Genomic DNA, 57,671 nt, shown 5'->3' on the forward strand with positions numbered 1-57,671 from the left:
GTCTACGCCATCCCTGGCCCCATCGACCGCCCGCAATCACAGGGCTGCCACGACCTCATCCGCGATGGAGCCATCCTCGTCACCCGCCCTCAGGACATCCTCGACGACCAGCGATGGAACCACCTCCGCCCTCAGCCGGGAGAACTCCCCCTCTTCACCCACCCGGCAAGCGAAACAACGTCACTCCCCCTCACCGACCCCCTCGACCTCCTCATCATCGACAGCGTACGCATCGGAAACGACGGCATCGACACCCTCTGCCCCGCCACCGGACTCCCTGCCCACGAACTCACCCCACGCCTCGCCCGCCTGCAAATCACCCGCCACCTCCGCGCTCTCCCCGGCGGCCGCTTCACCCTGCCCTGAAAGCAACTGCCATTCAGCTCCACACGCCGAGCAAAAACCGCAGTTCCCGCTTGACCCGGCACAGGGAACACCTTACCATGATAGACATCATGAAACAACTCCCCCTTCTCCTCTCTGCAGCCATCTTCGTTGCTTCGGCAGCCGCCCAACAGAAAACAACCGTACCGAACACGCCTACGCCCTCCGACCATCTTGCCTTCGTACGCGACTACATGCGCGCCGAAACAGGCAACACGGAAGCCATGCTGCAACTCAGCTACGACTACGAAACCGGCACCCGGCTGCTTCCCCGCGACCTGAACCGCGCCCTTTACTATGCCCTCCGGGCAAAACGCCACGGCGCCTCGATTGAAAAACGAGAACTCGACACTCTTCTGACGAAAACAATCGACGCAGCCTCTCAACAGGCATATCCCCATTGGATCCGAACCAGCCCGGATGGAATGTGGCAAATCCTCATGCAGCGCGATGAAACGGCTGCACCCGGCATCCTGTTCGTAACAATCTCCCAAAAAGTCGAACAAAGGGAACTCGAAGATGCCTACTGGCCCATCCTGTACTTCCCCCTGAACATCGGCCAACAAACCTCCGTCCCCGGCATCGAATTCCACGACGACTCCCTGACATTAAGCACCCTCAAATTCAAACTGAACATCCCTTGCAAACAACCTGCATCTTCGGAACATGAAGACGCCTACGAACTGGACCTTGCCGCCCGTGCGAACAATGGCGACACCATCTCTATGAGAACACTCGCCCGTTTGGCCGGAGAGAACCGAGACGAACAACTCAAGTGGCTGCAGAAAGCCTCACGGCTCGGAGATGCTCAGGCCATGTACGACATAGGCTGTCTGTATGATACGCAAAATGCCGATGATGCGGACATACTCAAGGCCAAACAGGCATACGCACAAGCAGCCCAAGCCGGATCCACCGCCGCAGCCGAACGCCTCAACAAACGGACACCAACCGACAATCCCGACGAAACAGCTCTATTCCCTGTCCCCTTGAACTTCCACGCGGGTTCTCCTGAAGCAACCGACGCATGCTGGCGTGAACTCGCCGGAAACGGCATCCGTGGGTTTGCCGGACTCGGCATCGTCAAATTCCGGCATGGAAATAAAACATACTATGGTATCGGAGAACTTCCGAGCGGCCCCGAACCGACCATCGAGAACTTCCTCTCCCACCTCTACGACAACCGCGAACAACTGGTCGCCGACATCGCCAAATGGAACATGGCCTTCAACATCCGACTGTATGGTGAAAACATGAACGAATGGTCAGAACTACCGAAAAACGTACAGCTCAGCCCATGGACATGGCAGGAAAAACGGCTTTTCAGCATTCCCGGTCTGGCCACAGACGACATCCAGCAAATCATCCGGGAACAATGGAACAGCGTCGCCCTACTGCATCCGGACTTCCTCGCCATCCTGCGTGATACCGCAGCACGCGACAACAAAACATTGGCCGACATCTGCAACATATACTGGACCGAAGGAAACACATACGACCTCTCCAGCGCCCGCATGCTGGCCGAACTCGAAGACTCGAACGCCATGTACACCCTCGGCAAACTCTATCTCAGTGAAGAAGCCGACGATGGCTTCCCCCTCTTCATGCCCGGCATCGCATGGTTTGAAAAAGCGGCAAAACTGAACCACCCCGGCGCATGCGCCGCACTCGGCCTCCTCCATGCCGAAGGCCTCGGCGTCAAAAAAGACATTCCCGCAGCACGCCGCTACCTGCAGCGCGCCCACGGCATCCCCGCCGCCGAACGCCTGCTGCATACCCTCCCACCCGCACCGGACAAATAACGGCCTTTCCTCCGCCATACCAATCCTTCACCTCATCACCCGGCGCCTTCAACCCTCCTTGGCTCTCCCCATTCGAACAACAATCATCATACCCCCCATGAACCTACCGCTCCATCTCCTCTGTGCAGCCGCCTGCCTTATCCCGGCCTCAGCCCGCTCCGCACCTGCACAACCTACCCTTGGATCCTGCACCGAACTCATCTCCAACCATCTGAATGCCGCCTTGGGCCGCACCGATGCCATACTTCGGTTGAGCGACAATTACAGACGAGGAATCAACCTGTTCCCGCGCAACTCACGCATGGCTCTCTACTACCATCTCCAAGCCATCCGCCACGGGCATACTCTGGACGCGGCTCTTACATCCCGGCTGATCAACTTCGCCATCTCCGACTCCTATCTGGAATCATGCCCCTCGACCGTCCGGCAAAGCCCGGATGGCAACATCCGGGTCAGCATGCAGCACAGATATCCGGACACACCCGGCATCGTCCACATCACCATCGAAACAAAAACCGACGATCCTGCACCTCATGGATCCTACTTTCCACTCTACACACTCTCCTTCCCGGCGGACCCTTCCGTGGAATTCCATGACGACTTCCTGACTCTATCCTCACCCGGCCATCGGCTCGAGTTCCCCTACAACACACCCTTAGCATTGGGCGAAGAAGAGGACACCTATCGGAACGATCTTCTCGCCCGTTCCGACAACGGCGACACCATCGCCATGACCATCCTCGCCAATCTCAGTCCGGACAAGGAAGAACAAATCGACTGGATGCAAAAAGCCGCCGACCTCGGCGACACCGAAGCCATGTTCATGCTGGGACTGCTATACGGAGAAGTCTACCCCGAAGAGCGGGATCACGACAAAGCCAGACAAGCGCTCACCCGCGCCGCTGAAGCAGGCCACCCCTACGCCGCCGAGTACCTCCGGGGACTGGAACAGCAAAACAGCCCCGAGCAAGATAGCGCTGCCCCGCCTTCCCGTCCCGCTCCGAATCCAGCACCCAACCCGCCTTCCTTCAAACAGGACAACTGGCGCAAAATCGCCGGACACAACATCAACGGCATCTCGAATCTGGGCATCGCCAAATTCATAGACAACGGCAAAACCCTCTACGCCCTCGGCCTCATCTGGGACACCTCTCTCGACACCATCGACACCGAACAAACCTTCATCTATGCCGACATCGGCGAACTGTCCGCCGACCTTGCCAAATGGCGTCTGGCCTTCCAGATACAACCTGAGGAAACCGCCGTGGCAGAACTCCCGCCCGGTGTCCGGCTCATCCCCCTCACATGGCAGGAACACCGCGCTCTCACCCTCGCCGGAACTCCTGCCGCTTATTTAAAGCAAATCTTCCTGCAGGAATGGGCGCATATCGACCCCACGAACCCCGACTTCCTCGCCATCCTCAGAAAAACAGCCGAACGGGAAGGAACCACCCTATCCAGCATCTGCAACCTGGCCCGCCCCGAAGCAAGTGCCTGCCTCAACGCAACCAAAATCCTCGCCGATACCGGAAACCCGGAAGCCATGTATCAACTGGGCCAATACTACCTGAGCGGACACGCAACCTCTATCGACCCCCTCTTCATGCCCGGCATCGCATGGTTTGAACAAGCGGCAAAACTGAACCACCCCGGCGCATGCGCCGCCCTCGGCCTCCTCCATGCCGAAGGCCTCGGCGTCAAAAAAGACATTCCCGCAGCACGCCGCTACCTGCAGCGCGCCCGCGGCATCCCCGCCGCCGAACGCCTGCTGCAAACCCTCCCTCCCGAACCGGAAAAATAACGCCGCATCACTCCGGCAGCTTCGCCATCTTCCAGTCGATCCAGCGGTTCGCCCGATCCACCTTGGCAGGCACAACCATCACCCGCATACCCGCCTGCAGAACCTTCCCGTCCCGGTTGCTCCACCGGGGCATGAAACTCTCGAACCACCACTTGCCTCCGGTAAACAGCTCGGAAGGAATCAACCCGCGCACCTGCAGCATCGGCACCTCCACCATCACGCCGAGCGGGCGGGCATCCGTCACGATCGCCTCCCACTCCTGCGGATGCCCGGCTTCACACTGGCTCTCCAGCCACTCGTAAAGCTTCAGCATATTCGCCTCCTGCTCCGCATTGGCGGAATTCCGCTCCGTCTCGGAAATATGATCCGCCGCCTGCTGCAGCGAAACCGCATCCGGCAGCCTCGGAGCCTTCCCTTCCGGATCGATCACCCGCGCCAGCGAACGGTGAACCACCAAATCCGCATACCGGCGGATCGGACTCGTAAAATGGCAATAATCCGGCTTCGCCAGCCCGAAATGCCCGAGCGGCTTCGTATCGTACCGTGCGCGCATCATACTCCGCAGCAGCGCAAGCTTCAAAATAGACTCGTCGGGATGCCCCTTCAGCTCCTGCATCAAAACAATCAAATCATCCCGCCTCCGCAAATCCCCCACCTTCAGGCCGTACTGCCTCGCCAGCGAAGCGAACTCGAACATCTTCCCCTCGTCGGGATCCTCATGCACGCGGAAAATCGTCGGAATCGACTTCGTCTTCAACGTCGCCGCCACACACTCGTTGGCCGCCAGCATGAACTCCTCAATCAACTGGTGGCTCTCGTCGGAAACCTCGCACTCCACCCCCGTCGTATGCCCGTGGGCATCCAGAAGAACCCGCACATCGGGAAACTCCAAATCCAGCGCCCCTGCCTCCATCCTCCGCTTCCTCAACAGGCGGGACAGCGTTAACGCCTCGCCCAGCATCGCATCCACCTCCGCATCGCCGCACGACGCGCCGTGCAGCAGCACCTCCGCCGCCTCCTCATAGGAAAACCGCCTGTGCGAACTGATCACCGCATCGGCAAACCGCATCTTCACCACCTTCCCCTTCTCCGAAACCTGCATCAGGCACATCTTCGTCAAATGCATCTCGCCGGGGCGCAGACTGCAAATATGGTCGCACAGCTTCGGCGGCAGCATCGGCAGCACACGGTCGGGAAGATACGTCGAATTCCCCCTCCGCCGCGCCTCCGCATCCAGTGCAGAACCCGGCTGCACATAATGCGACACATCCGCAATATGCACCGCCAGCTCCCAGCCCTTCTCCAGCTTCCGCACATGAATAGCATCGTCGAAATCCCGTGCCGTCGCCGGATCGATCGTAATCACCGGGCGGCCGCACCAATCCTCCCGCCTTGCCAGCACCTCCTGAGGAATCTCCTCGGAAAGCCTCGACACCGCCGCAATCACCTCCTCGGGAAACTCCTCCTGAAGCTCATACTTCCGAATCACCGCCGTAATATCCACCCCCTCCGCCTCCGGCCAGCCCAGCACCTCCGTCACGCGCCCCGTCGCCTCCATCTTCCCCTTCGGGTAGGAAAGAGCCTCCACCGTCGCCAACTGCCCGGCCAGCAAATTGCCGGGCACCTCCTCCACCAGCTTCACCCGCTCGGGAGACGTCTGTCCATCTCCCAGCACAAAACCGAACCTGCCGCCGGGCTGATACACACCCACCCATGTGCCGCGCTTGCGCTCCAGCACCTTATCCACCCGCACCTCCACCTGTAAATCGTCCATCGTCGGCTTCCCCTTCCGGAACCTGCGCCAACCCTTCGGCACGGAAAGCCTCACCGAAGCCAGCACTTTATCACCATCCATCGCGCCGCCGCTGCGAAACTCCGGCACGACCAGCTCCACCAAACTATCCGCATGCAACAGCGAACGCAAGCCCGGCAAAGCCGCCGGAGAAGGAATAAACAGCACCTTCCCGCTGCGAAGCTTGCGAATACGGCCTTCCACGGCTCCGCTCCCCTCCGCCTTCCGCAAAGCATACTTCGCCTTGCTCAACCGCACCACCTTCCCCGCAGCCTCCCAATCCCGGAGCAACTGCCGGAGATGCGCACGCTCACGCGACACAAGGCCGAGACTGCGAGCCAATTCCGACTGATCCTGCGGCTGATACCCGGGCTTGCCCATACAGGCAAAAAGAAGATCTTCCAGAGACTGATTCATACCCGCATCCTACCACACCCCGCAAGAGACACAACCCCTTTCAAGGGCATCCGGCAAAAAACCGGATACCGACAAACAACACAAAATGTGGCAGCGTTGCTCAAACGAACGCCGCCATACCGATCATCACCTCCATCCACTCCTCCGGGCCACCACCGACTTCCGGTCACCATCCCAACCAACGGCAACGATCACCGTCGCCGTCTCCGGGAAATGCACATTCGTCGAAACATTCCCATCCGAACCGACGCCGGACAACGTAATGCCCACCAGCTTCCCGCCCTCGTACACCTCATAGGCCACCGCATTCTTCCACACGCCGTGATCCACAATGCACCTCTCCTTCTCCAGCGTCACTCCCTGCCACAACTCCTCCGGTCCCGCCAGCGGCAGGCGATCGCGGTAGCAGGCCATATTATTGGCATTCATATACTGAATCACCGGAGAAGCGGGCTTCGGATACTTCGACGCCTCCTTCTTCACCTCCGCACACTCCTCCGCCGTCATCTTCAGGCGCCCCGTACCGTAATCCTTGAACTCCACATCGATCGGCTTCAGCATACCCACCGCCTCGAAATAATCCGACAAATCCAGCTTATTGATCCGGCATGCCTCACGCATGAAATTCAACTGATGCTGCCCGGCGGACACATCGTCCTTACCCTCCGTCCTCAGCCATGCGTGAAACTCGGGATAAAAATCCCTGTTCCCCTGCCCGGCCTCCTGGCAATACAGATACAACTGCCACAACGGAATCAGACGCACGAACACATCCCCGCCCGTCACATGCGAATGCCCCGTATCGCCCCGAGCCTGCAACTGGTACAGCTCCTTATCGATCAGCGCGCTCTTCGTAAACAAATTGTAGCGTCCGCCCTTCAGGCGTGCATGACCGTCATTGCACGGCAGAACCTCCAGCCTCAGCAAACGGGGATCCACCTCATAGCTCGCCACCATCGCCAGCAGATTATTCGTCACCTCCGTCATCCCCAGCCACTTGAACCCCGGGCGAGTCTGCAGCACATGGCCGAACTCGTGAGCAATCCCCCAGAACCCTGCTTCCAGATACTTCGGATCCAGCAGCTTCTTCATATCCGTCACCAGCGCGATCGCCTTATCATTGAACCCTGCGCCCACGCCATCCGCAAACATATAGCCGGAATCCACCACACGGCCGAACACATGATTCGGCGAACGCTCATTCTTATACCCCATCCCGATCACCTTCAACTCGGCACCGATCAGACGATCGTACAACGCCAAAAGCTCTGCGCCGCTCTCGGGGCAATGCTCACGCAACGCCTGCACGGGAAACACCAGATGCACATACTTCCCGTACAAATCCAGATACGGCGACGAAGCTCCGGCCAGCAACTTCTTCCACTCCTCATTGGAACCCTTCTCCGTAAACACCCCGTTCATCTTCCCGCCCTCAATCGTCACCTTCACCGGCGGAGCGGCCTTGAAATCGTCCGCCGTATAATCGATATACGCCAACCCGTCATGCTCAGGACGGAAAGAAACCTCGCCCGCCTCCAGCTCATACACATCCCCCTCCGGCTTATGCTTGCCGAAAGAAATCACATGCAGCTTCACCGGAGTCGAAGGCTTCCCCTGCATTGACACCGTCACCAACTCGCCCTTGGAAAAATGCAGGCCCGTCGGATGCTCGAACGGATCGAACGAACCGATCTTCAGCCTCTTGCTCATCTGCTGCAAAGGCTCCGAAGCATGCACGGTAAACTCGTGGCGAGCCACCTTCTCACCATCAACGCTACGAACGGCAATACTCGCCTGCACCGTACAAACGGGAGCAGACAACAGGCCGAACAGCAACAGAAAACTCAAACTGGAAAACGGTTTCATCATCTCATATACGCACCTCCACCGTGCAAACTTGCACCGACTTCCCGCCATGACGCAACCATACATTACTTTCCGAAACCACATCGCCAACGACCCGTTTTTCTTCTTGCCTCCAACAACGAAAACCGCTACCTTAACCACAAGGCGAAAAACCATTCAACCATCGCCGCCTTCCCCCATAACCATGAAAACACCATACCTGCTCGGCCTCCTTCTGGCCACGCCGCTCGCCGCCGCCCCTGCCGCCACTCAACCATCGGCAGCCACTGCCGCCGCAGCCGACATCGGCGCCTACCTCCGGCTGGAACAGCAAATGCTCGACCTCATCCTCACTATCAAAGACGAATCCGGAGCCAAAGCCGCAGAACCGAAACTGCAGGAACTGCTGAAACAGATCAAAGCCTCCGAAGCAGCCCTCCCACAGGAAGAACCCGACCCATTGCCCGAAACCTGGCAAAACGTCTATCGGCAAGAGGCAGACATGTACCCGGTCATCATGCACATCGGAGAAAAACTGCACGCAGACAACTTTTACGACTCGAAAATCGTCGAAAACGCATGCAGTTATCTGGCCTCCAGCACCGCCAACTCCGCCCAATGGCTCTCGGCCCAGCAGCAACAGCAATTCGACACCTATGCCGACAAACCGGACACCTCGAAAATCGATGGCATGCTCCGGCTCGGAGCCGGTGGCGGCATGATGTACTACCGCATCGGATTCTTCTCGGAAATCTTCCGTAAACATCCGGAAAAACTTGCCGCATGGCGCGCCATCGGTGAAAGCATGCCCGGCATGGACAGAATCATGGTCATGACCGCCCTCCGCATAGCCGACACCCCGCAATCGAAAAAGGAACTCGCCGAATACGCCAAAAACGACCCCCTCTTTGCCGATCCGGACGAAGACGACCTGCCCCCGCTCAAAGCACTGGAAGAACTCGAACAGGATCCGGAAGAAGCCGCCTACCTAGACATGGCATGGGGCGCCTACGATGCTTCCCGCGACCCTGAATACTTGAAAGCCTTTGTCCGATGCGCCGTCCGCAACACACCCGGCGACGAAAGCGACCGCGTCCAGCAGGCCGCACGATGGAGCGTCAAACAACGCGCTGCACAAAACCCGGCCATCCGAAAAATCGTTGACGACTACGTCAAAACCCTCACGCCGGAACAGCAAAAAACATTCCAGGAACAGGGAGACTTGGACAAAACCAAAACCTACACTCCCGCCGTCGCCTGAAAGATAAAAACGGAGCCGTCCGGCAAACAGAAAGAACAACCCGGCCAGCCCCGAAACAAACGGCCATCAAAAAACCCCGCGCTCTCACGAACGCGGGGCTGCAAATTCAATCACCGGAGGCCGATCAATCGTCGTTGCCGAGCGACAGCGCATCGTCGGACATCAGATCCATATCGTCTTCTTCGTCGGTCTGGCGCGGGATTTCGACGGAACCTTCAGCAGGGAACACTTCAATATCGCGGTACGAATTGAAGCCCGTACCGGCGGGAATCAAGTGACCGAGAATCACGTTTTCCTTGAAACCTTCGAGAGCGTCCACCTTGCCCAGCGTGGCGGCTTCCGTCAGCACGCGCGTCGTATCCTGGAAGGATGCGGCGGAGATGAAGGAATCCGTCTTGAGCGAAGCCTTGGTGATACCGAGGAGGATCGGCATGGCCTGAGCCTTCTCGCCGTTCTTCTCGATCGTCGCCTTGTTGATGCGGTCGAACGTCGTACGGTCGATCTCGTCGCCCCAGAGCAGACCCGTATCGCCCGGATCGGTGATGCGCACCTTGCGGAGCATCTGGCTCACGATGATTTCGACGTGCTTGTCGTTGATTTCCACACCCTGCACTCGGTACACCTGCTGCACCTTGTTGACGAGATGCTCCTGCAGAGCGTCGCGGCCGCAGATGGCGAGGATTTCGTCCGGAGCTTCCGGACCGTCGGAGAGCGGTTCGCCCTTCTGCACGAAGTCGTCGTCATGCACGATGATATGGCGATCCATCGGCACGAGATGCTTCACGCCGGGATCGAGTTCGTCCACCTTCGCCTTGCGCACTCCCTTGCCGCGGGCAAGGTCGAGAGCTTCGCGGGTGCGGAAGATCGTCACGACCTTCTTGCCGCGAATCATCGCGGAATCGATCATCACGTAACCGTCGATCGTCGCCAGCGTACAGGCGTCCTTCGGGCGGCGGGCTTCGAACAACTCGGCCACACGGGGAAGACCACCGGTAATGTCCTTCGTCTTCGACACCTTGCGCGGAGTCTTGGCAAGCTGCGTACCGGCGCTGATCTTCTGACCGTCCTGCACGGCGAGGTATGCCCCCGTCGGGATGGAATAGGTGCCTGTGATCTGCTTCGTCTCCGGATTGCGGACAACGATGCGGGGAGCAAGATCCTGACGGTGGTCGATCACCACCGTAGCGCCACGGCCGGAATCGCGGCCGGCTTCGACAGCCACGGTAATACCTTCGATCATGTCGTGGAACTCGACCACGCCGCCCTGCGTCGCAATGACGGGTACGGAGTACGGATCCCACGTCGCCAGCGTCTGCTTTTCCTTCACCGTATCGCCGTCCTTCACATGAAGGATCGTACCGATGATGAGCTGGTAGGATTCGAGCTCTTCCTTGTCTTCGCCGTACAGCTTGATAAGGCCATTCTTGTTGAGGACGACGTTGTTGCCGTTCTCGTCCTCGACGCACATCACACCCTTGTAGATCACGCGGCCTGCATTCTTGGCCTGGATGATCGGCTTGCGCTCGGAGGTCGTAGCCGTACCACCGACGTGGAATGTACGCATCGTCAACTGCGTGCCGGGTTCACCGATGGACTGTGCAGCGATGATGCCCACGGCTTCGCCGATCTTCACTTCCTTGCCGGAAGCGAGGTTCAGGCCGTAGCACTTGGCGCAGCAACCCTTCTTCAGGCCGCAGGTCAGCACGGAACGGATACGCACCTTCTCAATGCCTACGCGCTCGATGTGCTGGGCGATGTCTTCGGTAATGATCTCGCTCTTGTCCACGATCACATCCTGAGTGAACGGATCGATGATGCGGTCGCACGACACGCGACCGTAAATGCGGGAAGCGAGCGTAGCGATTTCTTCGTCGCCGTCGTAGATGGCTGTCACCGTAATACCCTGATCCGTTTCGCAGTCTTCGCCGCGGACGATCACGTCCTGGGCCACGTCCACGAGCTTGCGGGTCATGTAACCGGAGTCGGCCGTCTTCAAAGCGGTATCGGCAAGACCCTTGCGGGCGCCGTGAGTCGAAATGAAGTACTCGAGCACCGACAGGCCTTCACGGAAGTTCGACGTAATCGGGCGTTCGATAATTTCACCGGAGGGCTTGGCCATAAGACCGCGCATACCGGAAAGCTGCTTGATCTGGGCCTTATTGCCACGAGCGCCGGAATCCACCATCATGTAGAGCGGGCTGGCGACAGCGGAACCTTCGTTGAACTCCAGCTTCGTGTACAGGGACTGCTGAATCACGTCCGTAGCACCGGACCAGATGGAAACCACCTTTTCGTAGCGTTCGCCGTCCGTAATCAGACCGTCGTGGTACTGCTGCGTCACGCGGGACACTTCGTCGTATGCCTTGGCGATCACCTCATCCTTCTGGGCGGGAATCACCATATCCACGATACCGATCGAACAGCCGGAACGGGTAGCTTCCTTGAAGCCAAGGCCCTTCAGCGCATCGAGCGTCTGCACCGTGCGCTTCTGGCCCACGGTCTGGTAGCAGCGCCAGATGATCTCGCCGAGCAGCTTCTTGCCCACGTTGCGGTTGATGTAACCCAGCTCGTCCGGCCAGATTTCATTGAAACGCACACGGCCTGCCGTCGTCACGATCGTCTTGCGGTCCACCGTATCCTTACCGTAGGAAATCGTTTCCGGATCCTTGCCGTAATCGGGATTGCGGAGGCGGATCCATTCGTGATAACCGATCTTGCGGGAAGCGATGGCGAACTCCACTTCGGAAATCGAATCGAACAGAGGAAGCAGATGCTGATTATCCTCGTTCTCCTTCACTTCCACGGCGCGGGTATGCGTCAGGTAGTAGGAACCGAGAATAATGTCCTGTGTCGGGGTCGTAATCGGCTTGCCGGAAGCGGGCGAGAAGATATTGTTCGGAGCCAGCATCAATTGGCGGGCTTCGATCTGGGCTTCCACGGAAAGCGGCACGTGCACGGCCATCTGGTCACCGTCGAAGTCGGCGTTATAGGCCGTACACACGAGCGGATGCAGACGGATGGCGGAACCTTCGATCAGCACCGGTTCGAAAGCCTGAATCGACAGGCGGTGAAGCGTCGGAGCGCGGTTCAGAAGCACCGGGTGGCCCTTTGTCACTTCGGCGAGGATATCCCACACGATGGACTCGCGGCGGTCGATCATCTTCTTGGCGGAACGCACGGTATGTACATAGCCGAGCTCCTTCAGGCGATGAATGATGAAGGGTTCGAACAATGTAAGAGCCATCTTCTTGGGAAGGCCGCACTGGTGCATCTTCAAGTCGGGACCGATCACGATCACGGAACGGCCGGAGTAGTCCACGCGCTTGCCGAGAAGATTCTGACGGAAACGGCCGCTCTTGCCCTTCAGCATATCGGAAAGGGACTTCAGCGGGCGGTTGCCGGCACCAGTCACATGGCGGCCATGGCGGCCGTTATCGAACAAAGCGTCCACGGCTTCCTGAAGCATGCGCTTTTCGTTGCGGATAATAACATCCGGCGTCTTAAGCTTCAGAAGTTCGTGCAAACGGTTATTACGGTTGATCACGCGGCGGTACAGATCGTTCAAGTCGGACGTGGCGAAACGGCCGCCTTCCAACGGAACGAGCGGACGGAGATCCGGCGGGATTACGGGAAGAACCGTCATCACCATCCATTCTGGACGCGTCTTGGAATCGATGAAGCCTTGGGCAAGCTGAAGACGCTTGGCGATCTTGCGCTTGTTTTGCTTGGAATTCGTCTTCTCCATATCGACCTTCAGCTGCTCGACGAGAGCTTCCAGATCAATGGAGGCAAGAAGCTTCTGGATCGCTTCCGCGCCCATCCCGGCTTCGAAACCGCCGTCGTCTTCGTACTCGTCCATCAGGTCTTCGTACTCTTCTTCGGTCAGAATCTGGCCGCGTTCAAGCGGAGCTTCCTTCGGATCGATCACGATATAATCTTCGTAATAGATCACGCGTTCGAGATCGCGGGCCGTCAGGTCGAGCATCAGGCCGATGCGGCTGGGCATGCACTTGTAGAACCAGATGTGCGTCACGGGCACAGCCAGTTCGATATGGCCCATGCGCTCGCGGCGCACGCGGGCGTTGGTCACTTCCACGCCGCAGCGGTCGCAAACCTGCCCCTTGTTCTTGGCGCGCTTGTACTTGCCGCAGGAGCATTCCATATCACGGGTCGGGCCGAAAATGCGTTCGCAGAAAAGGCCGCCCTTCTCGGGCTTGAACGTGCGGTAATTGATGGTTTCGGGATTCTTCACTTCGCCGCTGGACCACTGGCGGATACCGCCGGGGAGTCCGTCGCCTTCCGTCTTCCAGCCGGGGCTGGCGACTGTGATGCAAACTTGGTCGAAGGTCTTGGGCTTTTCGACATTCAGGTCTTGGTGAGACATATGTGTGAATTAAAAAATGGTATGAGGTGCATATGCCCCGCACATTCCGTGCAGGGCGGTTGGAATATTATTCTTCGTCTTCGTCGAGATCGGAAACATCGAGCGGCTCCACGTCCGACGGATCGTCGGAACCGAAGTCGAACCCGCCGGACATGAGGGAATCGAAAAGATCGTCTTCACTCAGTTCGGAAAGCGGACGTTCGGCATTCGTCGTCAAGCGCACATCCAGGCCGAGAGCCTGCATTTCCTTAATCAGCACGTTGAACGATTCCGGAGTACCGGCTTCCAGCGAATTGTCGCCCTTGACGATGGATTCGTAGATGCGGGTACGGCCCTGAACGTCGTCGGACTTCACCGTAAGGAGTTCCTGCAGCGTATAGGCTGCACCGTAAGCTTCGAGAGCCCACACTTCCATTTCCCCGAAACGCTGGCCGCCGTGCTGGGCCTTGCCGCCGAGAGGCTGCTGCGTCACAAGGCTGTACGTGCCGACGGCGCGTGCGTGAACCTTGTCTGCCACCAAGTGGTTCAACTTGAGCATGTAGATGTAGCCGACCACTACCGGGTGATGGAAAGGCTCGCCCGTGAGGCCGTCGATCAGGCGGCTCTTACCGGCTACAGAGCCGTCCTTGCCGTCGCCGATCCACGTGAAACCGTCCACCTTCTTCGCCTGGGACATGTAATCCCAGATCTGCTGTTCGGCGATACCGTCGAACACCGGGGTGGCCACCTTGAAGCCGAGAGCCTTCGCAGCCACGCCGAGGTGGGTCTCAAGCACCTGCCCCACATTCATTCGGGAGGGCACGCCCAGAGGATTCAAAATGATATCCACCGGAGTACCGTCATCCAGGAACGGCATATCCGCTACCGGAAGCACGCGGGAGACAACACCCTTGTTACCGTGGCGGCCTGCCATCTTGTCACCGACGCCGAGCTTGCGCTTCGTCGCGATGTACACCTTCACTTCGCTCACCAATCCCGGATCGAGATCGCTGCCCGTCTCGATCTGCTCAAGCGTGCGGTCGCGTTCTTCGTCGAGATCCTGGAAGCGGGAATCGAACGAATTGATAATGTCGAAAATCGTATTGCGGATCGGGCTAGGATCGATCTCGATCATGTCGTGGTTCAGCGCAAGCTTGCGAAGCAGAGTCTTCGTGATCTTGCGATTGGCAGGAATGATCGTCTCATTCGTACCGGCCTTCGTCACTTCCAACGGGATCTTTTCACCCAGAAGAATATCGGAAAGCTTGCTCGTCAACTGTTCGATGAGGGCGTCCGTCTTCTTCTTGTGCTCTTCGTTGACCTTCTTGAGCTGCTTGCGCAGTTCATTGTCCACGTCCACATTGTCGCCGCCCGGAGCATTGCTGCAAACCACGCGGACATCCATCACGATACCCGTACAGCCCGGAGGCACGCGGAGGGAAGTATCCTTCACGTCGGCAGCCTTCTCGCCGAAAATGGCACGCAGGAGGCGTTCTTCGGGAGCAAGTTCCGTTTCGGACTTGGGAGTGATCTTGCCCACGAGAATATCGCCGGGCTTCACTTCGGCGCCGATGCGAATCACACCGTCGGAACCGAGATTCTTGAGAGCTTCATCGCCCACGCCGGGAATGTCGCGTGTGATTTCTTCCGCACCGAGCTTCGTATCGCGGGCAATCACTTCGAACTCTTCGATGTGGATCGAGGTGAAAGCGTCCTGCTGCACGAGGCGTTCGGAAATGATGATGGCGTCTTCGAAGTTGTAGCCGTTCCAGGGCATGAAAGCCACCAGCACGTTACGGCCGAGAGCGAGTTCGCCGCCGTCGGTATTCGGGCCGTCGGCGATCACATCGCCTGCCTGAATGGACTGGCCGCGTTCGACGATCGGACGCTGGTTGATGCAGGTACCCGCATTCGAGCGCATGAACTTGCGGAGAACGTAAACGTAGATACCCTTCTCGCGATCCGTCGTAATGGCTTCCGGATTGGAGAGGAACTCCTGCGTCGAAACGGGAAGCTCGCCATCGGGAGTCGTCACGATATACTCAGCGGAAGCGGCGGCCACGATGCCCGGAGCTTCGGCCAGCACGACCGAGCGGGAATCGCGGGCGGCCTTGCCTTCGAGACCCGTGCCCACAAGCGGAGCATCGGCAACCATCAACGGCACGCCCTGGCGCTGCATGTTCGAACCCATGAGTGCGCGGTTGGCGTCGTCATGCTCAAGGAAAGGAATAAGACCGGCGGCAATCGAAACAAGCTGCTTCGGCGACACGTCCATGTAATGAACGCTCATCGGATCCACTTCAAGGAACTCCCCGCGCTCACGGGCGGTCACGCGGTGGGATGTAAAGCGGCCCTTCTCGTCGATGGGATTGTTCGCCTGGGCGATCAGGAAGTTTTCTTCCATATCCGCCGTCAGGTAATCCACTTCCTTGCTCACCACGCCATCCTTCACGCGGCGGAACGGAGTTTCGATAAATCCGAACTCGTTGATGCGGGCATAGGTGCAAAGAGAGTTGATCAAACCGATATTGGGGCCTTCCGGCGTTTCAATCGGACAGATACGGCCATAATGGGAGGGATGAACGTCGCGCACTTCGAAACCGGCGCGGTCACGATTCAAACCGCCCGGCCCGAGGGCGGAAAGACGGCGCTTGTGCGTCAGCTCGGCCAGAGGATTGATCTGGTCCATGAACTGGCTCAGCTGGGAACGGCCGAAGAAATCGCGCACCACGGCGCTCAGAGCCTTCGGATTGATCAGCTTGCTCGGCGTAATATCGTTGCGCGTCGCATCGCACAGAGTCATACGTTCCTTCACGAGGCGTTCCGTACGGGCGAAGCCCACGCGGCACTGGTTCGACATCAATTCGCCCACGGCTCGCACGCGGCGGCTGCCGAGATGGTCGATATCGTCGATGATGCCTTCGCCGTTCTTCAGGCGCAGCAAATACTTCAGAGCTTCGAGGAAGTCCGAAGACTGGATCAGGCGGCTGTCGAGAGACGTCGTCAAGCCAAGCTTCTGGTTGATCTTGTAGCGGCCCACGCGAGTCAGGTCGTACTTCTTCTCGTCCTTGAACAGACGATCCAGCTGAGTGCTGGCCTGCTGCACGGAAGTCGGATCGCCGGGGCGGAACTTCTTGTAAATCTCCTTCAGAGCGGATTCACGGTCACGTGCCGGATCCTTCTTCAGCGTTCTGATCAGCACTTCTTCTTCGCGCTGGTCGATCACGTCGATTTCTTCGATGCCCAGATCCATCATCTTCTGGACGGTCGCCATATTGAGCGGCTCGTAAGCCTTGGCCACAACGATCGCCTTCTTCTTGCTGTCGCCGTCTTCTCCGTCGCCGTGCGTCACGTTTTCGAAGGGCACGAGATACTCAAGCTCTTCGCCCGTCACATCGGCCAGAGTCAGCTTCTGAATGGTATAGAACTGTTCGACGATCTGGCGGTCGGTTTCGTAGCCGAGATAGCGGAGGAATGTCGTCGAAAGGAACTTGCGGCGGCGGCGGCGGCGGTCGAGGAACACGTACATCAGATCGTTCGTGTCGAACTGAACTTCAAGCCAGGAACCGCGGTCGGGAATAATGCGGAAGGAATACAGCTCCTTGCCGTTGCTGTGCTTGCTCTTTTCGAAACAGATACCCGGCGAACGGTGCAGCTGGGCCACGATCACGCGTTCGGCGCCGTTGATCACGAACGTACCGCGTTCCGTCATCATGGGAACTTCGCCCATGTACACATCCTCTTCGGCCGTGTAATCGCCGCAAACAAGCTTGAACTTCACCACGAGAGACGCGCTGAACGTTTCACCGCTGCGGATGGCGGCGAAATCGGACATTTTGGGAGGAGAAATCTCGTAGGAAACGAACTCCAGCCGAATCGTGCCATCGTAGCTCTCGATCGGGAAATGTTCGCTCAAAACGGCCTGCAAACCGATTTTCTGACGATCTTCAGGCTTCGTGAACTGCTGTAGAAAGTCAGCATAGGATTGAAGTTGGATCTCAATCAAATTGGGCGGATCAATGACTTCCTTGATATTGCCGAAATTAAGTCGCTCTTGCTTGGGCTTTAACATGTGCTGGCGGAGATGGTGAGTGGTACATCCTTGGCCCGGATGCAGGGCATTTTTTTGCTCGGTAAAACCGACCGGAACTCATCGTATGAGACGATGCTCTCCGGTCGATCCTCCAAGGACGCGTTTTTCGATACGCGCAAGCAGGAGGAGACTACATCTCCTCCTGCTATACCGGGAAAAGCAAGCGACTTACTTGACTTCCACCTTGGCGCCGGCTTCTTCAAGCTTGGCCTTGGCAGCAGCGGCATCGTCCTTGGAAACGCCTTCCAGCACGGCGGCGGGAGCGGATTCAACAAGCTTCTTGGCGTCAGCGAGACCGAGACCGGCCTTCACTTCGCGCACCGCCTTAATCACGGCGATCTTGTTGGAACCGGCGTCAGCGATGACGACGTCGAATTCGGTCTTTTCTTCAGCGGCTTCCGCGGGAGCGGCAGCGCCAGCAGCGGCTACGGGAGCAGCGGCGGAAACGCCCCAGGCTTCTTCGAGACGCTTTACGAGATCAGCAGCTTCGAGGATCGTAAGCTTGCCCAGTTCTTCTACGAGTTGATTAATATCAGCCATTTTAGTATTGTATGTTTAGGTTCTTGTCGCGTTCGGGGGCATCCCGAACATTTCAGTTCTCCGGCCGGAGGCCCGACAGAGGACCGTTTGATATCGGGCGGCGGACAGATGGGAATCAGGCCGCCGCCTTCTGTTCAAATTGTTTATTCTGCAGATTCTGCAGGAGCTTCGCCCTGCTTGTCGACGTATGCCTGGATGACACGTGCCAGTGCGGAACCGGCTGCGTTGATCGTACCAAGCAACTTCGCAAGAAGTGCTTCGCGGGGAGGAAGATCGCCGATCGCCTGGATTTCGGAAGCGCTGAGAACAGCACCGTCCAGAATAGCAACCTTGTAGGCAGCCTTCTTCGAAGCCTTGGCGAAGGTATTGACCACCTTGGCGGCGGCGCACACATCGCTGTTGCCCGTGATGAAGGCCGTCTGGCCGTTGAGGTGTTCGCCGATGTCCGGAAGACCGGCTTCGGACAGAGCCGTACGCATGAAGTTGTTCTTGGCGACATGGCAGGAAGCGCCACAGTCGGACAAGGAAGCACGCATGCCAGTAAACTCAGGAACAGTAATGCCCGTGTAGTCGATGACGATCAGGAACGGAGAATTGTTCACGCGTTCGAACAAACCGTCGATAATGATACGCTTGTCAGGATTCATTTTCGTGTATTCTGTGCTTGAGTTTAGAGCTTGGCGATTTCCGCCTGGCTGACGCTAAGGCCGGGGCACATGGCGCAGGCGATGGTGGCGGCTTCGATATAGGCGCCCTTGGCGGCTGCCGGACGTGCTTTCACGACGGAGTCGATCAAAGCGCGGGCATTTTCCACAATCTGCTCGTCCGAGAAGGAGAGCTTACCGATAGCGGCGGAGACATTGGCGCTCTTGTCAACCTTGAAGTCGACACGACCGGCCTTGACTTCCTTCACGGCCTTGGCAGGATCTTCCGTCACCGTACCCGTCTTCGGGTTCGGCATGAGGCCGCGCGGACCGAGGATACGGGCGAGCTTGCGAACTTCTGCCATGGCGTCAGGAGTTGCAATAGCGGAGTCGAAATCGACATAACCGCCCTGTACCTTCTTGATCAGGTCTTCGAAACCTACTTCGTCGGCACCGGCTTCGAGAGCTGCGGCGGCCGCTTCGCCCTGGGCGAAAACGACGACGCGGACGTTCTTACCCGTACCGTGAGGAAGAGCGACGCTGCCGCGAACCATCTGGTCGGACTTGCGGGGATCCACCGTCAGGTGGAAGGACAGTGTGACCGTGGGGTCGAACTTGGGAGCCGGGAAACTCTTCATGGTTTCCACAGCTTCAGTGAGGCCATAGCTCTTACCGGGGGTAACAAGCTTGGCTGCTTCTTGATAGCGCTTGCTGCGTTTTTTGGACATATGATATTTGCAGTTCGTTCGGGGTTGATTGATGATTCCCTCCTGCGAGAGTTTCTTTAGTAGCCTTCTACTTCGATACCCATCTGGCGGGCCTGGCCTGCAAGAATGCGGGCGGCGCGTTCCGGATCCTTCGTGTTGAGGTCGGGCATCTTGGCGGCAACCACTTCCATAAGCTTGGCCTTGGAAAGGGTAGCGACCTTCTTCTTGTTCGGTTCACCGGAGCCGGAAGCAATGCCGGCAGCCTTCTTGAGAAGGTTGGCGCCCGGGGGCTGCTTGGTGATGAACGAGAAGGACTTGTCCTTGTAGACGGTGATCACGACGGGAAGGACGTCGCCGGCCTGCTTCTGCGTGGCGGCGTTGAACTCCTTACAGAACGCCATAATGTTCACACCGGCCTGACCAAGGGCAGGACCGACGGGCGGCGACGGATTGGCGGCGCCTGCAGCGATTTGCAGTTTGATGATTTTTGTTACTTCTTTTGCCATGGTATTATTATTTTAGCTGGGAAGGGAGACGATTTTCGCACGCCGAACCGGAGTGCGAAAAAGGAAATTAGTTGGCGTTCCGAGCCCGCTCGAGGTCTTCGAGTTCATCGGGCGTCAGCAGAGCCACCTGCGAGTAGTCCAGATCCACGGGCGTCGTGCGTCCGAAGATTTCAACGCCCACACGTACCTTGCCGTGGTCGGCATCGACTTCTTCGATCTTGCCGTTCTGGCCCTGGAAAGCACCGTCGAGCACCTTGACGAAATCACCCACTTCGAAGCTGACCTTCGGACGGGCGATATCTTTGCAGGCTTCCACCTGGGCGAGAAGATCGGCCACCTGGCTGGCACGCATCGGATGGGGTTCGCGGCGTCCGCTGGCGAAGCTGATGACACCGTCGACTGCGAGAATCTTGTACCAGGCGTCATTGTTCAGGGAACCGTCTTCATTGCGGAGAGCCATGTTGATGTAAACATAGCCCGGGAAAAGTTTGCGTTCCACAACGTACTTCTTGCCGTTACGGACATCCTCGACCTTTTCGGTCGGCACGAGGGTTTGGAAAATAAGGGAACTCAGTTCCTGTTCCTTGACGAGGCGTGCGATGTTTTCAACGACGCGACGCTCCTTGCCTGAAAGCACATGAAGAGCGTACCACTGCTCCTGAGGAGCCGGAACGGTGTGATTGACGGAGGTGCGGGTTTGGCGATCGGAAATGCGGGACATGGAGGTCAATCGGAAAAGTTTAGCTCAGGCCGGTAATCGTCCCATTGACAATAGCGGCAAGAATGAGATCGAAAAGGGAGACGTACGCCCCCAGAAGCACCATCGCAATCAAAACGACGATAGTGGAGCCCGACAGTTCACGATATTTGCGGAAGCCGCGCACTTTGGGATCGCTTTCCCACGGCCATGAGCACTTCTTCAATTCACTCTTGATCTCGGTGATATACTGGGAAATTCTGCGGAACATGCTATCGTACTGAAGGAGGAGATTGAAAAAAGAGAAGACTGGCAGGGTAGGAGGGGCTCGAACCCACAACTTGCGGTTTTGGAGACCGCTGCTCTACCAATTGAACTACTACCCTAGATACTTCTCTGTCTTGTTTTGATCTTCAGGGGATACCTGCCTTGATGGCAGGCACCCCCCTATGACCAAGGGCGCAATTGCTTGCAACCCGTGTTTAAAGATTAGGCGAGGATTTCGCTCACGCGACCGGCGCCAACGGTACGACCACCTTCGCGGATAGCGAACTTCATGGTCTTTTCCATAGCAATCGGGGTGATGAGCTCAACAGTCACCGTCACATTGTCGCCCGGCATCACCATTTCGGTGCCTTCGGGGAGCGTCACGCAGCCAGTCACGTCCGTCGTGCGGAAGTAGAACTGCGGGCGATAGTTGTTGAAGAACGGGGTGTGGCGGCCGCCTTCTTCCTTGGAAAGAACGTACACTTCAGCAGTGAACTTGGTGTGCGGCTTCACGGAACCCGGCTTCACGATCACCTGACCGCGTTCGACTTCTTCCTTCTTGATACCGCGAAGGAGGAGACCGACATTGTCACCGGCCTGGCCTTGATCGAGGAGCTTGCGGAACATTTCGATGTCCGTAACGGAAGTTTTGGCGGTCGGACGGATACCGACGATTTCGACTTCTTCCATCTTCTTGACGATACCGCGTTCGATACGACCGGTAGCAACGGTGCCACGGCCGGAGATCGAGAACACGTCTTCAACCGGGAGAAGGAAGGGCTGATCGATCGGACGTTCAGGAGCAGGGATGTATGCGTCAACGGCGTCCATGAGGTCGAGGATAGCCTGTTCGGCATCGGCGTCGCCTTCAAGAGCCTTGACAGCGGAACCCTTGACGATCGGAATGTCGTCGCCCGGGAAGTCGTAGGAGGAAAGAAGTTCGCGAATTTCCATTTCCACGAGCTCGGCAAGTTCGGGGTCAGCAAGGTCCATCTTGTTCATGAACACAACGATGTAGGGAACACCCACCTGACGAGCAAGAAGGATGTGTTCGCGGGTCTGCGGCATGGGGCCGTCAGCAGCGGAAACAACGAGAATAGCGCCGTCCATCTGGGCAGCACCCGTGATCATATTCTTCACATAGTCGGCGTGACCGGGGCAGTCGACGTGTGCATAGTGACGATTGTCGGTTTCGTATTCGACGTGGGCGGTGGAAATGGTAATACCGCGCTCGCGTTCTTCGGGAGCACCGTCGATTTCGTCATACTTCTTCTGCTCGGCGTAACCTTTCTTCGCAAGCACGGAAGTGATTGCAGCTGTAAGAGAAGTTTTGCCGTGGTCAACGTGACCGATCGTACCCACGTTCACGTGGGTCTTATTGCGCTGGAATTGCTCTTTGGCCATATTCTTGATTGGGTTGGGCTGCTTAATCTTTCGTGAAGCATGGAGCTTCTGGCGGGAATTGAACCCGCGACCTCATCCTTACCAAGGATGCGCTCTACCCCTGAGCTACAGAAGCATCACTTCGATTAATCGTCCGCACTTGGACGTAAGCGGCGGCTAATGTACATACTTTTACCTCCGGCGTCAATGATAAAGTCGTCTTTTTCATCAAAATTTCTCACTTTCTCATGAACAAATCACCCAACATTCTATATTTAAGCAATTTATAAAATTCGTCATGTTTACCGCTCCACGCTTGCACGAATTCCGTTTCCGTGGAATACTGCCTCCATGCCGCTGATCTATACTCAGGAACCGCTGCCCTCCCCTTCGTCCGGCAAGGCTGTCCCATCGTGCATCACCGTCTTCATCGGAGGCTTCGGAGACTGGCTGACTGGAGCTTTTTTCAAAACCATGCAGCGCGTTTCCTTTCCGGAGAATCCGGAGACCGAATGGCGGGCCTATTACCATTGGGACGGCGGGAGCCTCGGCATGCTGCACGACGGATGCTCGCGCATTCTGCATGATCTTTCCGCCTGTTCCGAAAGCCACCCCGATGCCGCGCTGCTCCTCTGCGGGCACAGCTACGGAGCCTCGGCGGCCATGCACATCCTCCGCCAGCTCCCGTTCCGGCGCGACAACGTTCTTCTGCTCACGCTCGATGCGGTCAGCCGACGCCAGCCCTCCCACCGCGCAGGCGGCATCAGGCACTGGATCAACTGCCACCTGACAGGCCCATTCACGCCGATCGACACCATTCCCCGCATCGGCGGCCGATGGGGGCATTGCGGCGATGCGGATATGAACCTCACATTCGACTCTTCCGCCATCGCTTCAGACGGACATCGTTACGCGCACAACCGCCCCCTGCCCTTCCTGACCGATGCGTCCCACGGCTCGCCGGGAGCGCTGGCAGCCATGCAAAAAATCGTGCGTTCCCTGTCCGTATAACTGTTTATGAATCACATTGACATCACAGCTCCGGCCAGCTAGGATGGTCTCCTATGAACAAGAAACTGATACCGCTCATTCTGGCCGCAGCCATGGCCCTGCCCGCCATGGCCGATCCGGAAGACCATGTCCGCAAGAACCCGTCCGGCGGCTACCAGTGCGCCGGGAAGGCATGGGAAGACGTGGAAACCATCGTGGCCGAATCCGCCAAAGGAGAACCCGTAGCCATGTACGTCCATGCCGTCCTCCTCGACGAAGGTGACGGCGGATTGAAGGAAGACGAAGCCCAGGCTGAAAAGCTGTTCGCCCAGGCCGCCGAAGGCTTGCAGAAACTGGCTGATGCCGGAGATGCCGCCGCGATGATCCTGCTGGCCGAACTTTACGATGAAGGTGCAGGCGTACGGGAAGACGACCGCAAGGCCGACAAGCTCCGCGCCGATGCACGCCGTATCCAGCCCGCGAAGAAATAGAAAAACGGCATTTCTTCCTTTCAGGCTTCTTGGCAAGACAGCTGAGAAGCCTTTTTTCTGCATGGCAATCAGCTCTCCCCTCGCAATTCCCGAATCTTGTCGCGGAGAACGGCGGCCAACTCGAAATCAAGCCGGGACGATGCCTCCTTCATCTCCTTCTCCAGCTTGCGCACGGCCCCTTCCACATCTTCTCCGGATTCGCCGGCCATCAAATCCCCATACTCGTCCTCATCATCGGGCGTGTAAAGCCTCAGAGGCTCCTGCACGGGGCGATTCACGGTATGAGGCACAATACCGTGCGCCTCATTGTAGGCTTGTTGAATGCTGCGCCGGTAATCCGACAATTCCAGCAGTCGGCGGATGGATTCCGTCACCACATCGCAAAACAGCACGCATTCTCCGTGCTCATGGCGTGCCGCACGGCCGGCCGTCTGCACAAGCGATGTTTCATTACGCAAAAACCCTTCCTTGTCCGCATCCAGAATGCACACCAGGGACACTTCCGGCAGGTCGAGCCCCTCGCGCAGCAGATTGATGCCGACGAGAATATCCACCTTGCCGCTGCGCAGGGAGCGCAATATCTCCACACGCTCGATCGCATCCACATCCGCATGGATATATTCCACCTTCAGCCCGACGTTGCGGAGATAATCGGACAAATCCTCCGCCGTCTTCTTCGTCAGCGTCGTCACCAGCACGCGCTCACCCTTCGCCACGCGGTCGTGGCAAAGCTCGATCGTCGCGTCGATCTGCCCTTCGAGCGGCTTCAGCGTAATCTTCGGCTCCAGCAGCCCCGTCGGACGAATGATCTGCTCCACGATCAGCGGTGAACCGAGCCGTTCGGGATGAAAATCCTCCACCGGAGCCGTTGACGGGTTCGGTTCCACGCGAATATCGCGCAACGACTGGTAAAACACCCCTCGGAAATCCTCGGGAGGAGCCTCGCCTTTGCGCTTCGCCTTGCGGATGGGAATATAGCCTCCCTTATTATCTCCGCGGCAATTCACCAGCTCAAAGGCGCCGGGAGTCGCCGATGCATAAATAATCTGGCTCTGCCGCTCCATGAACTCGTCGAACTTCAGCGGACGGTTGTCCAGCGCGCTCGGCAGACGGAACCCGTGATCGACCAGATTCTGCTTGCGACTGCGATCTCCTTCGTACATCCCGCCGATCTGCGGCACAGTCGCATGGCTCTCGTCGATAATCGTCAAATGATCCTTCGGAAAATAATCCATCAGCGTCGAAGGCGCACTTCCCACCGCCCTGCCGGACAAATGGCGGGAATAATTCTCGATCCCCTTACAGAACCCCAGCTCGTGAATCAGCTCCAAATCGTAATCCGTCCGCATCTTCAACCGTTGCGCCTCGATCAGCTTATTGTGCGATTCCAGCCAAGCCACGCGCTCCTTCAGCTCCTGCCGGATCGCATCCATCGCGGGCAAACGCTTCTCGACCGGAGAAACATACTGCTTCACCGGGAAAAACAAATAGGAATCCAGCCGCTCGCGCACCTTCCCCGTCTGCGCGTCTGTCAGGGAAATGCGATCAACCTCATCGCCGAAAAACTCAATGCGGATCGCCTCGCCGTCGCTCTGCGCCGGATACACCTCCACCACATCGCCGCGTACGCGAAACCTCCCGCGCTGAAACTCGAAATCATTGCGCTCGAACAACAGCTCCACCAGATGCCGCAACAGCGAATCGCGATCCATCAGATCGCCCTGCTTCACCGTCAGGCACAACTCCTTGTAATCCTCCGGCGCGCCGAGGCCGTAAATGCAGGATACGGAAGCCACCACAATCACATCCCGGCGAAGCAACAGCGAGCGCATCGCATTCAGGCACAGGCGGTCGATCTCGTCATTGATGGCGGAATCCTTCTCAATATAGGTATCCGTACTGGCGATATAGGCCTCCGGCTGATAATAATCGAAATACGAAACGAAATACTCCACTGCATTATGCGGAAAAAACGCCTTCAACTCGGAATACAGCTGTGCTGCCAGAGTCTTATTGTGGGAAAGAAGCAGCACGGGCCGATCCTGCCTTGCGATGATATTCGCCAGCGTAAAAGTCTTGCCGCTCCCCGTCACGCCCAGCAGGCACTGATGCTTGTTGCCCCTGTCCAGAGACTTCAGAAGCTTGGCAATGGCCTGCCCCTGGTCGCCGGAAGGAGCAAAGGGAGATTCGAGGCGGAAGATCATAACGTGATTGACAAAACGCAGGGAACAAGGCACCCTAATCGCCATGTACATCCCTACGCAGGAAGAAAGATACTCCAAAAAGTCGACGGCGACGCTTCTTCTTTGCGTCATCGCGCCGAGTGCAGTCGTCCTCGGCCTGATGGGCGGCACCGACCTCATGCTCCTGCTGACCGCCTTCATCCAGCCTCTCGCATTCCTGATCTCCCTGTGCGGCCTCTCCAACACCATGGGCATCATCATCTCCTCTCTGGTTCAGGCCATCCTCTTCTTCATGCTGGCACGCGCCAAAAAGCTCTCGCCCAAAAGGCGCCTCACCATTGCCATCGTCTGGGGCATGAGCATGGCTCTGGCGTTGAAAATCAGCCTCATCTTTGTCCAATACCTCGGCGCATTGGAATCGGCCCAATAGAATAAATTTCATAAGATATTCAGAAAAAGCCGATTATTAAAAAAAGCTCGCCATGGCGTCCTTTTTTTAATAAAGTTCCTGCTGTGATACGCATGCAGACCATCATCCGCGATTTCATCCAATCGCGCCGTTTCATCTTCTGCGCAGCTCTGTTCCTCATGCTGGGCCACCTGCCGGCACAGGAACCCGCCGCCACACCAGCGCCCGCCGCTCCCCAGTCGGCTGCCGCTCCCGCAGAAAACCGTGAACAACCGGTCGCAACACCGACAACACTCTCGTCCGATGCCGCCGGACAAGCCTCCGCAGAAGACACCAAAACGGCCAACATCCACATTCACCACGCCAAGCCCAAATACACCCATGAACAAACGGGCACAGGCGACCAGTACAGTGCCTTTCCCAGGCCACTGAACCAGTACCACGACTCCAACCTGCCGCTGATCGAAAAACTGGTCAACCGCGTACGCATGGAGCCGTTCAACCTGGCCGTCACCCTCATCTTCTTCGGAGCCGTCCTGCATACCTTCCTTGCCGGCAAATTCCAGCGCTATTCCCACGAACTGGCCCGGCGGCACAAAGCCAAACTCGCCGCCTCCGGTTTCCGGCTCGAACACCCCGAACAGCGCATCCCCGTCTCCTTCAAATCCTCCATCTTCCACTTCCTCGGGGAAATCGAAGTCGTCTTCGGCATCTGGATCATCCCCTTCGCCTTCGTCTGCCACGAATTCTACAGCTTTCAGGACCTCAAACTCTACATCGACCACGACTGCTCCTTCACGGAACCCCTCTTCGTGGCCGTCATCATGATCATCGCCTCCTCGCGCCCGATCTACCGCCTTGCGGAAAACACCCTGAAACTCGGAGCCAGCCTCGGCAAAGGCTCCCCGGCTGCATGGTGGCTCTCCGTCATCTGCCTGGCTCCGCTCCTCGGCTCCTTCATCACGGAACCCGCAGCCATGACCCTCGCCGCCATCCTGCTGGCGAAGAAATTCTACCAGCTCAAGCCCAGCAAGCCCCTCATGTACGCCACGCTGGCCCTTCTCTTCGTCAACATCTCCATCGGCGGCACCCTCTCCAGCTTTGCCGCACCGCCCATCGTCATGGTCGCCGAAAAATGGGGTTGGGGCATGGCCCACATGATCCAGCACTTCGGCTGGAAATCCCTCTGCGCCATCCTCATCTCCAACATCGTTTACTTCTTCATCTTCCGCAAGGAATTCAAACGGCTGCACCAGGTCCAGCGTGAAAACAGCGCCTTCGACGATGCCACCCCCACCTCATGGGAAGACCGTCAGGACGTCATCCCCATCTGGGTCTACATCATCAGCCTCTTCTTCCTCGCATGGACCGTCTACTTCGCCCATAGCCCGGCCATCTTCATCGGAGGCTTCATGTTCTTCATCGGCTTCACCATCGCCACCCCTCAGTACCAGAACGAATTCTCCATCAAGGTACCCATGCTCGTCGCCTTCTTCCTGGCAGGCCTCGTCATCCTCGGCGGCACGCAGGGCTGGTGGCTCGAACCCCTCCTGCAAAGCCTCGGCGACAGCGCCACCATGGCCGGAGCAACCATCCTCACGGCATTCAACGACAACGCAGCCGTCACCTACCTCGCCTCTACCGTACCCGATCTGACGGACAACATCAAATACTCTGTCGTCGCAGGCGCAGTCACCGGGGGCGGCCTCACCGTCATCGCCAACGCGCCCAACCCGGCGGGCCAGGCCATCCTCGGCAAATTCTTCAAAGGCATCAACCCCGTCTGGCTCTTCCTCTGGGCCCTCTTCCCGACTGCCATCGTCTACATCTTCTTCACGGCCTTCGGCCATTGACCTCTCATGTTTACCGGACTCGTAGAATGCACAGGGCGCATCGCCTCCATGATTCCCATTGCGGAAGGCGCTCGCTACACGCTTGAAATACCCTTCGCCGCCGAACTCTCCCTCGGCGACTCCGTTGCCGTCAACGGCTGCTGCCTCACGGTGGACGCCATCGACAACAACCGGGTATCTTTCGACCTCCTCACCCAGACCATGCGCGTCACCTCCCTCGGCACCCTGCACGAAGGAAACATCGTCAATCTGGAACGGGCCATGAAAAACTCCGACCGCCTCGGCGGCCACTTCGTCATGGGGCATGTGGACGCCTGCGGAGAAATAGTCGCCGTCGAACCCGTCGGGCAGGACCACAAAATCACCGTCCGCATTCCGGAAGCATACACCCGCTACTGCATCGACAAAGGCTCCATCGCCATCGACGGAATCTCTCTCACCATCGCCTCCATCAGAGGCAGCATCCTTGAATTCTGGATCACCCCGCACACCTTCGCCCGCACCAACCTCTGCAAGGCTCAGCCCGGCACCGTCGTCGACATCGAAGTGGACATGCTCGCGAAATACATGGAAAAACTCTTCGCCGCACGGACGGAAGCCTGACGGCACGCGTCCTCCCATCCACCGTGAACACCACCCTCTCATGGCTCGCTCTGGCTCCCTGCATCGGCATCAGCCAGCTTCCGGCAGCCGATGAATACGCCTTCACCCTCTACGACACCGCCCGCAGCAGGCAAATCCCCGTCGCCATCTACAGCCCCGAATCCGGCAGCATCCGCGGAATCGTCATCTTCAACCACGGCTACGACCGAAACAAAGGCGGCTCCTACCGCGCCTACTCCTACCTCACTCGCACGCTGGCGCAACAAGGCTACTACGTCCTCAGCATCCAGCACGAACTCCCCGGAGACGACCTCCTTGCCATGAGCGGCGACCTCTACCGCGAACGCATGCCCAACTGGCAGCGAGGCGTCGGCAACATCCTCCACGTACACGGCACCATCCGCAAGCTCCGCCCTGACCTCCCCTGGCACAACACCATCCTCATCGGGCATTCCAACGGGGGAGACACCTCCCAGCTCGCCGCCGCCACGCACCCCGGACTTGCACGAACCGTCATCACCCTCGACCACCTCCGCCACCCCATCCCGCGCACATCCGCTCCGCGCATCCACACCCTGCGTGCCTCGAATACCGAGGCCGACCCCGGAGTCATCCCCACGGAAGAAGAGCTGACCCGGCACCGCATCGGGCTCATCCGGCTGGAAAACATGAACCACGGAGACATGGACGACAAAGGCACACCCGAACAGCATCGGCGCATCTGCCGCGAAGTACTCGGCATCCTCTCCGAGACACACCCGGACACCTGAAACGCGCTGCCGAAAAGAACTGCGCCTGCGCTCTTCCGAAAACACACCTCCAATATTCCGTAATTAGGCTTGACAGGGAGGGGGTGCCTTGTGATAGAAATGAGAACTATGCAATCCCAGAACTCTCCCCATTCGGAACCCGTCGTACCGAAGCAGTACATCGTTCCGTTCCTCCTGCTGGTTTCGTGCTTTGCTCTGTGGGGACTCGTCAACGCCATGGCGGAAGCCCTCGTTCCTGCCTTCCAAAGCGTCTTCCCCGAGTTGACCAACATGAGCAAGGCCATGTCGCTGACGGCGCATTACGGCGCCTATGCCTTCCTCGCCATCCCCGCATCCATCATCGTTAAACGATACTCCTACAAAGCCGGCGTATTGCTTGGCCTCGGCGTCTTCGCCATCGGCGTTCTGGGATACATTCCGTCCACAATCTTCCACAGCTACGATCTCTGCCTGTCATCCATCTTCATCTATGCCAGCGGATGCTCCATCCTCGAAACGAGCTGCAACCCCTACGTCCTCTCCATGGGCTCTCAGGAAACGGCAGTCCGCCGTTTGAACTTCGCTCAGGCCTTCAACCCCGTCGGTTGCCTTATCGGCCTTGTCATCGGCAAATTCATCATCTTCGCCAACTTCATCGAACCGACGGTGGCACAACCCCTGACGGATGCACAACAATCCAGCAACATGCAATGGCTGGCGACCCCATACGTCATTCTGGCGCTCGTCGCCATCGCCATGTGGCTCATCATCTTCTTCCGCAAAATGCCCGAAGGCTCAGGTGCAGACAAGAGCGATGCCCACGATCCCAGCCAATCCTTCACGGCAACCCTGAAACGCCTGATGAGCCTCCCCCGCTACTACTGGGGCGTCATCACCCAATTCTTCTACGTAGGCCTCCAGACCATGGCATGGGCGTACATCGTCGACTACGCCGTCAGAACCGTCCAAATCGACCAGGCTTCCGGCATGAGCTACTACATCTACGCCATGGTATGCTTCATCGTCATGCGCATCATCTGCACGGCCCTGATGAAAAAATACAACCCGGCCAACATGATGTCCCTGCTCGCCGTGATCGGCATCTTCCTCTGCCTCGGCGCCATCTACCTGCCCGGATGGAGCGGCCTCATCTGCGTCATCGCCATCTCCGCCTGCCTCTCCCTGATGTTCCCGACCATCTACGGCATCGCCCTGCGAGGCCTCGGCCCCGATGCCAAACTCGGAGCGGCCGGCCTCATCATGTCCATCCTCGGCGGAGCTGCCGTCCCCCCCATCTTTGCGGCGAACCTCGACCACGACTTCCTCTCATGGACCACCATGGGCCTCTTCCCGGAAGCCGAAGCCATCGTCCGCTCCTCCTACTACATCCTCGCCGCATGCCTTGTCATCGTACTGGTCTATGGCATCCGCTTCCGCAACACCCATGTCACCCCTGAAGACGAAGAAGAAAACCCCTTCGTCGTTGAAGCCACGGGAGAACTTCCCTCCGGCGGCAAACAATAACCTTCCCATCATAGAAGAAAAATCATCATGAAAACGACACTCCCCACCATCGGCATACGTCCGACCATCGACGGCCGCCGCCTCGGCGTCCGCGAATCGCTCGAAGAACAAACGATGAACATGGCCAAACGAGCCGCTGCGCTCATTGAAGCCAACATCCGCCATGCTTCCGGCGAACCCGTCAAATGCATCATCGCCGACACCTGCATCGGCGGACCTGCCGAAACCGCCGCCTGTGCCGACAAATTCAAGGCCAACAACGTAGGCGTCTCCCTCTCCGTCACACCCTGCTGGTGCTACGGCAGCGAAACCTTCGACATGGACCCCTTCATGCCGAAAGCCATCTGGGGCTTCAACGGAACCGAACGCCCCGGCGCCGTCTACCTCGCCGCCGCCCTCGCCGGACTCAACCAGAAAGGCTTCCCCGCATTCTCCATCTACGGCAAAGACGTACAGGACGCGGGTGACACCTCCATCCCCGCCGACGTCGAAGAAAAAATCCTTCGCTTCTGCCGCGCCGGCCTCGCCGTCGCCACACTTCGCGGCAAGGGATACCTCTCCATCGGCGGATGCTCCATGGGCATCGCCGGCTCCATCGTCGACCAATCCTTCTGGGAAACCTACCTCGGCATGCGCGTACAGGCCATCGACATGACCGAAGTCCGCCGCCGCATGGACCAGAAAATCTACGACGAAGAAGAATTCAAGCTCGCCATGCAATGGGCCGACGCCGAATTCAAATTCGCCGACGACCGCAACCGCGCCGACCTCAAGCTCGACGAAGCAGGCCGCCGCAAAACCTTTGAAGAAAGCGTCCTCATGGCCATGATCTTCCGCGACATGATGCAGGGCAACCCGAAACTCGTCGCCAAAGACCGCGCCGAAGAAGCCATGGGCTACCAGGCCATCGCAGGCGGCTTCCAGGGCCAGCGCCACTGGACCGACTTCTACCCGAACGGCGACATCGCGGAATCCCTCCTCAACTCCACCTTCGACTGGAACGGCCCGCGCGCACCCATGCCCTTCGCCACGGAAAACGACTCCCTCAACGGAGCCTGCCTCCTCTTCGGCTACCTCCTCACCGGGCAGGCCAACGTCTTCGCCGACGTCCGCACCTACTGGAGCCCCGATGCCGTCAAACGCGTCACCGGCTACACCCTCGAAGGCCATGCCAAAGACGGCATCATCCACCTCATCAACTCCGGTTCGGCCGCTCTCGACGGCTGCCTCGCCTGCACCGACAAGGATGGCAAGCCCGTCATGAAAAAGCACTGGGACGTCACGAAGGAAGATGCCAAGAAAATGATCGACCAGGCCACATGGTGCCCGGCCAACCGCGAATACTTCCGCGGCGGCGGCTACTCCCTGCGCTACGCATCCAAGGGCGGCGCTCCGCTCACCATGACGCGCCTCAACATCGTCAAAGGCCTCGGCCCCGTCCTCATCGTCGCCGAAGGCTGGAGCGTCGAACTCCCCGCCGAAGTCCACAAGACCCTCGACGAACGTACCGATCCGGGTTGGCCGACCACATGGTTCGCTCCGCGCCTCACCGGCAAGGGTGCCTTCACGGACGTCTACAACGTCATGGCCAACATGGGCGCCAACCACGGAGCCTTCACCTACGGCCACATCGGTGCGGACATCCTCACCATGGCCTCCATGCTCCGCATCCCCGTCTACGCCCACAACGTAGCCGACGGCGAAGTCTACCGTCCGACCGCATGGGGCCTCCACGGCACCACGGATCTCGAAGGCGCCGACTTCCGCGCCTGCCAGAACTACGGCCCGCTGTACGGCAAATATTGAATCAACTAACTATTAAATAGCCACAGATTACGCAGATACGCACAGATTGGTAATAAGCATGGAAAAATGAACGCATCCCGGTTCCAGCAAGGAACTCATCCTTTCGGTCTCGATACGTTCTTCCCTTTTCCGGTTTCCGTCCCGTCTGTGCCAATCTGTGAAATCTGTGGCTTTTTCCTTCCCTACCATGCTTGTTCTTTGTCTTGACTGCGGCGCGACCAATGTACGCGCCATGATCGTCGACGACCGCGGCCGGATCGTCGGCAAAGCCTCCCAGCCCAATTCCACCAAACCCGGCGACGAAAATCCCGGCTACCATATGTGGGACGCCGACCGCATCCTTGCCCAGCTCTCCGCATGCGCACGCGAAGCCCTTGCAACCGTCGATGCCTCACAGGTCAAAGCCGTCACCATCACCACCTTCGGCGTGGACGGTGCGCTCGTCGATGAAAAAGGCAGCCTCCTCTACCCCGTCATCTCGTGGAAATGCCCACGCACGGCGGAAATCATGAAACGCATCGGAGACTACATCCCCCAGGACAAACTGAACGCCCTCTCCGGCGTTGGGGAATTCGCCTTCAACACCATCTACAAACTCGTCTGGCTCAAGGAAAACCGCCCGGAACTCCTCGACCGGGCCCACGCATGGCTCTTCATCTCGAACATCCTCGCCCATCGCCTCACCGGAGTCATGGCCACCGACCGCACCATGGCCGGCACCTCCCAGCTCACCGACCTGCGCACGGGCAACTTCTCCGATGAAATTCTTCAGGCCATCGGCGTACGCAAAGAACTCTTCCCGCCCATCGTCAACGCAGGAAAAACCATCGGCGCCCTCACGCCGGAAGCCGCCGCCAACCTCGGCCTCCCCGCCTCCGGCATACCCGTCGTCTCCACCGGCCACGACACCCAGTTCGCCGTCTTCGGCTCCGGAGCCGAAAAAAACCAGCCCGTCCTCTCCTCCGGCACATGGGAAATCCTCATGGTACGCGCCGAAAAAGCCGACCTCGGCGCAGCCGACTACGCCGCCGGAGCCACAGCCGAATACGACAGCGACCCCGCCCTTCTCAACCCCGGCCTCCAGTGGATCGCCTCCGGCATCATCGAATGGGTAAAATCCACCTGCTACCAGGGAGCCAACTACGACACCATGGATGAAGAAGCCGCAGCCATCGCCCCCGGCTCGCACGGCGTCCGCCTCATCCCCAACTTCCTGCCATCCGACCCCATGCCCGGCTCCATAGAAGGCCTCATCCTCGGGCGCACCCGCGGCCACATCTACCGCGCCGCCATGGAAGCCCTCACCTACCGCCTGAAAACCCGCCTCGCACGCCTCGAATCCGTCGGCGGCTTCAAGGCGGCAAGCCTCCTCCTCGTCGGAGGCGGAGCCCGCAACAAAATCTGGACTCAAATGCGAGCAGACGTTCTCGGCATGCCCATCCTCGTCTCCAAAGTCTCGGAAAGCACCGTCCTCGGCGCATCCATGTTCGCCTTCAGCGGAGCTGGCATCTACCCCTCTCCCGAAGCGGCACGCACCGCCTTCGGCATCGAATACGACACCTACCTCCCCGGCGCACAGCAGGCGGACTACGCAACCCTCGCCGCCTCCATGCACGACGCATAACCTCGCGGCAACAGCATGCCGGGCGAATGTCGCAACAAAACAATCGTCATCCGACCGCAAACATGCTACACTGCCGTCGTCTTACACCACCACATCATCATTATGTCTGAAGACTGGTCCATCAAACCGCCGCTTCCCGATTATGTTTTCCCGTGGGAAAACCATGATCCGAAAACTCCCGAAGAAGTCGAAGCCTTCTTCCATTCTCCTGAAATCGTCGTCATCAAGGAACGCATGTGCGACATGGGCCGCCGCCTGTGGCAGCGCGCCTATGTGGACGGCAACGGCGGCAACATCTCCGTACGCGTTGCCAAAAACCTCGTCCTCTGCTCTCCGACCCTCTGCTCCAAAGGCTACATGAAGGTAGAAGACATCTGCCTCGTGGACATGGAAGGCCGCCAGAAGGCAGGCTACCGCCCCTCCACCAGCGAAGTCAAAACCCACATCGCCATGATGCGCGAAGTCGGTGTCAACTCCTGCATCCACGCCCATCCGCCGTGCTGCAACGCCTTCCTCTTCGCAGGCGCAGTTCCCCCATCCGGCATCAACCCCGAAGCGGACATCTTCCTCGGCCACATCGCGCTGGCTCCCTACGGCACCCCCGGCTCTCCGGAAACCGCCAAAGCCGTCGCCGAAGCCTCCCGCCAGTCCACCGTCGTCTTCATGGAAAACCACGGAGTCATCACCGGTGCGCGGCACGTCGAAGAAGCCTACTGGTTCATGGAAAATGCCGATGCCTACTGCCGCATGGTTCTCCTTGCCGGACTCCACAAGGCACCGCTCAATCAGGTACCCGAAGACGGCGTCGAAGACTTCCTCGCCATCCGTAAAGCCCTCGGCTACACCGTACCGGAAGGCCAGCCCCTGTACAACATGAGCGAATACGCCGGTTATACGCTGGGCCGCCCCAGCAAAAAGTAAACCGAAGCTATTCGCAACATCTTGCAACTTCAGGCAGCGGCCTTTCCGGTCGCTGCCTTTTCATTGCATTCATCTCGCTTCCGCAAATACAACAGGCACCAAGGGAAGAACTCATTGTAACTTCCGAGGAGAATCTTCCACCATAAAACAATAACCGCGCACGCGCTCGCCGGCCCATTCATGAAAATTCTCCCGCACGGCATACCCGCGATCGGGCGCCGTAAAATACAGGGACCACTCCGTACCGAAATATCCGGGCGGCCCGGGAATCATCGCCGCGGTCGGGATATACTCGAAAACAACACCCTTGCGCCCTCCATCCTTCCTGCCATAGGTCATCGAACGAGTCCAATCCTGCCCGTCGTTCATGCGGTGCGTCTCCTTCACATCGTCTCCGGACGAGAAATCCAGAATCAAGGCCGATTCCAAACCCCAACGGTATTTCCAAGGACTCCATACCGACCAGCCATCGCGAGAGCGATCCCCCAATTGCGGCTGTTTATTCCACGAAACCTCCGGGCGTTCCCCCTCGCGAATCACGACTCTCTTCCCCGCCAGGCTTTTCGGAGCCTTGACGGTCCGCGACGATACATCGGGGCAAACGAACGGCTCGCGCATCTCTACCATCCTGGCCAACGAAAACTCCGGTTCCGGTTTCTCCGACTGGCACGCAACCGCAAACACCGCCGCGAATGAACCGGCGATTCTCATACATACATCTTTCATAGGGCTGTCTTTGTTGTCTGCCTTCCGATCCCGCTGATCAGGCTCCTGAAACACGTATCCAGGTCACTCCCGCAACAGCACATCCAGCGCGCGGCACTCTGCCTCAGTTAAAGCCGGGGAATCGAGGCAAGCCGCACAATCGGCCAGCTGCTCCACCGTACGCGCACCAATCAGGGCGGACGTCACCTCCTGCTTGCGAAGAACCCACCGCAAGGCAAGCTGCGTCAATTCCCGGCCATGTTCGCGCGCAAAGGCATCCAGAGCGGCCACCTTCTGCCGCGTCGGCTCCAGCCGGTCTTCCGTCAGGAAAACCGACCCGCTCGCCGCCCGCGAACTGCCGGGCACGCCCGCAAGATACTTCCCGGTCAGCACACCCTGAGCCAGCGGTGAAAAGGCGATGCCGCCCACTCCCTCTTCCTTCAGCGTATCGAGCAAACCCTCCTCGGGAGACAGCTCCATCATATTGTAGCGGAACTGGTGAATCAGGCACGGCACCCCCGCATCCTTCAGCAGGGCGCAAGCACGGCGCGCCAGCTCCGGCGGGTACTTGGAAATACCCGCATACAACGCCCGTCCGCTCTGCACTGCCGTCACCAGAGCTCCGATCGTCTCCTCAAGAGGCGTCTCGGGATCGGGACGGTGCGAATAGAAAATATCCACATAATCCAGCTTCATCCGACGGAGCGACTGATCGAGGCTCGCCAACAAATGCTTGCGGGAACCCCAGTCCCCGTAAGGCCCGTCCCACATCAGATGCCCCGCCTTCGTCGAAATCACCACCTCGTCCCGGTGCGTGCGGAACCCCTTCTCCATCAGCTCGCCGAGCCGGGCTTCCGCAGCTCCGGAAGGCGGGCCGTAATTGTTCGCCAGATCGAAATGGGTAATACCGAGATCGCAAGCCTTCGCCAGCAGGGCATAGCTCTCGTCCACCGTCGAAGTCTCTCCGAAATTGTGCCACAACCCGAGACTGATCTCGGGAAGAAGAATGCCACTCCTGCCGCAACGTCTGTAATTCATCGCCACTATCCTACACTTCGCATACGGTGAACGCAAGCATGGAACCGTACTCCACGCATAGGCGGATTCGCGACGCAGGCATGTATCTTCTTGACTTTCCCGTAAAAAAGCGTAGATGTAAAAAAGAACGGCACCACGAATTTCCCCCCATGAAGAAGAAAACGCTTTCCGCCAAACAACTGACCAAAGACTCCTCGAAAGGCCACCGCAACTACATCATCCTGCTGTGCGACGTACTCCTCTTCTTCGCCATGCTCTTCTGGCTGCCTCTCGACCCGGAAGTCTCCAAAGGACTCGCCATCCTCGCATTCATCGCCGTCCTGTGGTTGACGGAAGCCGTCCACGTCACCATCACCGCCCTCATGGTACCCGTACTTGCCATGATGCTCGGCATTCTGCCGGGCAAATCGGCCATGGTGGGATTCTCCGATCCCATCATCTTCCTCTTCTTCGGAGGCTTCGCCCTCGCCGGAGCCTTGCATGAACAGAAAATCGACTCGTGGCTTGCCGGGAAAATACTCCGCTTCTCCAAGGGAAAACTATGGCTCGCTCTCGGCCTCATCTTCATGGCGACCGCGTTCCTCTCCATGTGGATGTCCAACACCGCCACAGCAGCCATGATGCTGCCGCTCGTCATCGGCCTCATGTCGGAAGTGGACGGAGAGAAATACAAAACCACATGGATCTTCGCCGTCCTCGGCGTCGCGTACAGCGCCTCCATCGGCGGCATGGGCACCCTCGTCGGCTCCCCGCCGAACGCCATCGCCGCGCATGAGCTCGGCATGGGATTCTATGATTGGTTCCTCGTCGGCTTCCCGGTCGCATGCGTCTTCGGAGTCGTCGTCTTCGCCGTCATGTGGCTCATGCTTCGCCCGAAACTCACCCTCAACATCCAGGCAGACAAGGAAATATCCGCCGCCAGCAAGGAAGCGGGGCGCGACAAACTGGACGGGAAACAGAAACGAGTCCTCGGCCTCTTCACCCTCATCGCCCTTTGCTGGATGTGCAGCAGCTTCATCTCCGGCCTGCTCGGCAACTTTGCCGAAATGGACGCCATGATCGCCCTCTGCGCCGTCGTCCTGCTCGCCGTCTCGGGAGTCATCAACTGGACCGCCATCGTCAAAAACACGGACTGGGGCGTCCTCCTCCTCTTCGGCGGCGGCATCACGCTCAGCTCTATCCTCATGAAAACCGGAGCGGGGCACTTCCTCGCCGCCCAAATGACCGAACTCAGCGCGGGGCACAGCACCTTCTTCTTCCTCCTCATCGTCAGCGCATTCATCTCCCTCCTCACGGAATTCTGCTCGAACACCGCCAGCGCCGCCCTCGTCGCCCCCCTCATGGTCACCGTCGCCGCTGAAATGGGCATTCCGGCGGAACCTCTCGTCCTGCTCATCGGCATCGGCGCATCCTGCGCCTTCATGCTCCCCGTCTCCACCCCGCCCAATGCCATCGCCTACGCCTCCGGCAAAGTACCCCAATCCGCCATGATCCGCATCGGACTCACCGTCGATCTCGTCCTCATCGTCATCAAGGCCGGGTGGGCCTACCTCTTCTGGATGTAAGCCCCGGTACGCCATCATCCTCCGCAAGCCGCACTTTGGGCTTGATTCCGCCTCCCCTTTCACGTTCAATGGGGAGGTGAAATCTCTTTCCCTGTTCCTGAGCCTCGGCACCTTGCTGGCACTCTCATCCTGCGGTCCCTGCAACTGCAACTCCTACAACAAGGACTACCTCGACGACATCAAGCCCACCAGCTCGAAATCCTTCTAATCCGACGGTACATCCATGTTTGAAATCCGCGAAAAACCCTCCATGGTCGAACGGGCCATGCTCGTCTCCATCTGCCTGCCCGGCGACAACGTCCATGAAAAACAGGCCATGCTTGACGAACTGGAAGACCTCGTCTCCAACCTCGGCATAGGCATCGTACGCAAGGAACTCGTCCGCACGCGCGACGTCCACGCCAAATTCCTCTGCGGCACCGGCAAGGCCGAAGAAGTACGCATGGCAGCCATCGCGGCGGAAGCGGATTGCGTCGTCTTCGACAACATGCTCGCCCCCTCCCAGCAGCGCGAATGGGAACGCCTCATCGACGTCTGCGTCATCGACCGCGAAGAAATCATCCTCGACATCTTTGCCAAACGCGCCCGCACCCGCGAAGCCACCATGCAGGTGGAACTTGCCCGCATGCAGTACTCCCTTCCCCGCATGGCCCGCATGTGGGCCCACCTCGACCGCCAGGGCGGCGGTTCCGGCGGAGGCAAAGGCGGCGGTGGAGCATCCCGCGGCGAAGGTGAAAAGCAAATCGAAGTGGACAGGCGACTCGCCCGCGCACGCATCGAATCCATCCAGAAAGACCTCGAAGAAGTCCGCAAACAGCGCAGCACCCAGCGCAAGGAACGCGAAAGGCAAGGCGTACCCACAGCCGCCATCGTCGGCTACACCAATGCCGGCAAATCCTCCCTCCTCCGCCTCGTCGCGGAAGCGGATGTACTTGCCCAGAACATCCTCTTCGCCACACTCGACACCACCACGCGCAAAATCGAACTCCCGGACGGCCAACCCCTCCTGCTCACGGACACCGTCGGCTTCATCCGCAACCTCCCCCACCGCCTCGTCGAAACCTTCAAATCCACCCTCGAAGAAGCCGTCCTCGCCGACTTCCTCATCCAGGTCGTCGATGCGTCCGATCCCGAAGCCCTGCGCCACTTCGAAACCACCCTCGAAGTCCTCGCCGAACTCGGCGCAGCGGACAAACCCATGGTTGCCGTCTTCAACAAAACGGACCTCATCCCCGACGAAGAACGCGCCTCCGTCATCGAAACGCTCACGGCCGCCGTCGGCATCCCCGTCGTCCCCATGTCCGTCGTCCGGGAACAGGGAGCGGACAGCCTCATGAACGCCTGCGTGGACATGCTCTCGCACCGCGTCGTCAGCCGCACCTACCGCATCCCCCTCTCGCGCAGCGACATCATCGCCGCCATGCATCGCGACGGCAAAGTCGTCTCCACAGAATACGACGGCAACGACGCCCTCGTCACCGCCACACTCCCGAAAAGCTTCGCGCAGAAAATAGCCTCCTACGCAGAACCGGGCGGCGAACATTGAACGACTCCTGTATGACGGTTGACCGGAATGCCGCTTGACACCGGCTGCACGGCGCACCTATACTACGAGCATGAACGCACGCCTCCTGTTCATGATACTGTTCGCTTCGGTCGCCGTGGCCGTGCTTCCCGCATGCCATCACCACCGCAGCCATTCCTCCGGCTACCACAGCAGCCACAGGTACCATTCATCCCATCCGTACAGGCACGATAACGGCCGCCGCTACTACAAACACTGCCACTGAACGGGAACACACCATGCCGTCCACCATCGTTATCAAGGTAGGCACCAGTTCCCTGACCAATGATGCGGGTCGCCTCGAAGGCGAACCCGTCATGGGCATTGCCTGCACCATCAGCCAGCTCATCGCACAGGGGTACCGCGTCATCCTCGTCACATCCGGCGCCGTCGGTGCGGGCGTCGCCCAGCTCGGGCTGGACTCCTACCCGCGCGAGCTCGCCCTCAAGCAGGCCTGCGCCTCCATCGGGCAGACGTACCTCATGCACAAGTACGCCACCCTCTTCGAATTCTTCGGCATCACCGTCGCCCAGCTCCTGCTCACGGCGGACGACATGCGCAACCGCCCGGAAAACATCCGCGCCACACTCGACGAACTCTTCTCGAAAGGCAGCGTCGTACCCATCGTCAACGAAAACGACACCGTCTCCGTCGATGCCCTCAAATTCGGCGACAACGACAACCTCTCCGTCCTCGTCGCCCGGCTCATTCAAGCCGACTACCTCTTCCTGATGACGGGAGCGGACGGACTCTACAAATGCGAAAACGGCAGGCGCACAACCCTCTCCGAAGTAGCAGACGTGGACGACGCCATGCAATACATCGAAGACAGCACCGGCAAATTCTCCACCGGCGGCATGCGCTCCAAACTCGAAGCCGTCAAAAAAGCCACCTCGCACGGCATCACCACCTTCATCAGCCACGGCCACCATGCCCACCGCATCCTCGACCTCCTGAAAGGCGAAGGCATCGGCACCAAATTCCTCCCCGTCCGCCCCTCATGAGCGCCATCCAAGCCTGTGCGGAAGCCGCACGCACCGCCGCACGCCAACTCGCGCTGTTCCCGAACTCCGTCCGAAGCGAAGCCTTGCGCCGCATCGCGCAGGCTGTCCGCGAAGCCTCCGGCACCCTCCTTGCCGCCAACCGGGAAGACGTGCGCCTCTCCGAAGAAAAAGGCCGCCCCGCCGCCTTCCTCGACCGCCTGCGCCTCACCCCGGAGCGCATCGAACAGATGGCCGCCGGCATGGAAAAGGTCGCCTCGCTTCCCGATCCTCTCGGCGAAACCATCGCCGAATGGACACGCCCGAACGGCCTCCGCATCCGGCAGGTACGCGTCCCCATCGGCGTCATCGGCTTCATCTATGAAAGCCGCGCCACCGTCACCTGCGACGCCGCCGCCCTCTGCCTCAAATCCGGCAACGCCGTCATCCTGCGCGGCGGCAGCGAATCCCTCGGCTCCAACCTCGTGCTGGCGGACATCTTCGAGCGCGAACTCCCCGCCGCCGGACTCCCCGCCGCAAGCGTCCAGCTCCTCCGCAGCGGCAGCCGCGACGAAGTCCTCGAACTCTGCGCCTGCGGAGGACTCGTGGACGTCATCATCCCCCGTGGCGGCAAGGGACTCGTCTCCACCGTCGTCGAACATGCGAAAATGCCCGTCCTCAAGCACATGGACGGCATCTGCCACACCTACGTCGACGAAACCGCCGACTTTGCCAAAGCCATCGACATCGCCGACGACGCCAAAACCCAGCGCCCCGGCGTCTGCAACGCCATGGAAACCCTCCTCGTCCACCGCAACATCGCGGCAGACTTCCTGCCCCGCATGGCGGCACGGCTGGCGGCACGCGGCGTCGAAATACGCGCCTGCGCCGAAAGCCTCCCCCTCATGCCCGGCTCACTCCCTGCTACCGAAGAAGACTGGCGCACCGAATACGAAGACCTCATCCTCTCCGTCAAAACCGTCGGCAGTCTGCAGGAAGCCATCGACCACATCAACCGCTACGGCTCGCACCACAGCGATGCCATCATCACCGAAAACGCCGAGCATGCCGATGCCTTCCAGCGCGGCGTGGACAGCGCATGCGTCTACCACAACTGCTCCACCCGCTTCAGCGACGGAGAAGAATACGGCTTCGGCGCAGAAATCGGCATCGGCACCGACAAACTGCACGCCCGCGGCCCCATGGGACTCCGGGAACTCACCTCGTACCAGTACCGCGTCACAGGCAGCGGCCAGGTCAAAGACCCCGCCCGGCTCGCCTGAACGGCACACTGCTCCGCAACGTCACCCATTCGGCAGTAGCCTCTGCACCCGGTCGGCACGCGGCAGCAGCACCGTCACCGTCGTCCCCTGCCCGGGACTGCTGGCAATACTCATACTCCCGCCGTGATCCTTCACGATACGGCGCACAATCAGCAGGCCCAGCCCGTTGCCCTTCTCCTTCGTCGTCCGGAAAGGCTCGTAAATACTCCCCAGCACCTCGTGCGAAATCCCGGAACCTGAATCGCACACATTCACGCGCAAATCCGCATCCGTAAAATCCGTCTGGATAAACACACCGCCCTCCGCCGGATTCGCGATCGACTGGTACGCATTGCGGATCAAATTATAAAACACTTGCGCCAGCTGCGTCGCATCTCCATCCACCAAAGGAAGCTGCTCATTCCACTGCACCCGCATCTCCACCCCGCGGGCCGCAATCTCCGGGGCCAGCACATCCAGAGTCTGCCGGATCACCTCATTCAAATCCACGGGCGAACGCTGCACCTCCGTCGGCCGCACCGCCTGCAGGAACTGCTTCAGAATCGTATCCAGCCGCTTCGTCTCCGCATGGGCCGTCTCCAGCAAAGGTTCCAGCATCTCCCGCTCCTTCCCGCCGAGCGCCTTCACCTTCCGTGAAATAAGCTGCAAATGCAACCCGAGAGAATTCAGCGGATTCCCGATCTCATGCGCCACGCCTGCCGCCAGAAAAGCCACGGCATTGAACCGCTCTGCATCTGCATTCTCCTCGCGCCTGCGCTGCGACTCCGTATCGTCATGAATCAGCACCAGATACCCGGAAGACGGATCACCGATCGGCGCCATATAGAAATTATAATGCCGCTCCTCCGGATAATTCACCTGCAAATCGCGCGAAATCGCCAGCTTGCTCTCGCTCAGCTGGGCCAGCGTACACGTCTTCCCCACCAGCGTCTCGAACGACAGATTGAGCAGATATTGCACGGACTTATCGAAAATCTTCGCTGCCGCACGGTTCGCAAAAAATGCCTTCCCTTTCTCGTCGAACAAAATCAACCCGTCCCGCAGCGACTCGAACACCTCCTGAAACAACCCCTTCTCCGCCGCAAGGCGCAGCAGCAGACTCTGCACATCCGCTTTACCCATCCTGTCGATACGTGCGACCAGCTTATCGAGAGTCTCCTTCTTCATCGTAAAACACCTGCATCCTAGCACGCCCGGACGACGAGTCAAGACAAAAGCCCCCACATTCCCATTGCCCGAAACGACTTTCTGTGATACAGTACAGCGTACCATCGACCTGATGCCAACCATGCACACCCAAAACCAAACCTTCGACATCGTCGCACTGGGAGAACTTCTCATCGACTTCACCACATGCGGCATCAGCGAACAGGGCAACCGCCTGCTTGAGGCAAACCCCGGCGGAGCCCCCGGCAACTTCCTCGCCATGCTCGCCCGGCTCGGCTTCCGCACAGCCATGATCGCCAAGGTAGGCCGAGACCAGTTCGGCCGCGACCTCAGGCGAACACTTGAAGAATGCGGCATCGACACCCGGCACATCCTCCTCGACCCCGGTCACAACACCACGCTCGCCTTCGTCCATAACGACGAACACGGCGACCGCGACTTCTCCTTCTACCGCAACCCTGGAGCCGACATGATGCTCACCGCCGATGAAATCGACCCCGGCATCTTCCGGCACACGAAAGCCTTCCACTTCGGCACCATCTCCATGACCCACCCCGGCGTCCGTGCCGCCACACTGCGCGCCCTGCACCTCGCACAGGAAAACGGATGCCTCATCTCCTTCGACCCCAACATCCGCCCTCCCCTCTGGAAAAGCATGGAAGAAGCCGCCGAACAACTCCATACCGGACTCTCCGCCTGCCACATCGCCAAACTCTCCGCCGAAGAACTGCAGCTCGCCACCGGCATCGACAACATCGACGAAGCCGCCCTCGCCATTCTCCGCCAATACCCCGGAATCCGCTTCCTTAGCGCCACCATGGGCAAGGAAGGAAGCACCGCCTACTGCGGCGGCCACCGCATCCATGCAGACACCTACACCTCCGTACCCGCCATCGACACCACCGGTGCCGGAGACACCTACGGAGCCTGCATCCTCGGCCAAATCCTACGCCACGGCATCGGCAACCTCACCCCCGAAACCGTCACCGGCATGCTCCTCTTCGCCAATGCCGCCGCCACTATCGTCACCACCCGCAAGGGGGCTCTGCGCGCCATGCCCTCTCCGCAGGAAATCGCCTCCTTCATGGAAACCCACCCGGCTCCCGCCACCTCTTCCGGCCTCTACTGAACCTCTCGCCCCCCCTCCATTCCTCACATGCAAACCCAATACACGCTCGACGACCTCGCCGCAGAAGCTCCCGTCATCGGCGGCAAACCCGCCCGCCTCGCCGTCATCGGCAACCCTATCTCCCACTCCAAATCTCCGCAAATGCAGCAGGCTGCGCTGGACTACGCCCGCATCGAAGCCTCCTACATCCGCGTACTTGCCGAACACGGCAACTTCCCCTCCGTCGTCGCACGCCTGCAGGAACTCGGCTTCATCGGCTGCAACGTCACCGTCCCCTACAAAACGGAAGCCTACGCCCTCAGCACCCCCGGCGACCCGCTCGCCATGGTCACACAGGCGGTCAACACACTCGCATTCAATACGGACGGAACCATCACTGGCTTCAACACGGACGGCATGGGCTTCGCCCGCGCCATCCGCGAATGCTTCTCCGTGGACCTGCGCGACCTGAAAATCGTCCTCCTCGGCGCCTGCGGCGGAGCCGGAACCGCCCTCGCGCACACCTGCGCCCTCCAGCACTGCGAACGCCTCACCCTCGTCAACCGCCCACGGCCCGAACTCGCACGGCTCCGCGATGCCCTCGCCCTCTCCTTCGTCGATGAAGAAAGGCTCGCCGGAAGCGCGGAACGCCTCACCGCCTTCGGCTTTGACCACCCTGCCCTGCGCGACTACATCGGCGAAGCCGACCTCATCGTCAATGCCACCGCACTCGGCCTCAAACCCACCGACCCCTCGCCCATCTCTTCCTCCCTCATCAGCGCACACCACCTCGTCTACGACCTCCAGACGCACGACGACGCCTTCCAGATGCAGGCCCGGGACCTCGGCGCACGCGTCGAGAACGGCCTCTCCATGCTCCTCCATCAGGGAGCCCTCGCCTTCGAACGCTGGTTCGGGAAAACACCCAGCATCGCCGCCATGCGCCGCGCCCTCGAAAAAGCCTGATGCACCCCTCCATGCCATCCGAAACAGAACGCACACTCGCCATCCGCCACGCTCTCGTCGCATGGTTCCTCCGTGAAGGCAAAGACTACCCGTGGCGGCGCACCACCGACCCGTGGGCCATCCTCGTCTCGGAAATCATGCTCCAGCAAACAACCATCCCCACCGTACTCGGCCGCTATGAAGCATGGCTGCGCCAGTATCCCACCCCGGCGCATCTCGCCGCCGCCAGTGAAGAAGAAGCTTTGAGATCGTGGGAAGGCCTTGGCTACTACCGGCGCGTCCGCTCCCTGCAAGCCACGGCGAAAGCCATCGCCGAACGCCACGGCGGCATCTTCCCGCAGAGCCCCGACGACCTCCGGCAGCTCCCCGGCATCGGCGATTACACCTCCGGAGCCGTCCTCTCCTTCGCCTACAACATCGCCGCTCCCATCGTCGATGCCAACGTCTCCCGCGTCCAGGCCCGCCTCGACAACGACCCGACACCCATCGACAGCACCGAAGGCCGCAAACGCCACTGGAAACGCGCCGCCGAACTCCTCGACCCGGACAACCCGCGCGCCTACAACTCCGCCATCATGGAACTCGGGCAAACCTACTGCACCCCCACCTCGCCTGACTGCCTCCTCTGCCCCTGCCGCGAACACTGCCTCGCCGAAAACCCCGCATCCCTCCCCGTCAAAACGCCCCGGCCCGAAACCCTCGAAGAAACCCACCACGACATCCTCTGCCTCACCGGCCGCGGCATCCTGATGGAACTCCAGACCAACGGCCGCCACCTCGGCATGTACCGCCTTCCCCGCCGCACGGCCGATGAAACGCGCGGCATGCGCAAACTCGGCACACAGAAATACGGCGTCACGCGCTATAAAATCACAAGGCTCCTCTATCAGGCGCCGCCGGACACCGAACCGCGAGCCACCGAAACTTTTGTCAGCCTCGACGCGCTGCCCTCCATCCCAATGGCCTCGCCGGACCGGAAAATCATCCTCAAACACCTCCCGCAAGGGAACTGAACCTCCCGCACTGCAACCGAACAAAACGCCCTTCCCCATCAGAGGGAAAGGGCGTTCGGCTATCTGAAAAGAAACGGGAAACCCGCTCCGATCACCTCGCGGCAGCCTTCGCCTTCGGCTTGGCCGCTTTGGACGGACGGTGCTTGTACTTCTCCGAAGAATAAACCTTCACATAATCGATATACATGGCGGCGCCCTTCTTCTTCAACGTCTCCTGATCGATCGGCCCTGCGGATTCCACCCACTTCCCTCCGATCTGCTGGTCGATAATGATATAAAACTCGTGCCCTTCCTTGCCGAAAGGCCAATTCGAAGAATTGTTATTCATGGACTTGGTAGCCTTCCCGTCCAGATAAAAAGTAATATTATCCTTCGTCCACTCCACGCCGTAAGTATGCCAGTCATTGCGGTTGAACGGAGTATTCTTCGTCTGGCTGGTAGCCTTCCCGTTATTGCCGGCGTAATGAATCGTCTGGTGCACTCCGTCCTCAAAATTGAGATGCTCCATGATATCGATCTCACCGCCATCGGGCCAGCCTCCCCCATGCTTGGGCAACATCCAGATCGCAGGCCACGTCCCCTTCACACAGTCGAACTTGGCTCTCACCTCCACATAGCCGTATTGGAACGAAAACGTATTCATGGAATCGATCCCCCCGCAGGCATACGTGGGCTTGGCTTCCTTCTGATTCACCTGAGTCGTATAATTGCCATACCTTCCCCACAAAGCCATCACGGTAGCTCCGTCCTTCTTGCCGAACTGAACGAGCGGCTTGTCTTCCGATTGATACCTGCGCCAATCGGGAGGAGAAGGCCAGTCTACATAGGCAATGCGGCTCCAGTTTCCGGTATTGAGCGACGGGCCGGAAAAATCGTCGGAAAAAACGAGCTTCCAATCGTTGTCGGACGACCACGGCTTCTCGGCCAGGGCCATGCTGCAACCCAGCGAAAACATCCCTAAAAGATAAAGCGGCAACTTCATAGTCGCTGCAAACAATGCATGACAAACAGCGATCTGTCAATCAAAAAGGACCGGCGAGAACCACGACATCAAATCATAAAATATTGAAAAACCAATAAAAAAATGAACTTATGTGTTTTTTGATAGTATACCAATAACACGGTACAACGGCATCCGTCCGGCACGCCGTCCACGCAAAACGCCCTTCCCCATGCAGGAGAAGGGCGCTTGCAAAATACCGGAACGGCAGGAATCAGAACGAATAGCTCGTACCGAGGCGGGCCGTCTGGTTCACCTTCTGGCTGGCTGCCTCCACTTCGTAGTGCAGGTTCACATTCCACTGCTCGTCGATCTGCCAGGAGGAGCCGACATAGCCGCGCACCGCATGGCGTCCGACACGGGAATCCAGCATCGTAAACGTCATATTGCCGTTCGCCACGTTCGACTTCGGATTCCTGCGAACCAGATCCGGCACATAGCTCGCACCGAAATAATTCGTCAGGGACGACTTGCCGTCCATCTGAATCGTATGCTCGAACGTCGCACCGATCGGGAGGCGCAGAGCATGCATCCGGGAACGGTCCACGGCAAAATCACCGGCGCCGCCGTTAAACGTATGGGCATCATGCTGGGCAAGCACGAACTCAAGCCCCACATACGGATTGATCGACATATTCGAACCCACCTTGCGGTACCATGTCAGCTGCGTTTCCAAATTGTAGGAATCGCTATTCCAGCGTCCGGTGGAGAAATTGCCGTTGCGGAAGAACTTGCCGCGGTTCCGGCCGCTGCCGTAACCGGCCATATAATCCCATGCCACCAGACCGCGGTCGCAGGCATGCAACGTCGTACGGCCGTACACCATCCCCATCATGATATCCTGATGAGTCTTGCCGAGGCCGCGGTTCGTCCTTTCGGAACCGATAATCTGGCCGAAAGCTCCGCCGAGAATCGAATTGTCGCTCACGGCATCATCGTAACCGATGGCGTAGCCGCCGCTATCCTTGCGGTAGCCGCGCAGGGCCTTGCCGATATTCTCGTTCAGATAGAACGCCTTGCCCCAAAGATGGCGCTGAGGAGTCTGGCGGTAGAGCCCCAGGCTGAGCTGGCCTGACACCGCAGACGAGAACGCATCCATGGCATCAGTCATCGTCCACAGGGAATTGATCGTCGATTCCTGAAGATCGGGCACCACCGGATTGACGAACACGAAATTCTTGATCGCATCCTTCTGGTTGTAAACACCCGTCGCCTCGCCGTAATCCACATCCTTCGTACGCAGCGTGATATTGTCACTGTAAAGCTGAATATCGCCCGTATAGCTCTGCGTCAATTGCGAGGTATCCAAAGCGATATGCGACAGGTCGTTGCCTTCCTGTGCGGCAATCTTCGCAATGGCATTGCCTTCGTTCTGATTGGCAAGCATCGCATCCGTCATCACGAACACCCATGTATCGCGGCCCTTGCTGGAAGAATAGCCGTTCACATTATTGAATCCCTTGTTGACGAACGTCGCAGCAGAAGGAGCGCTATTCATATTGCCCACCTGATTGTTGCCGGAAAGCGTCACCACCACATCGACGGGGCGCTCGACAGCCTCGTCGCGAACCAGATTCACCGTACCCGACTGGGCGACGCCCTCGTCGAAGAACAGCTCCTGACGCACGTTCACTTCGCCGCCCTTCACTTCGAGGTGGGAACCCTTCCCTGCAATCAGCTTATTGGCGGATACTCTGGTGCCAGCAACCACATTCGTCTGCTTATCGTTGCCGATCACATGCAGCTCGTTGGCATCCAGATTATTCTCCTTCGATTCATCGAGGCGGACACGGGCTTCCGTCTCTCCGCTGCTGGCGGCATAGGAGCCCAGCGTAATGCCTTCCCATGAACTGCGCGTCAAATCAAGATTGCCCTGATGCAGATTCACCCAGCCGAAACGGTCCTTGTCTCCAGCGGCATACGATGCGGATTCCTCCAGCTTCACTTCCTTGTCAACCACGAGCGCACCGCCCTGATTGTCCAACTTCGTATCGGCTCCGGCCACGATGAAATTCTGGGCATTCACGTTCGACGTACTGCCGATCACCGTCCGTTCGCCCGTCTGGGCCTGCACTGTATCCACCGTCACCAGGGAATGCGTTCCCGCATTCTCATTCAGCTTGATCTGGGCTGCCGTGGAATCCGTCGCGCTCACCGTACCGAACGACCCCATGAACAGGGGCTTGTCCTGATTGCCCGTGGCTGCGACGAGATCGGTATTGCCGCCGGAAGCGGTCACCGTGCCCGTCTCGTTGATCTGGTTCACCTTCAGCTCGCCGCCAAGGTTCACGATCGCACCGGAAGTAGCGCCCACCGTAGCAGAGGACTGCTGCTCCACATGAATCGTCTCATTGGACTGAATCACCTTGTCGCCCGTGCTGTAATCGATCCCCGCGCGGAGAACGTACAGATAGGTACGGAGATCCTTGCCGTCCACAAGCTTCGGCGTAAAGGCCCGCTTCATGGAATCCACGATCCCTTCATGCGTCACCTTGCCGTCGCCGTCGCCCTTGATCACGAACGTACCGATATTCGCCAAAGCGTCGATATCGAGCGTCACGTTGAAAAAGCCGGTAATCGTCTGGTACCAGTTATTCTCATTGTCCACCTTGGCATGCTTCACCGTATTGCCCGCCCAAAGGGTCGCACCCTTCGAAATGGTCAGCGTCGGAAGCTTATCGGCAGGCGTTCCGGCGGGGAGGAGATTGCCGTCCTTATCCGTACCGTACACCGTATTTTCAGCGTAGAAATAGCCTTGCTCCTTGATGATCGAATCGGAACCGATCGTCAGATTGCCTGTGCGGGCGTCGACATAGTACATACCGAAACCGCCGTTGGCATTCCACGCACAGCCTTCATTGATCACCACGCCGCCGGAAGGAAGCGCAGCAGTCTTGTTCTCGGAAGTCAGATAACCCATCGTCCGGAAAGTCGAACCGTTCTGCATCTCGATCATGCCGCCGGACTGCACCGTCGTGCCCTTCAGCACGTTCAGAGAGCCGATCACATTCAACGTCGCATTCTGCTTCACATCCAGACTGTCCGCCCAGAGGTAATCCTTGCTGATCTCGCCGACGGGAGTCACGCCCACCGTGGCAAACACCTTGTCCGCCTGATCGTTGCCCACCGTCACGGTACCGATGCGCACAGCATCTCCGGCAATAAACGTACCGCCGAGCAAATGCACGGGACCGGAAAACACGCGGGGAGAAGCAATCGTCATCTTGCCGCCGTACATCGTCAGAGTGCCGGTAAAGGCATCCTCGCCGTGGGCGTACATATCGCGGGCTTCATGATTGCCGCCGAGAACATTGATCGAACCGTTGCCGCAAATCGTACCGGAGAACTGGGACGTACCGCCGTTTCCTTCGACGAAATTGACGACCGAACCGTTGCCATTCAACTCGATGTGGCCGGCAAAATTCGTCCCGGCCTGCACATTCACCGTACCCTTGCCTTCCACCACCACGGGATTGCGCTCCAGCCCCACATCCGTGGAAGCTCCGCGGAACCACGTACCGGCCAGGAAATTGAGCACGGCATCCGTCTTGACGAGCACATGGCCGTCTGCAATACCGGCCAGAGCGCCGTTGCCAACAACCGTCACGTCATTCTCTACGCCGCGTTCGCCCAGATCGAGCAAACCTCCGTAAATCGTCGCGCCACCTGTACCGAGCCCGGTCTTGGCATCCACACGGATCGTACCGCCGTACAGCTTCGTGCCGCCGGAGAAGGAATTCTCCGTGCGGATCACCAGCTTGCCCGTACCGTACTTCTCGATCGACGCATTGCCGACGATCGAACCGTCGCCGTGCCACAACAAATCGCCGTTGCCGCCATTAAAAGCTACCTCGATAATTCCGGAAGGCTTCACATTGCCGTTCACGCTGACAAGCCCCTTGATCGTCACATCGCCACTGCGGGTGAAATGCACCACGTCGAGATCCTGGAATGCCCAGTCCACGCCATCCGGCATATCCTTATTCCACACCTTGTTCGTCGACACCTGATTCCAGACGCCGATCCCGTTGCCATGGCCAGCGCCTTCGCCGTCCCACCACAACTCGGCGCCCACAGGAGCATTCACCGTCCAATGGGCATACAGATCATTCCCGTTCCATGAGAAAGACCACGTACCCTGATAGGCATAGCCGTCCCCGATCACATTCGTACCGAGACCGTAAATCAGAATATCGGAAAACGTCTGCCCGTTGCGGGAACCGTTCGCATCCGTCATCAGAAGATAATTCTGATTCGTCGCCCAGCGGGAATCGCCGTTGAAATCGAGATTATTGCTCAGGAAAAGGTGGCCGCCGAGCGACCAGCTTTCCGTGGTCACCGTCAAACCGGAGGCTTCCACATTGGTATTGAGGAACGGAGCGATATCAAACGTAATGCCGCTCTGCATATTCACGGAAGCAGAAGCCAGTGAAGCGCCGCTACCCGTTCGGAGAATCGTCCGGGAATCGAACTGAGCCGTCTTCGCCACCATGGCGCCATCGCGGCGCATCTCCAGCACGGAACCGCCCCATGCACGGAAATCGAAATAGGTATCCTTCACCTGATGTCCGCTGCCGTATGTGGAAGACCACACATCGCGCATCGACAGGCGGCCCTTATCCACAATCGACAGGCAGCCCTCATACAGCTCCGCAGCCCCGGCAATATAGGAATCGAGCACCTGCCCTTCGTTATACTGCCCGGAAACGACAATATTGCCCGAATAGCCGGCCATACTGTTCATATGTACCTTGAGGGACGAATTGCCCGGACCTTCCGCATCGCTGTAACGTGTAAAATAGAAAGGATCGTAGAAGAAAATGGACTTCCCGGCAGCCGCACGCATCTCGAAATCGACCTGGTTCATCGCCTCCTTGTACACCGTACCAACCAAACCCATGCGGGACTTGTTCGCTCCTCCGTTGCCCGTATTCTGGAAATTGTCCTTGAACGTCACATTGCCGTAATCGGCGGAAAGAAGATACTTCGTCGTAGACGGATAATAATCCAGCGTCACGTACACGGCCGAACCTTCTCCGAGCGTCGTGTTATTGGAGAACATGACATCTCCGTTCTTCTCGATATTGAACCAGTAGCCGGATGCAAAAGCACCTGCGATTTTGTCGGCAGAATTGCCGTCGAACAGCACCTGCCCTGTCGTCCCGGTAATATCTACGCCTGCGCGGGCGTAAAGCGCGCCACCATAACAAGTGGAGCCATTCGCCGTATTACCGACGAACTCGACATTATCGTTGCCTTCAAAAATGGCATATGACCAGGAAAACAATCCTCCGCCCATCCCTCCGTTACCTCCGGTCAACGCGTTGTTCTCGAACCGAACCGTACCGTTGTTGCTGAATGTCGGCTGTCCGGAACCATAAATATAAATGGCACCGCCACTTCCCGTAGACCTGTTGCCGGAGAATAAAACCGAATCATTGCCGGAAACTTCGAAATTGATCCTCGAATTGGGGGAATACAAGCTGATGGCGCCGCCGCCTCGAATCCACGATACATTCGGATCGTTGAAAATATTGCCGCTGAATGCCAGAGACTTGTTATCTTTCAAATACACTCCCGTCCCGGCACTGATGGCGGGACCATCCCACTTGCTTTGATTCCCCTGGAACAAAACATCGCCGTTACCGAGCAGCGACACGCTTCCCTGCCCGTAAATAACACTGACGTTATTGCGGAACGTCAACGCTTCATAAGAATTCAAAGCGAATGAACCGCTATAATCATTGTAAATGGTACCCGTCTGATTCTCCTTGACCAGAGAACCATTCTGATAATCACCGGCGAATCCTTGAGAGGAAACGACAAAAGCGCTCAACAAAGCGGCGCGCAACAGGACAGGAAGATGCAACTTCATAATAATAAGACATATAGGAGCAAAAATAAACCCCGCACAATTTTAGCGGATTATAAATCCTGTGTCAATTAAAAACCATTATATAACGCAATACGTTTTCATTCAATAAATTCTTTTAATTATACCTAATTTTAAACGGTGTTTTTCATGTCCATTTTTTTGAATTTTGTTCATTTTTATATAACAAAAAACATACAAATGAATTCATAATACATTTATTATTATTGTACAAAATAATCAATAAGCGGATTTATAATCCGTCTTCACCCCTCCGAATGTATGACACAAACAACAATTTCATGGAAACACAAAGCCTCTGAAAAATATTTTACAAATAAAATAACTCATAATAAATAAGTAAGAAAAAGTTATAATAATTTCAAAACAATCGAAAAAGGTAATACATGCTTGGAAACGATAGAAGAGTGACGAATGCGACGTAGAAAACATGCAAATGGTCGGATTACCACAGACAGCTCCAATCCGGCATATTTCTACAACTTCGACCATAGAGACCATTATGACCAAAAACACGCTAATTTCTGCCGCATGTCTCCTCGCAGGCCTGCCCTCTCTTCTGGCCGCCGCACCATCCGAAAACGACCCGCCGACATCGCCCGTAGCCCCTGTATACAATGACAGGCACTGGGTTCCTGCTCGTTATGCCAAAGTCAAGCAAAACATGGCCAACCTGCCTTGCGATGTCTTCTTCATCGGCGACTCGATCACCGAACAATGGGAAATCGTCGGTAAAAAAGTATGGGATGAAAAATTCGTTCCGCTCAAAGCCGTCAACTTCGGAGTCAGCGGAGACCGCACCGAACACATCCTCTGGCGCATGGAAGACACCAAACTTGCCACTACCACCCCTCCCAAGGTATGCGTCCTGATGGTGGGCACCAACAACATCGGCACATGGAAAGGCAAACAGACACCAAAGGAAACCGTCGAAGGAGTCAAAAAAATCGTCACGACTCTGCTGGACAAATTCCCCTCCACCCACGTCATCATCCTTGAAACCACGCCGTACGGCCCAGACCCCAAAGGAAACCTCCGCATCCTTGGAGAAAAAGTCAATGCCGAAATCCGCAAACTCAAACTGCCACGCACGAACATCGTCAACTACAACAAATACTTCCTCAATCCCGACAAAACCTTCAAACCCGGCCTCTTCAAGGACCACGTCCATCTCACCGAACAAGGATACCGCGTCTGGTGTGAACACCTGCTTCCCGAAGTCGAAAAATGGCTGAAAAAAAGCGATCAGGCATCCTCCCGTTCCTGATCCTGACGCCGCATCACGTCCGACTCCTCACACTGCCGCGCACTCCTCTCATGGAATGCGCGGCATTTCCACACACCAAGCCCACTCCTTCCGCTGCCAATGGGATGGAACCGGGCAGCCAAACACATCCCAGGCGCAGACATCCGGCACCAACCGCACCACAGAATGCATCTCCTGCATACCGTCAACACATGGCATCGCCTACATGGTCAAACGGCCAATGAAACCGTACGCACGCCCTCTGCCGCATGCTCGAGCAGCAACCACACCGTGCCCTCCGGCATCATCGAACCGTCAAAGCGATTGGCCCACTCTGCCAGAATCAAATCGCCGCGTTCCAGATACTCGTCCCAACCGATCGCAAGCAACTCCTCGGGCAACTCCATACGGTAAAAATCGAAATGGCACACGGGAATACGCGCATCGGAATGCTCGTGTACCAGAGAAAATGTCGGACTCACACCGGGATTCCCGGCGCCCAGCCCCTCCAGAATACCCTGCACCAGATGCGTCTTCCCGGCCCCCAGATCGCCGACCAGTCCCACAACCTGCCCCGGTTGCAACACCTCGGCAAGCAACCTCCCCAACCCGCGCATCTCCTCGGGAGAAGACACCGTCCTCACTCCGGAATTGAAAATTTTATGCAAATTCTCCATAAAAAGATTAAATTTTACTTGCCAGCCGTCGAGCCGTATGTATAATGTGCCCGCCCGCTCCGGCGGGATCAATACGAATTAGTGACATTATGGCATACGCAGTTTTCAAAACAGGTGGAAAACAGTACCGCGTGCAAGTCGGCGACGTTCTGACCGTCGACCGCATCGCCACGCTGGCGCAAGACAGAGAAGCAACCTTCGACCAGGTCCTCCTCGTCGAAGCCGACGGCACGACCAAGATCGGCACGCCCACCGTTTCCGGTGCGACCGTGACCGCCAAGGTACTCGACGCAGCCGCTCGCGGCGCCAAGGGAGTGGCTTTCAAATTCAAGCGCCGCAAGGGGTTCCACAAAAAGAAGGGTTTCCGCGCCGCTCTGACGAAGATCGAAATCACCGCAATCAAGGGCTAAACTTAACCAACATTTTTACTAGATATGGCTCATAAGAAAGGTCAAGGTTCCGTACGCAATGGACGCGACTCTCGCAGCAAGCGTCTTGGCGTGAAGAAATTCGGTGGACAGGTCGTTATCGCTGGCAACATCATCATCCGCCAGCGCGGCACCAAATGGCACCCCGGCAAGGGCGTGGGCATGGGCCGCGACTACACCATCTTCTCCCTTGTGGACGGCCGCGTGTTCTTCGACCGAGACGGACGCCGCGTCAACGTCGCCCCGGCAGAAGAAGCCTAAGCAACTTGCGGACACCGCAACATCTCCAACGGAGTACCCGAAACGGTACTCCGTTTTTTGTATGCATAGTACAGCAAATCTTTCTGATGCACGCGAAATTTGCTATTGACACATACCAGAAATCAATACATTATGATGAACGTAGTATTCAATGATATGACACGAAAAGATTTACCAAATATCCTCTATCAACTTCTTCAGAAGCTTGGAGGAAAAGCCTCCATGATGACTATTTTCCGAGAGTTTTGGAAAGTATATGGAAACCAATTATCCCCTGCCGACGATATGTTTTATACATGGAACTACGATATCAGATGGGCAGCCACACAACTTCGCCAACAAAAACGGATGAAAGGAGCATCTACGAAAGAAAATACTCACGGTGCACCTGTCAGCCCCAAAGGCATATGGGAAATTATTTAAGGATTTAGCTATATCCCAATCATTCTTTCTCAATCGGCCGTTGGAGAGAAGTTGTAATGAAAATATGCGCCAAGTTGGCAAAAGCGCGTGGTAGCCCCAGCAGGAATCGAACCTGCAATTAGCGTTTAGGAAACGCTCGTTATATCCATTTAACTATAGGGCCCTGAAATAAAGACGGGCATATTAAGCTCGAAATACGGAATGAAAGCAAGCAGAAAACGTATCAGAACGCAATTTCCCGTCATTCCGGCATCATCCCGTTCCGCCATCACTTCAAGCAGAATGCCACCGCCGCTTCATCCATAAAAAGGAACAGGCAGACAGCAAACGCCGCCTGCCCGCAAAACCGCTGTATCCCGACGGTTACTTCATCTTGAGATGAAGACGGAAAATGCACTTGCCGCCCTCATTCGACACCGTCGCATAAATACCGTCCATAACCGCATCAAGAGCCGTCACTCCGGCAAAAGCATTTTCCACCAGTTCGGACTTGCCGACGATCCGGCGCACGAACGAGGCATTGTGATCCATCCACTTCTTCAACCCTCCCACACGGAAGACGAAAAGCCCCCCTCTGGCCGTACCGGACGGCGATTGAGCAATACGGACGATCTCTTCGTTCCAGAGGCGCGACGTACCCAGCACCAGCGATTCATCCGTCAGAATCAGGTTCGGTTCGCAATTCGGCTCATCATCCCC

At 58.2% G+C, this 57,671-nt stretch carries 46 protein-coding genes and 3 tRNA genes (1 of these 49 running past the window's edge); 27 read left to right on the forward strand and 22 right to left on the reverse strand.

From position 1 onward, the window contains the following. The 3 genes from AC781_RS14070 to AC781_RS08065 form a co-directional block, all read left to right on the forward strand. A partial coding sequence (locus tag AC781_RS14070; RefSeq protein WP_218107264.1) for a DNA-processing protein DprA occupies positions 1–366 on the forward strand: 366 nt, incomplete at its 5' end. 89 nt (positions 367–455) lie between these two features. Then, positions 456–2,186, forward strand: a complete 1,731-nt coding sequence (locus AC781_RS08060; RefSeq protein WP_172801747.1) for a tetratricopeptide repeat protein — start codon at positions 456–458, stop codon at positions 2,184–2,186. A 97-nt stretch (positions 2,187–2,283) separates the two neighbouring features. Next, positions 2,284–3,987, forward strand: coding sequence for a tetratricopeptide repeat protein (locus tag AC781_RS08065; RefSeq protein ID WP_067776299.1), 1,704 nt, complete (start codon positions 2,284–2,286; stop codon positions 3,985–3,987). Between the two features lie 7 nt (positions 3,988–3,994). On the opposite strand, the gene AC781_RS08070 is transcribed toward AC781_RS08065, so the two are convergent. After that, complete coding sequence (locus tag AC781_RS08070) at positions 3,995–6,196, reverse strand: ribonuclease R family protein (RefSeq protein WP_083076808.1); 2,202 nt, start codon at positions 6,194–6,196, stop codon at positions 3,995–3,997. Between the two features lie 126 nt (positions 6,197–6,322). Then, positions 6,323–8,065, reverse strand: a complete 1,743-nt coding sequence (locus AC781_RS08075; RefSeq protein ID WP_172801748.1) for a M60 family metallopeptidase — start codon at positions 8,063–8,065, stop codon at positions 6,323–6,325. Positions 8,066–8,246: 181 nt separating this feature from the next. Between AC781_RS08075 and AC781_RS08080 the strand changes: the two genes are divergently transcribed. After that, a complete protein-coding gene (locus AC781_RS08080) occupies positions 8,247–9,302 on the forward strand; it encodes a hypothetical protein (RefSeq protein ID WP_067776309.1) in 1,056 nt (351 codons plus the stop codon). A gap of 124 nt (positions 9,303–9,426) precedes the next feature. Here the strand turns inward: AC781_RS08080 and rpoC are convergent, their stop codons facing one another. From rpoC to AC781_RS08135, 11 genes are all read right to left on the reverse strand, one after another. Further along, entirely contained in the window at positions 9,427–13,686 is a 4,260-nt protein-coding gene (gene rpoC, locus AC781_RS08085; RefSeq protein WP_067776312.1) for a DNA-directed RNA polymerase subunit beta', read from the reverse strand. A gap of 67 nt (positions 13,687–13,753) precedes the next feature. Beyond that, positions 13,754–17,737 (reverse strand): DNA-directed RNA polymerase subunit beta, encoded by a 3,984-nt coding sequence (gene rpoB, locus AC781_RS08090; protein WP_067776313.1) that lies wholly within the window; start codon positions 17,735–17,737, stop codon positions 13,754–13,756. Positions 17,738–17,926: 189 nt separating this feature from the next. Beyond that, positions 17,927–18,298 (reverse strand): 50S ribosomal protein L7/L12, encoded by a 372-nt coding sequence (gene rplL / locus AC781_RS08095; protein ID WP_067776315.1) that lies wholly within the window; start codon positions 18,296–18,298, stop codon positions 17,927–17,929. A 143-nt stretch (positions 18,299–18,441) separates the two neighbouring features. Next, on the reverse strand, positions 18,442–18,945 hold the full coding sequence (gene rplJ, locus AC781_RS08100; RefSeq protein WP_067776320.1) for a 50S ribosomal protein L10: 504 nt from the start codon (positions 18,943–18,945) through the stop codon (positions 18,442–18,444). 23 nt (positions 18,946–18,968) lie between these two features. Then, positions 18,969–19,670 (reverse strand): 50S ribosomal protein L1, encoded by a 702-nt coding sequence (rplA, locus tag AC781_RS08105; protein ID WP_067776324.1) that lies wholly within the window; start codon positions 19,668–19,670, stop codon positions 18,969–18,971. Between the two features lie 56 nt (positions 19,671–19,726). Beyond that, positions 19,727–20,155, reverse strand: a complete 429-nt coding sequence (rplK, locus tag AC781_RS08110; protein WP_067776329.1) for a 50S ribosomal protein L11 — start codon at positions 20,153–20,155, stop codon at positions 19,727–19,729. A gap of 67 nt (positions 20,156–20,222) precedes the next feature. Beyond that, complete coding sequence (nusG, locus tag AC781_RS08115) at positions 20,223–20,876, reverse strand: transcription termination/antitermination protein NusG (protein ID WP_067776335.1); 654 nt, start codon at positions 20,874–20,876, stop codon at positions 20,223–20,225. 19 nt (positions 20,877–20,895) lie between these two features. Continuing rightward, positions 20,896–21,123, reverse strand: a complete 228-nt coding sequence (locus tag AC781_RS08120) for a preprotein translocase subunit SecE (RefSeq protein WP_067776338.1) — start codon at positions 21,121–21,123, stop codon at positions 20,896–20,898. Between the two features lie 39 nt (positions 21,124–21,162). Beyond that, positions 21,163–21,238, reverse strand: a tRNA-Trp gene (locus AC781_RS08125). Positions 21,239–21,341: 103 nt separating this feature from the next. After that, the gene (gene tuf, locus AC781_RS08130; RefSeq protein ID WP_067776340.1) at positions 21,342–22,523 is read right to left on the reverse strand and encodes an elongation factor Tu; all 1,182 of its coding nucleotides are present in this window, start codon (positions 22,521–22,523) and stop codon (positions 21,342–21,344) included. Positions 22,524–22,563: 40 nt separating this feature from the next. After that, positions 22,564–22,638: transfer RNA gene (locus AC781_RS08135), tRNA-Thr, on the reverse strand. Between the two features lie 215 nt (positions 22,639–22,853). Between AC781_RS08135 and AC781_RS08140 the strand changes: the two genes are divergently transcribed. Further along, complete coding sequence (locus AC781_RS08140) at positions 22,854–23,513, forward strand: alpha/beta hydrolase family protein (protein ID WP_067776344.1); 660 nt, start codon at positions 22,854–22,856, stop codon at positions 23,511–23,513. Positions 23,514–23,566: 53 nt separating this feature from the next. After that, entirely contained in the window at positions 23,567–23,983 is a 417-nt protein-coding gene (locus AC781_RS08145; RefSeq protein ID WP_067776347.1) for an SEL1-like repeat protein, read from the forward strand. 68 nt (positions 23,984–24,051) lie between these two features. On the opposite strand, the gene AC781_RS08150 is transcribed toward AC781_RS08145, so the two are convergent. Next, entirely contained in the window at positions 24,052–26,187 is a 2,136-nt protein-coding gene (locus tag AC781_RS08150) for an excinuclease ABC subunit UvrB (RefSeq protein ID WP_067776349.1), read from the reverse strand. Between the two features lie 43 nt (positions 26,188–26,230). On the opposite strand from AC781_RS08150, the gene AC781_RS08155 reads away from it, so the two are divergent. From AC781_RS08155 to AC781_RS08190, 8 genes are all read left to right on the forward strand, one after another. Beyond that, entirely contained in the window at positions 26,231–26,596 is a 366-nt protein-coding gene (locus AC781_RS08155) for a hypothetical protein (protein WP_067776352.1), read from the forward strand. Between the two features lie 92 nt (positions 26,597–26,688). Next, the gene (locus AC781_RS08160) at positions 26,689–28,428 is read left to right on the forward strand and encodes a putative Na+/H+ antiporter (RefSeq protein ID WP_067776357.1); all 1,740 of its coding nucleotides are present in this window, start codon (positions 26,689–26,691) and stop codon (positions 28,426–28,428) included. 6 nt (positions 28,429–28,434) lie between these two features. Next, complete coding sequence (locus tag AC781_RS08165) at positions 28,435–29,031, forward strand: riboflavin synthase (RefSeq protein WP_067776359.1); 597 nt, start codon at positions 28,435–28,437, stop codon at positions 29,029–29,031. Positions 29,032–29,054: 23 nt separating this feature from the next. Continuing rightward, complete coding sequence (locus AC781_RS08170) at positions 29,055–29,801, forward strand: serine aminopeptidase domain-containing protein (RefSeq protein ID WP_197677910.1); 747 nt, start codon at positions 29,055–29,057, stop codon at positions 29,799–29,801. A 108-nt stretch (positions 29,802–29,909) separates the two neighbouring features. Beyond that, the gene (fucP, locus tag AC781_RS08175; RefSeq protein WP_067776361.1) at positions 29,910–31,304 is read left to right on the forward strand and encodes an L-fucose:H+ symporter permease; all 1,395 of its coding nucleotides are present in this window, start codon (positions 29,910–29,912) and stop codon (positions 31,302–31,304) included. Positions 31,305–31,331: 27 nt separating this feature from the next. Continuing rightward, positions 31,332–33,110 (forward strand): L-fucose isomerase, encoded by a 1,779-nt coding sequence (locus AC781_RS08180; protein ID WP_067776364.1) that lies wholly within the window; start codon positions 31,332–31,334, stop codon positions 33,108–33,110. Positions 33,111–33,297: 187 nt separating this feature from the next. Further along, positions 33,298–34,734, forward strand: a complete 1,437-nt coding sequence (fucK, locus tag AC781_RS08185; RefSeq protein WP_067776366.1) for an L-fuculokinase — start codon at positions 33,298–33,300, stop codon at positions 34,732–34,734. Between the two features lie 102 nt (positions 34,735–34,836). Then, positions 34,837–35,655 carry a class II aldolase/adducin family protein gene (locus AC781_RS08190; protein WP_067776592.1) on the forward strand — a complete coding sequence of 273 codons (819 nt, stop codon included), beginning with the start codon at positions 34,837–34,839 and terminating at the stop codon, positions 35,653–35,655. A gap of 111 nt (positions 35,656–35,766) precedes the next feature. Here the strand turns inward: AC781_RS08190 and AC781_RS08195 are convergent, their stop codons facing one another. Then, positions 35,767–36,366, reverse strand: a complete 600-nt coding sequence (locus AC781_RS08195; RefSeq protein WP_071133249.1) for a hypothetical protein — start codon at positions 36,364–36,366, stop codon at positions 35,767–35,769. Positions 36,367–36,444: 78 nt separating this feature from the next. Continuing rightward, positions 36,445–37,398, reverse strand: coding sequence for an aldo/keto reductase (locus AC781_RS08200; RefSeq protein WP_067776374.1), 954 nt, complete (start codon positions 37,396–37,398; stop codon positions 36,445–36,447). A gap of 149 nt (positions 37,399–37,547) precedes the next feature. On the opposite strand from AC781_RS08200, the gene AC781_RS08205 reads away from it, so the two are divergent. From AC781_RS08205 to AC781_RS08220, 6 genes are all read left to right on the forward strand, one after another. Beyond that, positions 37,548–38,963, forward strand: coding sequence for an SLC13 family permease (locus tag AC781_RS08205; protein ID WP_067776379.1), 1,416 nt, complete (start codon positions 37,548–37,550; stop codon positions 38,961–38,963). 76 nt (positions 38,964–39,039) lie between these two features. Further along, a complete protein-coding gene (locus tag AC781_RS14275) occupies positions 39,040–39,171 on the forward strand; it encodes a CGxCxC motif mini-lipoprotein (protein WP_245741057.1) in 132 nt (43 codons plus the stop codon). A gap of 15 nt (positions 39,172–39,186) precedes the next feature. Next, positions 39,187–40,509 carry a GTPase HflX gene (hflX, locus tag AC781_RS08210; RefSeq protein WP_067776389.1) on the forward strand — a complete coding sequence of 441 codons (1,323 nt, stop codon included), beginning with the start codon at positions 39,187–39,189 and terminating at the stop codon, positions 40,507–40,509. Positions 40,510–40,579: 70 nt separating this feature from the next. Next, the gene (locus AC781_RS14075) at positions 40,580–40,753 is read left to right on the forward strand and encodes a hypothetical protein (RefSeq protein ID WP_156850314.1); all 174 of its coding nucleotides are present in this window, start codon (positions 40,580–40,582) and stop codon (positions 40,751–40,753) included. Positions 40,754–40,766: 13 nt separating this feature from the next. Further along, positions 40,767–41,531, forward strand: coding sequence for a glutamate 5-kinase (gene proB, locus AC781_RS08215; RefSeq protein ID WP_067776391.1), 765 nt, complete (start codon positions 40,767–40,769; stop codon positions 41,529–41,531). Then, positions 41,528–42,790 carry a glutamate-5-semialdehyde dehydrogenase gene (locus AC781_RS08220; RefSeq protein ID WP_067776393.1) on the forward strand — a complete coding sequence of 421 codons (1,263 nt, stop codon included), beginning with the start codon at positions 41,528–41,530 and terminating at the stop codon, positions 42,788–42,790. Before proB ends, AC781_RS08220 begins: the two co-directional genes overlap by 4 nt. A 21-nt stretch (positions 42,791–42,811) precedes the next feature. On the opposite strand, the gene AC781_RS13710 is transcribed toward AC781_RS08220, so the two are convergent. Continuing rightward, complete coding sequence (locus AC781_RS13710; protein ID WP_067776396.1) at positions 42,812–43,957, reverse strand: two-component system sensor histidine kinase NtrB; 1,146 nt, start codon at positions 43,955–43,957, stop codon at positions 42,812–42,814. 112 nt (positions 43,958–44,069) lie between these two features. Between AC781_RS13710 and AC781_RS08230 the strand changes: the two genes are divergently transcribed. The 3 genes from AC781_RS08230 to AC781_RS08240 are packed head-to-tail and all read left to right on the forward strand — an operon-like array spanning position 44,070 to position 47,044. Beyond that, the gene (locus AC781_RS08230) at positions 44,070–45,086 is read left to right on the forward strand and encodes a carbohydrate kinase family protein (RefSeq protein WP_246777969.1); all 1,017 of its coding nucleotides are present in this window, start codon (positions 44,070–44,072) and stop codon (positions 45,084–45,086) included. A gap of 27 nt (positions 45,087–45,113) precedes the next feature. Continuing rightward, positions 45,114–46,031: a shikimate dehydrogenase family protein gene (locus AC781_RS08235; protein ID WP_067776399.1), complete on the forward strand. Its 918-nt coding sequence runs from the start codon at positions 45,114–45,116 to the stop codon at positions 46,029–46,031. Between the two features lie 11 nt (positions 46,032–46,042). Next, on the forward strand, positions 46,043–47,044 hold the full coding sequence (locus tag AC781_RS08240) for an A/G-specific adenine glycosylase (RefSeq protein WP_172801749.1): 1,002 nt from the start codon (positions 46,043–46,045) through the stop codon (positions 47,042–47,044). Positions 47,045–47,135: 91 nt separating this feature from the next. On the opposite strand, the gene AC781_RS08245 is transcribed toward AC781_RS08240, so the two are convergent. Beyond that, a complete protein-coding gene (locus AC781_RS08245) occupies positions 47,136–47,999 on the reverse strand; it encodes a glycoside hydrolase family 16 protein (RefSeq protein WP_067776406.1) in 864 nt (287 codons plus the stop codon). A 259-nt stretch (positions 48,000–48,258) separates the two neighbouring features. Beyond that, positions 48,259–53,919, reverse strand: a complete 5,661-nt coding sequence (locus AC781_RS08250) for an autotransporter outer membrane beta-barrel domain-containing protein (protein ID WP_067776412.1) — start codon at positions 53,917–53,919, stop codon at positions 48,259–48,261. 520 nt (positions 53,920–54,439) lie between these two features. Here AC781_RS08250 and AC781_RS08255 point away from each other — a divergent pair. Further along, a complete protein-coding gene (locus AC781_RS08255; protein ID WP_067776416.1) occupies positions 54,440–55,204 on the forward strand; it encodes a GDSL-type esterase/lipase family protein in 765 nt (254 codons plus the stop codon). A gap of 209 nt (positions 55,205–55,413) precedes the next feature. Here AC781_RS08255 and tsaE read toward each other — a convergent pair whose 3' ends face one another. Beyond that, positions 55,414–55,860 carry a tRNA (adenosine(37)-N6)-threonylcarbamoyltransferase complex ATPase subunit type 1 TsaE gene (tsaE, locus tag AC781_RS08260; protein ID WP_067776598.1) on the reverse strand — a complete coding sequence of 149 codons (447 nt, stop codon included), beginning with the start codon at positions 55,858–55,860 and terminating at the stop codon, positions 55,414–55,416. Positions 55,861–55,949: 89 nt separating this feature from the next. Between tsaE and rplU the strand changes: the two genes are divergently transcribed. The 3 genes from rplU to AC781_RS08275 all read left to right on the forward strand — a co-directional run bounded on the left by rplU (position 55,950) and on the right by AC781_RS08275 (position 56,972). Next, positions 55,950–56,270 (forward strand): 50S ribosomal protein L21, encoded by a 321-nt coding sequence (gene rplU, locus AC781_RS08265; RefSeq protein WP_067776420.1) that lies wholly within the window; start codon positions 55,950–55,952, stop codon positions 56,268–56,270. A 24-nt stretch (positions 56,271–56,294) separates the two neighbouring features. Continuing rightward, positions 56,295–56,549, forward strand: coding sequence for a 50S ribosomal protein L27 (rpmA, locus tag AC781_RS08270; protein ID WP_067776423.1), 255 nt, complete (start codon positions 56,295–56,297; stop codon positions 56,547–56,549). Positions 56,550–56,681: 132 nt separating this feature from the next. Then, positions 56,682–56,972 (forward strand): hypothetical protein, encoded by a 291-nt coding sequence (locus tag AC781_RS08275; RefSeq protein WP_083076825.1) that lies wholly within the window; start codon positions 56,682–56,684, stop codon positions 56,970–56,972. A gap of 88 nt (positions 56,973–57,060) precedes the next feature. Here AC781_RS08275 and AC781_RS08280 read toward each other — a convergent pair. Together AC781_RS08280 and AC781_RS08285 are read right to left on the reverse strand one after the other, a co-directional pair. Beyond that, positions 57,061–57,135: transfer RNA gene (locus tag AC781_RS08280), tRNA-Arg, on the reverse strand. A 200-nt stretch (positions 57,136–57,335) separates the two neighbouring features. After that, positions 57,336–57,671: the end of a hypothetical protein gene (locus AC781_RS08285; RefSeq protein ID WP_141675827.1), read on the reverse strand. The gene runs 1,725 nt beyond the window's last position; 336 of the gene's 2,061 nt are visible here — the last part of the coding sequence; the start codon falls outside the window, past its right edge; the stop codon is at positions 57,336–57,338.

The organism is Neoakkermansia glycaniphila, assembly GCF_001683795.1.
Taxonomy (GTDB): Bacteria; Verrucomicrobiota; Verrucomicrobiia; order Verrucomicrobiales; family Akkermansiaceae; genus Akkermansia; species Akkermansia glycaniphila.

Bases quoted from the DNA above. Each gene is read 5' to 3' on its own strand.
- AC781_RS08060 (WP_172801747.1), top strand. From the start codon at position 456: ATGAAACAACTCCCCCTTCTCCTCTCTGCAGCCATCTTCGTTGCTTCG.
- AC781_RS08065 (WP_067776299.1), top strand. From the start codon at position 2,284: ATGAACCTACCGCTCCATCTCCTCTGTGCAGCCGCCTGCCTTATCCCG.
- AC781_RS08070 (WP_083076808.1), bottom strand. From the start codon at position 6,196: ATGAATCAGTCTCTGGAAGATCTTCTTTTTGCCTGTATGGGCAAGCCC.
- AC781_RS08075 (WP_172801748.1), bottom strand. From the start codon at position 8,065: ATGATGAAACCGTTTTCCAGTTTGAGTTTTCTGTTGCTGTTCGGCCTG.
- AC781_RS08080 (WP_067776309.1), top strand. From the start codon at position 8,247: ATGAAAACACCATACCTGCTCGGCCTCCTTCTGGCCACGCCGCTCGCC.
- rpoC (WP_067776312.1), bottom strand. From the start codon at position 13,686: ATGTCTCACCAAGACCTGAATGTCGAAAAGCCCAAGACCTTCGACCAA.
- rpoB (WP_067776313.1), bottom strand. From the start codon at position 17,737: ATGTTAAAGCCCAAGCAAGAGCGACTTAATTTCGGCAATATCAAGGAA.
- rplL (WP_067776315.1), bottom strand. From the start codon at position 18,298: ATGGCTGATATTAATCAACTCGTAGAAGAACTGGGCAAGCTTACGATC.
- rplJ (WP_067776320.1), bottom strand. From the start codon at position 18,945: ATGAATCCTGACAAGCGTATCATTATCGACGGTTTGTTCGAACGCGTG.
- rplA (WP_067776324.1), bottom strand. From the start codon at position 19,670: ATGTCCAAAAAACGCAGCAAGCGCTATCAAGAAGCAGCCAAGCTTGTT.
- rplK (WP_067776329.1), bottom strand. From the start codon at position 20,155: ATGGCAAAAGAAGTAACAAAAATCATCAAACTGCAAATCGCTGCAGGC.
- nusG (WP_067776335.1), bottom strand. From the start codon at position 20,876: ATGTCCCGCATTTCCGATCGCCAAACCCGCACCTCCGTCAATCACACC.
- AC781_RS08120 (WP_067776338.1), bottom strand. From the start codon at position 21,123: ATGTTCCGCAGAATTTCCCAGTATATCACCGAGATCAAGAGTGAATTG.
- tuf (WP_067776340.1), bottom strand. From the start codon at position 22,523: ATGGCCAAAGAGCAATTCCAGCGCAATAAGACCCACGTGAACGTGGGT.
- AC781_RS08140 (WP_067776344.1), top strand. From the start codon at position 22,854: ATGCCGCTGATCTATACTCAGGAACCGCTGCCCTCCCCTTCGTCCGGC.
- AC781_RS08145 (WP_067776347.1), top strand. From the start codon at position 23,567: ATGAACAAGAAACTGATACCGCTCATTCTGGCCGCAGCCATGGCCCTG.
- AC781_RS08150 (WP_067776349.1), bottom strand. From the start codon at position 26,187: ATGATCTTCCGCCTCGAATCTCCCTTTGCTCCTTCCGGCGACCAGGGG.
- AC781_RS08155 (WP_067776352.1), top strand. From the start codon at position 26,231: ATGTACATCCCTACGCAGGAAGAAAGATACTCCAAAAAGTCGACGGCG.
- AC781_RS08160 (WP_067776357.1), top strand. From the start codon at position 26,689: ATGCAGACCATCATCCGCGATTTCATCCAATCGCGCCGTTTCATCTTC.
- AC781_RS08165 (WP_067776359.1), top strand. From the start codon at position 28,435: ATGTTTACCGGACTCGTAGAATGCACAGGGCGCATCGCCTCCATGATT.
- fucP (WP_067776361.1), top strand. From the start codon at position 29,910: ATGCAATCCCAGAACTCTCCCCATTCGGAACCCGTCGTACCGAAGCAG.
- AC781_RS08180 (WP_067776364.1), top strand. From the start codon at position 31,332: ATGAAAACGACACTCCCCACCATCGGCATACGTCCGACCATCGACGGC.
- fucK (WP_067776366.1), top strand. From the start codon at position 33,298: ATGCTTGTTCTTTGTCTTGACTGCGGCGCGACCAATGTACGCGCCATG.
- AC781_RS08190 (WP_067776592.1), top strand. From the start codon at position 34,837: ATGTCTGAAGACTGGTCCATCAAACCGCCGCTTCCCGATTATGTTTTC.
- AC781_RS08195 (WP_071133249.1), bottom strand. From the start codon at position 36,366: ATGAGAATCGCCGGTTCATTCGCGGCGGTGTTTGCGGTTGCGTGCCAG.
- AC781_RS08200 (WP_067776374.1), bottom strand. From the start codon at position 37,398: ATGAATTACAGACGTTGCGGCAGGAGTGGCATTCTTCTTCCCGAGATC.
- AC781_RS08205 (WP_067776379.1), top strand. From the start codon at position 37,548: ATGAAGAAGAAAACGCTTTCCGCCAAACAACTGACCAAAGACTCCTCG.
- hflX (WP_067776389.1), top strand. From the start codon at position 39,187: ATGTTTGAAATCCGCGAAAAACCCTCCATGGTCGAACGGGCCATGCTC.
- AC781_RS14075 (WP_156850314.1), top strand. From the start codon at position 40,580: ATGAACGCACGCCTCCTGTTCATGATACTGTTCGCTTCGGTCGCCGTG.
- proB (WP_067776391.1), top strand. From the start codon at position 40,767: ATGCCGTCCACCATCGTTATCAAGGTAGGCACCAGTTCCCTGACCAAT.
- AC781_RS08220 (WP_067776393.1), top strand. From the start codon at position 41,528: ATGAGCGCCATCCAAGCCTGTGCGGAAGCCGCACGCACCGCCGCACGC.
- AC781_RS13710 (WP_067776396.1), bottom strand. From the start codon at position 43,957: ATGAAGAAGGAGACTCTCGATAAGCTGGTCGCACGTATCGACAGGATG.
- AC781_RS08230 (WP_246777969.1), top strand. From the start codon at position 44,070: ATGCCAACCATGCACACCCAAAACCAAACCTTCGACATCGTCGCACTG.
- AC781_RS08235 (WP_067776399.1), top strand. From the start codon at position 45,114: ATGCAAACCCAATACACGCTCGACGACCTCGCCGCAGAAGCTCCCGTC.
- AC781_RS08240 (WP_172801749.1), top strand. From the start codon at position 46,043: ATGCCATCCGAAACAGAACGCACACTCGCCATCCGCCACGCTCTCGTC.
- AC781_RS08245 (WP_067776406.1), bottom strand. From the start codon at position 47,999: ATGTTTTCGCTGGGTTGCAGCATGGCCCTGGCCGAGAAGCCGTGGTCG.
- AC781_RS08250 (WP_067776412.1), bottom strand. From the start codon at position 53,919: ATGAAGTTGCATCTTCCTGTCCTGTTGCGCGCCGCTTTGTTGAGCGCT.
- AC781_RS08255 (WP_067776416.1), top strand. From the start codon at position 54,440: ATGACCAAAAACACGCTAATTTCTGCCGCATGTCTCCTCGCAGGCCTG.
- tsaE (WP_067776598.1), bottom strand. From the start codon at position 55,860: ATGGAGAATTTGCATAAAATTTTCAATTCCGGAGTGAGGACGGTGTCT.
- rplU (WP_067776420.1), top strand. From the start codon at position 55,950: ATGGCATACGCAGTTTTCAAAACAGGTGGAAAACAGTACCGCGTGCAA.
- rpmA (WP_067776423.1), top strand. From the start codon at position 56,295: ATGGCTCATAAGAAAGGTCAAGGTTCCGTACGCAATGGACGCGACTCT.
- AC781_RS08275 (WP_083076825.1), top strand. From the start codon at position 56,682: ATGATGAACGTAGTATTCAATGATATGACACGAAAAGATTTACCAAAT.